The organism is Sphingomonas abaci (assembly GCF_014199625.1).
Taxonomy (GTDB): Bacteria; Pseudomonadota; Alphaproteobacteria; order Sphingomonadales; family Sphingomonadaceae; genus Sphingomonas; species Sphingomonas abaci.
Map to the genome: position 1 here is coordinate 55584 of NZ_JACHNY010000008.1, position 56643 is coordinate 112226.

Consider the following 56643-nt stretch of genomic DNA (forward strand, 5'->3'; position numbering starts at 1 on the left):
GTAGCCATGGCAATAGCCGAACGATCACGTCCATCTGCCGAAGCCAGCGGATTAGATGACGCTCAGAGCGCCCCTACCAGCCAAGCCGGGGTACACACCCCCGCCGAGGAGCTGGCCGACGATCTTCGCACGAGAGCCTTTCACCTCATGGATGAGCATCCGATTGCAGCGGCTCATTTGGTGCTCGCCGCGGCTTCGATCGCGCCGGAATGTGCGGCCGAGAAGGAGGTCGCAGACGAGTTTTCCTTCGTCATCGCCGACTTCATGCAGCAGCTGAAGATTCTGCATCACCGCGCCGTGACGAAGCGCGCCATAACAACTGGAGCGGCACGTCATGGGGCTTGATGATCGCGACTATATGCGGGCCCGGTATCGGAGGCGCCAGGGTATCGATGACGGCCCGACGATCTGGAACGACAAGCGCGGGCGTGTGGAAATGGGCCAGGGATCGTCATGGACCAACGCAAGATGGCAAATGGCCGGCGTCGGACGTGCGCTACTTCAAGCAATCCTAGTTCCGGCCGTCGCGCTCGGGGGCATGTATGTCATCTATAGGACGTACACCTCGGTGATGACGTCGGCATTTCAGAGGATGATTCCAGTGCCATTCCCGGAAAGCGGCACGGTGTTCACCACACCGGCAACCGACCTTAACCGTCGACAGGGCATTCTAAGGTTTCGCGCTCCAGACAGGCCCAATCATGGCTACGTGGTCGTCTTGAACGACGTCGCGACCGACAAGGATGTGTTGGGGATCTACGTAGCTGGGGGGAAGAAGACGGCAACACCGGTCCAGGTCGGGACCTACCGCGTCAGGATTGCGGAGGGGCTGACGGCCTTCTGGCACGGGAATGACCGCCTTTTCGGCTCGACCACAGCAAAGGAAATGATGGCTCCGGTGAAGGTGGTCGGATCAACAGACAAGACGATCCGGCTGCAGACCGGTCTTGCTCGCGCTCTCGAGGTCAAAGCCGACAGCGCAAAGGGCTTTCTGGAATAGGTCATTTCAGTCGCAACGCACTGAGATAGCAACAAACCTATGGTACACGATCATCGAACGAGGGAGGGATACAATGCGCCGTACTATCGCAATCATGGCATTGCTCGCAGCGTCGGCTTCGCCGGCGCTCGCCCAGAAGGCGGGTAAGGGGGGGATCGGGATCGACGAGAATACGCAGGTTCCACGCTGCGATCGACCCTACGGGACCATCGCGTTGGTGGAGGAGCGCGCCGCTGGAGGAACCGCCGAGGGCATTCCCCCGGGCCTTGCGGCGCTGATGCGGATGGCAGAAGCCCAGAACGGCGGGAGTCAGCGTGTTGATCCGATCCCCCTGCTGAAGCTTCTCGTTGCTCAATCGGGCTGCTTCCAGGTCGTCGATCGTGGAGAAGGCTTCGACGCCCTGCAGCGAGAGCGTCAGCTCGCAGCGGGTGGAAGCGTCGCTGGCGCGAACAACCAAGCCACTCTGAAGGCCGCGGATTACCTTCTCCAGGCCAAGGTGCTCTATTCGGATTCTGATGCGGGTGGCAGCGGAGGCGGGCTCGGCACGATGTTCCCCGGCGGCCTCGGGTTCAAACAGAAGGTCAAGTCGAGCCAGACCATGCTTACCTTGATCGAGGTGAAAACCGGCATCCAACAGGCGATCGCGACGGGCTCGGCCCGCAAAAAGGATCTGTCGATCCTGGGAGGCGGTCTGCTCACCAACGCCGGCGTCGGCGCTCTCGGAGGTGCGTATACCAGCACCGACATGGGCAAGATCACTTCGGTCGCGATGCTCGACGCCTTCGTCAAGCTGACCAATCAGGCACAGACGCGGTTGCCCCAACCAACTGGAGCTTCGATCGGACCGGCGCCCTCCCCGGCGCCTCCGATGGCACCACCAGCGCCGAGGCAATAAGCTTTAGAGGGGAGAGGGAGTTAGCAGGCGAGCGAGAGCATCGCTCGAGAGCCCCCTCCCCCATCGTCGTCAGGTGTCCATATGAAACACGCGCGTATCCAGCAGCGGGACTTCTTCGATCCTGCCCCGGACCTCAACATAGAGCCGCTAGACGCGGCCGAGATGGAGGCGCCGCGTGGTGAACCGATCGCCATCCCTTGCGGCTTCATGACGAAGACCAACGAGCGATGCCAGCGACTGGCAAGCAGGCCCGTCATGCTGGAGGGGCACCAGATGACGTGTAGAGGCCGTCCTATGCTGTTCTGCGACCCCGCCTGCTACAATGCCTCCATGCGCGCCGACGTGCCGGCAGACGAAACCATCACGGATCCGTCAGCGTAGTCGATGCAAACGGCCCCCTCCCCCACTGCGCCGACATGCGGATATTGCGGCAATCGCCTCGGAGCGTGGCCGCCCGCCAGTCCGGTTGAGCCGTGCCGCGTCTGCAGAAGGCCGACGATGTTTGTGCCGATCCCGTGGAGCCAACCTCGCCGTCTCCTGATGTCCGGTCTCCTCGATGCTGGCGCATCGCTCTACGGGATCGCGACGGTCTGTCTCGTGGCTGCGTTCGCCATATCGCCGTCATCAGGTCGAGAATTTGTGAAGGCCTTCACCCTGATGCTGTTCGTTATAGGGTCCGTCCTAGCCGTCGACGGGATATTGGCAGTACGTACCGGGATCGACCGCACCTGGTCTACCAGGAGGAAAGGCCGATCGGCTCGCGCGCTGGGCGTCGGGAAGATCCTCGCGTCCAACGCCGCCCTGATGTTGGTCATCGTCGGCATACTGATATAGGTATCGCGAGTGTGCGACCGCGCACCTGTGCACAGGTGCTCACTTGCACGTCTGCGACGTCGCAATTACGCTTCTGTGCACCAGCGCACCCGCGCGTCGATGCACGTATGTCTGGGAGCGTATGCGTGAGCGAGTGCGCTTGGCTCTAGCCTGCCAAGGTCGTGGGGTGCCCTCCCCCCGAAGGCGCCAGCTAGTTCAGAAGCTCCCTTTTCACCCGCCCCCTTAGCGTTGGGGATCGTGCGAAAGCGTTATGCTCCACACCCTGCGATGGAATGAATCACCGGTGCACTGGTGCACAGGTGCGATGCGACCGCCGTGATTGCGTGGCGCATGGCTCTGGCTCGGCCGAGGGACGACAGGTCGCCGACGCGATCTCTGCGACACGGCGCTAAGGGCTGCATTGGCTCGGCGCACTATTGCGATAATGCACTGTCGCAGGTGTGCACAGGTGCGAGGGTGCGTCGTCGCACGGTCGTGATTACGCGATAGTGCGAAGGATCTGTAGTCGGGCTGCTTGTCGTGTGGGTAGCTGATGGATGTTGAACGGGAAGGGCTCACCGAGGATGGTAAGAGGAGGTGCTTAGGGGCGGCCTGACGCCGCCAGCTAAGCGACGCAGGGTAGAGCCCGCACGTGCGAGACCCGCCCCAGAAACCAGTCGGCTCACCGGCGCAGCGTCATTGCTTTGAGCCGAGCTGGCTTGAGCAGCTGTGTTGGCACCATTGAACAAGGTCATTCAACGCAACAACGGTTCAGACACTGGTGCGACCGTGCACCTGTGCACACGCGCGCACGTGCGTTTTCGCGCTTGTGCGCTAGCGCGAGTGTGGGCATACGTACCAACGCAATCGCGCACGTGTGCACAGTCACGACTGTGCATAGGGCAAAGCGAGGATATCAAGATGAAGACAGTGGCTCTCATTGCGCAGAAGGGCGGGGTCGGAAAAACGACGCTCGCGATCCACCTTGCGACAGCTTTCGCCGCTACCGGCAAGAACACCTTGCTCCTCGACCTCGATCCACAGGCCAGCGCAGCCGAATGGAAGGATCATCGCGCGGATGAGACGCCCGCAGTGCTATCGATCCAGCCATCCAGGCTGACAAAGGTTCTCGAGGAAGCGAAGTCGATGGGGGCCGACGTGGTAATCCTCGACACGGCTCCGCACAGCGAGAGCACAGCTCTCGAGGCGGCAAAGGCGGCAGATCTGATCCTCGTACCGTGTCAGCCCACGATCATGGATCTCAGGGCTATGGCGAAGACAGTCGAGCTGTTGAAGCTGGTTGGCAAAACGGCGTTCGCGGTCCTCAACAGCGTGCCTCACCAAGGCACTGGTGGCCAGGAGGCGGCCGAGACGATCGCTTCGTCGTTCGGGCTTCAGGTCGCGGACCCGTCGTTTGGGGATCGCGTCGCCTTCAGCCGCTGTATGATTTCGGGCCAAGCAGCGCAGGAGGTCGAGCCGAACGGAAAAGCTGCCGCAGAGGTGACCGCCTTGTTTGACTGGGTGGTCGCACAGCTGCACACTCGCACACGTGCACCTGCGCAGCGTAAGAAGAAGGGTGAGGCGGCATGACTAGAAAGGTTGGCTTCGCAGCAGGTCTGGGTAAGCTGGGAGAGATTGGCGGCAAGGTTGCGCCAGCGCCGTCGCCTATCGCTCGACCGGCCGAGGCGGTCGAGGCGGGGGAGGGGGACGGGCCTGTTCGGGCGGCGCCGGGCCCTCGCCGGAACGGCAAGGTGAACATTGCCGGTTACTTCGATCCCGCGGTTCGTAAGCAGCTTGCGATGCTGGCTGTCGAGCACGACACCGACCAAGTCAAACTCATGGCGGAAGCCCTGAACCTGCTGTTCGAAAAGTATGGGCGCTCGCCTATCGCCTCCGCTTGAGACAACCCCGCCGTCAGTCGCGGCGACGGTAAAGGCTCAGCGTCGCGCGCTGCATAGCTCGGAGTTGCGCAGCAAGCGCGCTCCGAGCACGCGAGTTTCGCGTTCCATTTGCTCCTCCATCATTGACCAGATGGTACGAGCGGCCGCGCAGTAGCCAGGTACGTCGGCTGCGATCTTGTCGTCGGTCCACCTTTCGATGTGTTTGTCTGAGATGAGCCTCTTAGAGGTGAAGGCGACAAGGAAATCCGACAGCGCAGCACGATCGTCGCTGTCTGCCGTTTCCAGTAAACGCGGAATAATGCAGTCGCTAACAAACGCCGACCTTTCGCGGCTTGCGCGGGTTAGATCTAAGCGAGCCTTTTCCAGACCGGCAATGTTCGCGCAGTCGGTTGCGCAGTGACTCTGAATTAACGTGAGGCCAACCCGGATGACTCGGTGATGCTCCTCAAGACCGCGAAGCAGTTCCTTGTCCATCATGGTTAACCGACGCCTCCCAAATACTGCCAAAAGGCAGCATCTGCTGCGCCGTCTACCGTATCTGGGAAATCAGCTCAGCGATATTGATAACGCCCGTAACGACTGTTGGATCGTTAGCCAGAAGGAATTTTGTTAAAGCCTTGGGAAAACGCGCCTGACGACGGCGTCGACGCTACGGCACAGCGGCTTGGCGAGTTGGAAGGGCAGGGGAAGCCCGAATTGCTGGCGCTCAGGCGATGTCCTCGACAGCGCACGGATCAGTGCCGCTGGCGTCGCCCGACCGTTCGTTCTTCAGGCGGCGAGCAATCTTAGCGAGCAACGTCCGACTGCAGCCCGTGCCGATCATGATCTCGCGCCAGCTCTGCCCATCCTTCAGTGACCGGGCGATCGCGGCGTTGCGGGCAGTGTTCTCAACGCGGCCTTTGTAGAGGCCTGCGGTTCGAGCTCGGCTGACGCCTTCGGCTTGCCGGCGCCGACGATCATCATAATCCTTGCGAGCGACCGCGGCGAGGACGTCGAGCATCATTGCATTTACCGCGGCGAACATCCGAGCTGTGAAGTCGTCGGGGGTAGCGATCAGGTTCCAGGAGGTTGGCAGATCGAGAGACACGATCCGAACCTGGCGTGCCTCGATCTCCGATCGCAACTTGCTCCAATCGGCCGAGCTGAGGCGCGATAGACGGTCGACCTGCTCGACCAGCAACACGTCACCGGGGCCGCAATCGTCCAGTAGTCGAAAAAGCTCCGGCCGGGCGAGGCGAGTGCCGCTCTCGTGTTCAACATAGCGCGATGCGATACGGAATCCATGTGAGGCGGCGAACGCATCCAGCGCTGCGCGAGCGCGGGTCGCATCCTGTTCAGCGGTCGATGCGCGGAGATAAGCCCGGACGAACATGCTTCAGTCCTTTATGAACGGTCTTGTTATGTCCAGTCTTTTTTGAGAGCGCGTTTGACGGAAAAAAGACCGGGCGCGCTCCGGTCTTTCAGAGGTATACCCAAACCGTACCTCCTAAAATGCGTATTTGGCAGAATCGTGGCGGCGTGGCACAACGTACCAGCTGTGACATTAGTATAAGGGACAGACGCAATATCGACATTGTTGTCGTCGGCGGGGGCGTCAGCTATGTTGCGTCAACGTGGTACATCAGGGCTGGCGTGCAAACATGACCTTGCAAATCAACATTACGCCTAACGGGCGCATGAGCCTGCCGGCAGACGTGAGGAAGCGCCTTGGCCTGAGTGGCGGTGGTGCGGTCTACCTTGATGAGACGGAGGACGGCGTGGTGTTGCGGACGGCAAGTCAGGCTGTGGCACGTGCCCAGGCTCTGGCCAAGCAGTACACTGGCGGTAATCCCGACGCATCCGTCGACGCATTCCTTGCCCGACGTCGGGAAGAGAGCGGCGAATGAGCGTGGTGCTGGACGCGTCTGCGATCATCGCGATGCTCAAGGGCGAACGCGGCGCGACAAAGGTCGCGGCTGAGATCGGTGGGGCGCGGGTGAGCAGCGTTAACTATGCCGAGGTAGTCAGTCACTTCGTCCATGCCGGCATGCCCGAGCGCGAAGTCGATGCGATGCTCGATCCATTGCCGCTGACGGTCGTGCCGGCCGACAAGGCACTCGCGCAGATTGCCGGGCGGTTGCGGGCGGCAACAGCGGAGGCGGGACTCAGCCTTGGTGACCGTTTCTGTCTGGCTCTTGCCCGACGGGACGGTCTGCCCGCATGGACCAGCGACCAGAACTGGAAGAAGATCGCCGATGCCGTCGAGGTCAAGGTTGTCGCGATCCGCTGACTTTACATGGTGGCGGGGTAGGGAAGGGGGCAGGACGTCCGGCTCGACAGCCATAACCCACACCGCCAGAAGGTTTCCATGCTACGCCTGATCCACACTGCCGACTGGCAACTCGGCAAGCCGTATGGCCGCTTCGACAGCGACGTGCGCGCTGCGCTTAGCGAGGCGCGGTTCGATGCGATTGACGCGATCGGCAAAGCAGCTGCGGAGCATGATGTCGCGCATGTGCTGGTCGCTGGCGATGTGTTCGATACTGAGGGACCGGAAGACCGCGTGATCGTGCAGGCGGTGTCACGGATGCAGCGCTATGCCTGTACCTGGTGGCTGCTGCCCGGCAACCATGACTTCGCCCGCAACAGCGGCTTGTGGGATCGTGTCCGCGCCAAAGGCGCCGCCAATGTCCGTATCCTCGCCGAGCCGGTGCCATGCGAGCTGGAGCCCGGGCAGTGGCTGCTACCGGCACCACTGACCCACCGGCATAATCTCGACGATCCGACCGCGCTGTTCGACACGATGGAGACGCCAGGCGCGAGCTTGCGCATCGGTCTGGCACACGGCTCGATCCGCGACTTCTCGTCGCGCGGCGAGGCGCAGAACCAGATTGCGCCTGATCGCGCGCAGCGCTCCAACCTCGACTATCTTGCGCTTGGCGACTGGCACGGGAGCTTCCGGGTCGATGCGCGCACCTGGTACTCAGGCACGCCCGAAACCGATCGCTTCCAGCGGGATGAGCCGGGCTACGCTCTGCTCGTGACGCTTGAGGCTGGGGCGGAGCCGTCGGTATCGCCAATCCGTACTGGCAGGTTCCAGTGGCTGATGCGTTCGTGGACGGTTGCCGACGCGGAGGGCTTTGCCGCCGAGTGCGACCGGCTGCTTGCGCAGGTCGAACCATCGGCAACCCTCCTGCAGCTCTCGCTCTCGGGTATCGTCAGTTTATCCGATCGTATCGCGATCCTTGCGCGCCTCGACAATGACCTGCGCCATCGCCTCCGCCATCTGACGGTCACCGCCGACGATCTCGTCGGTCGGCCGAGCGAACAGGATCTGGCAGACCTGCGGGTCGAGGGTATGATCGGCACGGCCGCGGCCAAGCTGATGAGCATGATAGAGGCCGGTGGCAGCGACGGCGCCATTGCCAGGCGGGCGCTCGAGCGCCTGTTCGTGGAACATCAGCGTGGGCAGGACGCGGCATGAGCCTTCGGATCCGGCGCATCGCGCTCTCAAACTTCCGCAAATACCGCGACCCCTTCGTGCTCGACGGGCTGACGGATGGGCTCAACGTCATCATAGAGCCCAACGAGACCGGCAAGTCGACGCTGCTGGAAGCGATGCGCGCCGCTTTCTTCATCCGGCACAACACCGCCAACCGGCTTGCGCGCAGCTATGCGCCTTACGGCGAGGCCGTCGCCCCGCAGATCGAGATCGGCTTCGAGGCGAAAGGCGAGGCGTGGGAAGTCAGCAAGCGCTTCCTGAAGAGTGCTTCGGTCGAGGTTCGGGGACCGAACGGGCGTGCGCAGGGCGAGGATGCCGAGGCGCAGCTGCAAGCACTGCTCGGCGCGCGTCGCGACACCAGCCAGGGCGGCGACGCGGCCGCCCACGGCGCACTCGGTCTGTTGTGGGTCGGGCAGGCGCAGGCGCTTGAAGTGACTGCGCCAGGCGAGATCGTGCGCGACAGCGTTCGCGCTACCCTGGAAGCTGAGGTCGGCACGATCATGGGCGGTGTTGCCTACCAGCGTGTTCGCCCCCGCATCGACAGTCAGTACGCGGAATACTGGACCAACAGCGGTCGGCTGACTGGTCGCCAGACTGCGGCCCGCGACGAGCATGACGCCGCGCAGCGCGCCGCGAGCGAGGCGGCCACTCGGCTTGCCGCCCTAGAGCAGGGCTTTTCCGACCTCGAGGCCGCACGGGCGCGGCTGAAGCTGCTCGACCGCGATCTTGCCGATACAACCGATGCTGAGCAGCGTCGGGCGCTGGTAGGCCAGCTTGACGTGGCGCGCTCTGCCGCTCAGCTGCTCGACACACGCCGCGCTGAGCAGGGCCGCCTTGTCGACCGTGTCAGGGCACTTGAGGATCTCGCATCGCGCCTCGCAATCGCCCGCAAAGCTGTCAGCGACACGGCTACAGCGCTCAGCAAGGCACGGGATAGTCGATCCAGCCTGATCGGGGAGTTGGCGGCCGCGCAGGAACGAGCGACGACAGCCCGTGAGCTGCTAACCCGTGCTCGTGACACTGGGCGGACCGCCCACGCGGCACTTGACGCTGCTCGGATACGGGCTGCCGAGCGCGAGCGCCGGGTAGCAGTCGGCGAGGCACGACGGCGATATGCCGAGCTGGTTGCGCTGGAGGCCGAATACGAAGTGACGCGACAGCTCGCGACTGCGGTGATCCCCACCACCGTCATCAAGGCCCTCGAAGAACGTGAACGTGCCGTGGACAAGGCGCGGGCGGCCGTGGATGCCGGTGCGACGCGGATCGAGTTCGCCGGTGATGTCAGCGGCCTGACGATCGACGGATCTGCGGCGGAGCGTGGAGACCGGATGTTGTCTCGCGAGACGCGCATCCAACTGGGCGATGCCGAACTGATCATCCGTCCGCCGGTCGGGCTGCAAGGCGCCGAGACGGCGCTCGCCAATGCGACCGATGATCTGAACGCGGCCTTGGCCGAGCACGGGGTGGAGAGCGTCACTGCGGCTCGCGCTCGCAACGAGGCCGCGCGAGACGCGGTCGCCAACCTTCGCACGCTCGAGGCGCGGATCATCGGGATCACGCCTGCCGTGACGCTGCTCGGAATCGAGGTGGGCGCGTCGGCCCTGAAGCTTTTCATCGTCGAATTGCAGGAAGGCGCGGAAGGGGAGGGGAGTGGCGAGGAACCAGACGTCGAGGCGCTGACCATCGCGTTAGGTGAGGCGGATACGGCGCTCGCAAGGGCGGAAGGTGTCGATGCAGTGGCATCCGAGCAGTTGCGCGAGGTGGAGGCGCGCAATACTCCATTGATGGTGCAGGAAGCTGGCGCCGAGCGGGATGCGCTGAACGCCGCGGCACAGCTTGCCACCTTGGAAGCCAGGCCCGAGGTGGCCTCGCTTGACGACGCTTTGCGCGATGCGCGCCAGCAGGAGGCGGCAGCGCTCGTCAACCTGCAGGATGCCGAACGCGCAGCGACTGCGCATGACGTTGCTACCATCGAACGGCAGATCGGCCTGCTGGACAAGCGGGTCGAGGTGGCCCGGGCCCAGCGTACCGACCTGGAAAAGGTGATTGCCGGGCTCGAGGCGCGGATCGAGGCGGAAGGCGGCAAGGGGCTGGCCGACCGCGCCGCAGTCGCGCGCGAGGAGGCTGATGCCGCAGCTACCAACCTGGCACGTGTGACGCAGGAAGCCGAAACGCTGAAGTTGCTTCGCGACATGTTGGAGAGTGCGCGCGCCGAGACGTCACGGACATTCGTCGGGCCGGTGGCGCGGCGTGCGCGCCGGCACATCGAACGGCTGCTGCCGGGTGCGAATCCCGGCTTTGGCGACGACCTTGGCTTGGCGTCGATTGCGCGGGGCGGTTTGGGCGAGAGTTGCGGCGATCTCTCCAGGGGCACCCAGGAGCAGCTGGCAGTCCTTACGCGGCTCGCCTTTGCCGACATGCTCCTCGAGCAGGGAATGCCAGTATCGCTGATCCTGGACGACCCGCTGGTCTATTCGGACGATACCCGCCTCGATCTCATGACTGAAATCCTGACGGAGGCGGCAACGCGGATGCAGATCATCCTTCTCACCTGTCGTGATCGCGCCTTCCGCCATCTTGGCAATCGGATTAGCCTGACGGGAGATCGGTAGCGAAACTTACACGTTCTGGTAGGATTACGGCCCGACCGAGTTCGGATGGCAATCGGCGTAAGCGGACGTTCGTTCAGCTACGGCTCGCCGATTACCACCCCGGCTCGCTGCGGTGGTGCCCTTGCCGATCAACACGTCGCCGATCGCCGAAATGGTCCACGGCGCTCCCAACCGCGTCTTTGCCTGCAAAATCCGGGCGGGTTGGTGTGTCGGATGAACGCCGGTGCCGTCAAGCGGGCGAAGGTGGCGCGCGGGGTCTAAGCCTCCGCGAGTGCCTTCAGGCCGCCGTAGTGGAGTGGTGCGACCGCCTCGATCATCTCGAGCAGGTAGATCGTGTTCTTCTGGGTTTCCGCCACGAGGGCTGGGTCGAACGACTTGCCGGTGTGGTGCGAGAGGTCATTGGCGAACTTGTAGATCGCCGTCTTCTTGTGCGGGTCGAAGTCGGTCTCCTCGAGCTTCCGGTGCAGGCTCCGGTTGGAGGGCACGTGGAAGTCGAGGAACGTCTCAAGCACCTTACGGGCTATGTTCGGGACGTGGTAGCAGCCGAGGATCGTCCCGTCCGACTTGAAGGTGTGCAGCACCTTGAACAGGTAGTGGTATTCGGTCGCGTGATCGATGAGTAACCGGTCGAGCGGCGCGAGGCGTGCGGAACGGCCTTCCTCCGTTTCGGAGCAGAGGACCATCGTGAAGGTCTTCTCCGCTCTGGGTCCTGGAATGTTCTGAAGCCAGTTGATGACTAGTCTGAGAAACTCGAAGTTATGGGTGAGGATGAAGAGTTGCTTGGCACCCTGCGTCCTGTTCTTCAGGAACGAGAAGGCTTGGTAGATCGCCGAGGCGTCGAGGCTTGAGATCGGGTCGTCGATGACCACCACTCCCTCCGACATGTCGAAGTCGCGGTCCGTCAGCTGCACTAGGAAGTATAGGAACGCGATCGCGGTCTTCTCACCCTCGCTGAGGCGCCTCGCCGGCCTGCCTCGTCGCATGACATGGTAGCCGTCCACGCCTGAGTCGAACCGTAGATCGGTCCTGCCCAGGAATTGACAAAGATCCCTCGTCAGGTTCTCTCCGCCCTTGTGCTCGTTCGAGACCTGAGCCTGCTTCGCCGCGATGGAGGCGTTCAGCGCCGCGATGCCGCGCACGTCCGGCAGGCCCTCGCCACCGTTCCGCAGCAGGGCGATCTCGACCGTGGCGGCGACTATCCGCTCGGCCAGCTCATCAGCCTGCCCCTTGATTGAACGCAGGTAATGTGCCTCGATCGCGTCACGCGACGTACTGCGTGCGCTGTCGAAGCCGGCGGTTTTCTCATTATGGCGCTCGATGATCGCGTTTAGGTTCGTGAAGGACTGCGCCAGCCTGGCCGTATCACTGGACGCCGTGGCCTCGTATGATCGGGTGCGGTTGGCCAACTTGCTCGTGAGCGTGGCGTCAACCTCGCCCAGCCGGGCCTTGAGCTCTATGAGCGCGGCGTCGAGTTCTTTGGTTGCTGCGTCGTAGCTGTCACGGAGTTCGGAATAAAGGGCGAGGCGGTCCGGCGCGATGATCCGGTTCAGGCCCTCGATTGCCGCTGACAACCGGTCGCGCTCGCGCTCGATGCGCGCCTTCAGTCGTTGGTCCTCCGCGCTGAAGTGGTCCGCCAAAGCTGCGAGCCGTTCAGCAGGCATCGGTCGCGCGCAGAATTCGCAGGTCTCCGAGGAATGCCGGCCGTGCAGGGATATGCCTTGCTCGACCCAGCTTGCGATGTCGGGCTTCCCCAACAGGCGTTCCAGGACATTCGACTGCGCGGACTCGGCCGCCAGGTCGCACGCGCGCAGCGCAGTGCCTCGCGCTACGGCGATGGCGCTCTCTGGTTCGTCAACGCCGATCCGGACGCTCGGCTCTTGGATTTGGACGATCGACGGCATCATGTCCTGGTGGACGGTGGTGTGGTGGAGGGCGAGTTCTTCGTCGGACAGCTGCTCGCCCCCGGTAAGATTCCGGAACGCGCCCTCCGCGTCAGGCTTGCGGTAGCTGCGCAGGGTCGCCCCGCTCGTCGCCTCGCCGATCGTCTTCGCGATGCCCGAGAACAAGCGCCCACGCTCCGTCTCCAGCTTGGCGACCGATGCGTCCAACTCCGCGATGCGCCGGAGGCGGGCGTCTCGTGTGTCGATCTCTGACTTGATCTCCGCCGCGACCAGCTTGTTCTCCTCACCCAAAATGAGGATGTGACGCAGCGGCCCGTCCAAACCGCCGATGTTCGCCTCGATGAAGTCGCTGTTGAACGCCCGCACCTTGCGCCCATACCGGGTTCCGCGCGCCAACGCGCCCGACTGGGTCTCGATTGTGAACTCTAGGTCAGGGTGATCCGCGTGCTCGCCCTCCTCGAGGCAGGCGAGCAGACGCGAGAGCGTCGTCTTGCCCGAGCCGTTCTCGCCATAGATCAGGTTGTATCGGTTCAGGTCGGGGACCTCAGGGCTGCGCGAATAGTCACCGAAGACCCCGAGGTTCTTGATCCTTCGTATCTGTGTGAGCACCGGCCCGCCTCCCCGAGCTTTGATTAGCATGGCGGATGTCAGACAAACAGAGCGCGATGTCCGATCGTCGACGCGCTTCCACCGACAGCCCGCCTCGCAGCTGGCGCCATGCAGGTTGCGGGGCTCGCGGCTCCTGCTGATCGGTTCCGACAAGAAGTAGGAGAGCAACTTTCAGCTGACCGCAGGCATCGACCTAGACTTGGGCGAGGCCATCGCGCAGGGAAGGTTTCGCGATGGCCCCTAAGCTTACTTAAAAAGAGGGCGTCGATGCTGCTAGTTTAGTTATACCGTGATCAACAGCGCTTCGGGCACAGGATATTTCCAGTCGTTGTACTTGCGCGCGATGATACGCATGAAAGCAGAGATTTCTGGTGAAAAATCGCCGACACGGTGGCTCATAATGATAGGTGAATGGGCGGGTTCTAGTAGCTCTAGGTAACGAACGTCGTCCGGGCGTGCTCGCTTTACGGATTCTGGAATGATGGCGACTCCCTCCTCCGCCGCCACTAAGCCAATCGCAATCTGCAATTCTCTAGCTTCGTGGATGACGCTGGGCGTGAGACCATTGTCATGAAACAGCGACAGAACTTGATCGGCGTAGCTCGGCCGCGGAGCGCTCGGGTAAAGGATTACTTTTTCGCGAGCGAGTGCCGCCAATGAAATGGGACCGCCGTCTATGCCCAGTGTGCTGGCAAGCGGTACCGCTGCGATTAGGGGTTCTCGTCGCAGGACGGTGCGTCGCACGGCAGGATCCTCAAATCGGATGCGCCCAAAGCCAATATCAATACGGCCTTCCTTTAGAGCAGCGATTTGATCAAGGGTCGTACTCTCCACCAGCGTCAACTCTACATCGGGTAGCTCGGAGCGAAACTCACGTATTAGTGCCGGCAGCCGGGCGTAGATCGTGGATGACACGAACCCAATCGTAAAGCGCCGCTTATCGGTCGCGATCGCGGCCTCCATCATCGCACGCATGTCTTCGACACGCCGCAGAATTTGCACGGCCTGATCGTGGAAGAAGTGCCCCATGGGCGTCAGGGAAAGCGGCCTGCTCGTACGATCGATCAATTCTGCACCGATCTCGGCTTCCAATTGCTGGATTGACCGGCTGAGGGGCGGCTGCGCCATGTGCAGCCGCTCTGCCGCCTTATTGAAATTCCGTTCGGCCGCGACGGTCACAAAATAGCGAAACTGACGAAGATCCATCGCTTGAATACCCTGTGAGTATCGTGAGCAAACCACATTGATCTTTGCGCGTCCAGCCCCTCCGACGTACCTATGCTGGGATAACGTAGAGCTGAGGATGTGGAGAGGTCATGGTCACGATCGCAGAGATCGATACCTTCATCGTCGATATTCCGACGATACGTCCGCATGTCCTAGCGATGGCGACGATGCATCACCAGTCGATCGTACTGGTGCGAATGCGCGACTCCGACGGTTTAGAAGGTATCGGTGAAGGCACGACGATCGGCGGCCTCAGCTACGGTGAGGAGAGCCCTGAAGGTATAAAACTCGCCATCGACAGCTACATCGCTCCTGTGCTCAGGACCTGCGACCCGACTAGAGTCGGCGCCGCCATGGCCAAGGTGACGCAAAGCGTTTTCGGCAACCATATCGCTAAGTGTGCGGTGGAGACGGCGCTTTTAGATTTGGCAGGCAAGCGCCTGGGAGTACCGGTGTCCGAGCTGATCGGTGGGGGACGCGTCCGCGACAGTCTTCCGGTTGCGTGGACGCTGGCGAGCGGTGACACCGCGCGCGACATCGAGGAAGCGGAGCGCGTTCTCGATCTTCGCCGGCATAACATCTTCAAGCTCAAGATCGGCAAGCGATCGGTCCGCGACGACGTCTCGCATGTCGCTGCCATCAAAAAGGCGGTTGGTGACCGCGGCAGCGTCCGTGTCGACGTCAACCAGAACTGGGATGAAGCACAGGCCGATCTCGGTATGCGTCTATTGCAAGATGCCGGTGTCGACCTCGTCGAGCAACCAGTCGCAAGGCATGCGCACGCATCGATGGCGCGGCTGTCGGCTAAGCACATCGTGCCGCTGATGGCGGACGAGGCGCTACATGGTCCCTGTGACGCCTTCGCTATTGCCGCCTGCTCGGGCGCCCGCATCTTCGCGGTGAAGATCGCGCAATCGGGTGGTCTGCTACCCGCACATGCTGTCGCGACGATTGCCCATGCCGGCGGTGTTGGCCTCTACGGCGGGACGATGCTTGAAGGCGGTGTCGGGACAGCGGCGTCGGCCCATCTGTGTGCAACCCTTCCGACGCTCGCATGGGGCACAGAGCTGTTCGGTCCGTTGCTGCTTACCCAGGACATACTGGCAGAACCGCTTCGCTACGCCGACTTCGAGCTCGCGGTCCCGACCGGTCCCGGCCTCGGTGTGGCGCTCGATGAGGACCGCGTGGCTTTCCATCGTCGAGACCGCACCGCACCCACACTCCACGTCGTTGCAGAGAGGGCCTGACGACCATGTTGTTCCAGGTAGAGATGGACGTGAACATACCGATCGGCTTCGACGCCGAAGAAGGCGCCCGCCTCAAAGCTGCCGAAAAGGCGCGGTTCCAGGATCTCCAGCGTGCGGGCACATGGCGGCACATCTGGCGGGTCGTAGGCCAATACGCGAATGTCAGCATCTTCGATGTCGCTTCGAATGCCGAACTGCATGACATTCTAATGAGCCTGCCGCTCTACCCTTTCATGACGATGCGGGTCACTGCCCTGTGCCGCCACCCGTCATCGCTCCACGACGACGACCGCTGAAGCAGCCGCAACTGATAGACCGCCCAAGGCGGCGACCAGATAGAATTCCAGGAGAGACCCCCATGGACGTTTCCTTCGTACAGACCCCCGCAATCCAGGACCTGCTCGACCGCGTTGCCGGTACAGCGTCAACCGACGGCAATCCTCGGGTGAAGGCCATCATGCGCGATCTCGTCGAAGCAACCATGACGATCATCGTCCGTCACGATATCAGTGAGAACGAGGTCTGGAGTGCGGTCAACTATCTGCAATCGGCTGCCGGAGAATTTGGCCTCCTCATGCCCGGTACGGGCATCGAGCATTTCCTCGACCTGTACATGGACGCCAAGGATGCGGAGGCGGGCAAGACCGGCGGCACACCGCGTACGATCGAAGGCCCCCTTTACGTCGAAGGCGCTCCGCTAGTCGAGAACGACGCCAATCTGACGGATGACCCGGATGAGACGACCACCCTCTACATGACAGGTCAGATCACGGGACCTGACGGGGAGGCGGTGAAGAATGCCATACTTCACGTCTGGCACGCGGACTCGCGTGGGTTCTACTCGCACTTCGATCCGACCCACGAACAGACGCCCTTCAATAACCGCCGGCGGATCAAGCTCGGCGACGATGGGCGCTACTCGTTCCATTCCAAGATGCCGAACGGCTATAGCGTCCCGCCGGGTGGTGCGTCAGATCAGCTGATGAAGGTCTTGGGTCGACACGGCAATCGCCCTGCCCACGTTCACTTCTTCATCGAGGCTCCCGGCTACAGGCAGCTGACGACACAAATCAACTTCGGTGACGATCCTTTCGCCGCGGACGACTTCGCCTTCGGCACCCGCGAAGGCCTGCTGCCCGTGCCGAACCGGCAGGGCGACAGCGCTCACATCGCTTTCGATTTCCAGCTGCAGCGCGCTGAGGTGGCAGACGACGAGGCCTTCTCAAACCGCGCCCGGCTCGCCGTCGCCTGACATTCGTCGCAAAGGAGAAGCACCATGACCGACCTTCGCGCAAATATCCGCGAACGCCTCGAAACCGCGGTCGTTGACGATCCCGCCACGGGCGCATTCCGCTGCCGACGCGACGTATTCACCGATCCGGCCCTGTTCGACCTCGAGATGAAGCACATCTTCGAGGGGAACTGGGTCTATCTCGCCCACGAGAGCCAGATACCGGAGAACAACGACTATTTCACGACCTTCATCGGCCGTCAGCCGATCATCATCACGCGCGACAAAACTGGCCAGCTCAACGCGGTCATCAATGCCTGCGCGCACCGGGGCGCGATGCTCTGCCGCAAGAAGCATGGCAACAAGGGCAGCTTCACCTGCCAGTTCCATGGTTGGACGTTCAGCAACGCGGGCAAGCTTCTCAAGGTTAAGGACGGCAAGACGGGAGACTACCCCGAGGCGTTCAACACTGAGGGTTCGCACGATCTGACCAAGGTAGCGCGTTTCGAGAACTACCGCGGTTTCCTGTTTGGCAGCATCAACCCCGACGTGCAGTCGTTGGAGGATTGGCTTGGCTCGACCCGCGTGATCATCGACCAGATGGTCGACCAGGCGCCAGAAGGGCTGGAGGTGCTTCGCGGGAACTCATCCTACGTCTACGACGGCAACTGGAAGCTTCAGATGGAGAATGGCGCGGACGGCTATCACGTCAGCGCAGTCCACTGGAATTACTCGGCAACGACCGGCCGGCGCAAGGAGGAGGCCACCAAGGCAGTCGACCCCGATGGTTGGTCGAAGAGCGTTGGCGGCGTCTACGGCTTCGACAACGGCCACATTCTGTTGTGGACACGGCTCCTCAACCCTGAGGTTCGCCCCGTATACGCACACCGCGAGGAGCTGGCGGAGCGACTGGGCGAGGAGCGTGCCAAGCCGATCGTCGATCAGACGCGCAACCTGTGCCTCTACCCCAATGTGTATCTGATGGACCAGTTCTCGACGCAGATCCGGGTCATCCGTCCGGTGAGCGTGGATAAGACCGAGGTCACGATCTACTGCTTCGCGCCGAAAGGCGAGGCGGACGCCGAAAGGGCGCTTCGCATCCGTCAGTACGAGGACTTCTTCAACGTCAGTGGGATGGGCACGCCTGACGATCTGGAGGAGTTCCGCTCCTGCCAGACCGCCTACGAAGGCGCAGGCGATTTGTGGAATGATCTGAGCCGCGGCGCTACGCACTGGATCGCGGGTCCTGATGAGAACGCCACGGCGATGGGTCTAGAGCCTACGCTCAGCGGCAATCGCAGCGAGGATGAGGGTCTGTTCGTGCGGCAGCACGAATATTGGGCGCAGACGTTGATCGCGGCCCTCGACAAGGACGATGGTGGCGACGGCGGCAGCACTGTCCGGCAGGTCGACCGTTTGCGGGTGGCAGCATGACACTCGCTTATGACCGGGTTGCCGCGTTCCTCTTTCGGGAGGCGCGGCTGCTCGACGATCGGCAGTGGGATGAATGGCTGACCTGCTACGCGCCCAACGCAGTGTTCTGGATGCCGGCTTGGGACGACGACGACAAACTGGTCGAAGACCCTCAGCGTGAGATTTCGCTGATCTACTATCCCAATCGGGATGGGCTGGAAGATCGCGTCTTCCGCATCAAGACCGAGCGATCGGGAGCAAGTATGCCCGAGCCACGTACGAACCATGCCGTCACAAACATTGAGGTGACGAGCGAGACAGACGGTGTGCTTGAGGTACGGTTCAACTGGCATACGCTCAGTCACCGCTACAAGGAGACGCTGAGCTTCTTCGGGACATCCTATTACACCATCGACGCGACTGGTGATCAGCCGGTCATTACCAACAAGAAGGTCGTGCTCAAGAACGACTACATCCGCCAGGTGATCGACATTTATCACATCTGACGCCGGGCTCGAGAGGATCACATGGGCTACCGTATCGCACTCAACTTCGAGGACGGCGCTACGCGCTTCATCGACTGCAACGCAGGCGAGAAGGTGCTCGACGCCGCGTTCCGCCAGAAGATCAACCTGCCGATGGACTGTTCGGACGGCGTATGCGGCACATGCAAGTGCCGCTGCGAGCAGGGCAGCTACGAGCTTGGCGACGAGTACATCGAAGAAGCGCTGACCGAGGACGAGGCGGAAGAAGGCATGGTCCTGACCTGCCAGATGCAGGTCTCGTCCGATTGCGTGATCGCAGTGCCGGTGCCGTCGTCGGCGTGCAAGGTGAAGCCCGCCATACATGGCGGCGAAGTTGCCAGCGTGGAGATGGTCTCCGACAGCACGATCATCCTCACGCTGCGGGTGGACGATCCCGCCGCTCTAGGCTTCCTCCCGGGCCAGTACGTGAACCTGATGGTTCCGGACACTGGGCAACACCGCTCCTATTCGTTCAGCTCCAAACCTGGCGCGGCGGAAGCCAGCTTCCTTATCCGCAACATTCCGGGCGGCCTGATGAGCAGCTGGCTTAGCGAGAAGGCGCAGCCCGGCGCTCGGATGAGCTTTGTCGGACCGCAGGGCAGCTTCTTTCTGCGAAACGTCGATCGCCCGACAATACTCCTCGCCGGTGGCACCGGCCTAGCGCCGATCCTGTCGATGTTGGAGGTCCTTGCTGATCAGGGCACCGAGCAGCCGCTTCACCTGATCTATGGCGTGACCAAAGATGGCGACATGGTCGAGATGGAGCGCATCGACGCTTTGGCCGCCCGCCTGCCGACGCTGACCTCTGCGGTATGCGTCGCCGATCCGGAGAGCGGACATCCCCTCAAGGGTTATGTCACCGAGCATCTTTCGGACGACCACCTCAACGCCGGTGACTGTGACATCTACCTGTGTGGACCGCCGCCCATGGTCGAGGCTGTACGCACCTTTCTGCGGGACAAGGGCGTTGAGCCAAAGCACTTCCACTACGAAAAATTCGCGCCCAGCGAGAGTTCGGTAAAGGCTGCGGCATGATCTTTGCCGACCGGTTCCGTGGCAAGACGATGGTCGTGACGGGCGCGGCGCAGGGCATCGGCCGCGGCGTTGCGCTACGTGCGGCCGCTGAAGGTGCGGCCGTCATGCTTGTCGATCGCGCCGACTTTGTCGCCGATGTCGCACATGAAGCAGGCAGGGCCGCGCGCGCCTTTGTTTGCGATCTCGAGACGAGCGAGGGTGCCGTATCGGCGATGCGCGCGGCCGAAACCGAGTTCGGCCGCGTCGACATCCTCGTCAACAATGTAGGCGGCGCGATCCGTATGCGACCGTTCGCCGAGTTTGAGCCGCAGCAGATAGAGGCCGAAATCCGGCGATCGCTCATGCCAACGCTCTGGAGCTGCCACGCCGTCCTGCCAATCATGCTCCACCAGGGAGTGGGTACGATCGTCAACGTCTCGTCCAACGCGACGCGTGGCATCCGACGGGTACCCTATTCGGCGGCCAAGGGCGGCATCAACGCAATGACCCAAAGCTTGGCGATGGAATACGGTGACCGCGGCATCCGGGTCGTTGCTACGGCGCCGGGCGGAACGCAGGCCCCGCCCCGCATGGTGCCGCGCAATCCCGACGGGGACGACGCACGTGAGCAGGCCTGGATGGCTGAGGCGGTCGAGCAGGTCACGACGTCCACGTTCCTCGGACGGTACGCGACGCTCGATGAGCAGATCGCGCCGATCCTCTTCCTCGCCTCGGACGAGGCATCGTACATCACCGGCTCCATCCTGCCCGTCGCGGGCGGTGACCTGGGCTGATCGGAGCGACATGAAGAACAAGGTCTACGACAATCCGGCGGCGGCCCTCGACGGGCTGCTTTTCGACGGCATGACGATCATGTCGGGCGGCTTCGGCCTGTCCGGCAATCCCGAAAGCCTGATCCCGGAAATTCGCGCAAGCGGGGTGAAGGGGCTGACCGTCATCTCCAACAACGCCGGCGCCGACGGCTTCGGCCTCTGGATGCTGCTGGAGACCCGACAGATCGCGAAGATGATCTCGTCGTACGTGGGCGAAAACAAGCTTTTCGAGCAGCAGTACCTCTCGGGCGAGCTTGACCTTGAACTTACGCCGCAAGGAACCTTGGCTGAGCGCATTCGTGCGGGCGGTGCGGGCATCCCGGCATTCTACACCAAAACGGGCGTCGGCACCGTCGTGGCGGAGGGCAAGCCCGTCGAGAACTTCGACGGAGAGGAGTACGTCCGCGAGACCTGGCTGCGATCCGACCTGTCGATCGTAAAGGCCTGGCGGGCGGACCCGGCGGGCAACCTCATGTTCCGCAAGACCGCGCGCAACTTCAACCCGAACATGGCGACAGCGGGTCGGGTCACTGTGGCGGAGGTCGAGGAGATCGTGGAAGCGGGCAGCTTCGACCCCGATTGCATCCACACGCCCGGCATCTTTGTCGACCGGGTCGTCCTGTCGACCATCAACGAGAAGCGGATCGAGAAGCTGACGGTTCGCGAGAAGGAGGACGCGTGATGGCCGGCGATACGAAGGGCTGGACCCGCGAACAGATGGCGGCGAGGGCCGCTCGCGAGCTGCAAGACGGGTTCTATGTCAATCTCGGCATCGGCATACCGACGCTGGTAGCCAACTACGTTCCTGAAGGTCTTGACGTGACGCTTCAGTCAGAAAACGGAATGCTCGGAATTGGCCCATTTCCTACGCGTGATGCGGTCGATCCTGATCTCATCAACGCCGGCAAGCAGACGATTACAGCGCTGCCCACGTCCAGCTTCTTCTCGTCGGCGGACAGCTTTGCGATGATCCGCGGCGGGCACATCGACATGGCCGTTCTCGGCGCGATGGAGGTCAGCGAGACTGGTGACATCGCGAACTGGACCATCCCGGGCAAGATGGTGAAAGGCATGGGCGGCGCGATGGATCTCGTCGCCGGCGTCAAGCGTGTTGTGGTCGTCATGGATCACGCCAACAAGGCAGGCGTATCTAAGATACTGCCGGCCTGCACCTTGCCGCTCACCGGCAAGGCGTGCGTTGATCTGATCATCACGGACCTGGCCGTTCTCGCATGCGACAAGCCTGGATTACGCCTGATCGAGCTGGCCCCAGGCATCACCGTGGACGAGGTGCGGGCGAAGACTGATGCATCATTCACAGACGAAACCGCGTTAGAGCGCGCTGCCTGATGCCTTTCATCCGATCGCAAGGCGCTGACATCTACTGGAAGGTCGAAGGCGACACCGCTGCTCCGTCGCTGGTGCTGCTGAATTCCATTGGGACCGACATGGACCTGTGGGACGCGGCAATTCCCGCGCTTAGGCATCGGTTCTCGCTTTTGCGCATCGACACCCGTGGTCACGGCGCATCCGATGCCCCGGCAGGAGACTATGAGCTGTCGATGCTCGCAGGCGACGTGGCAGCGGCTATGGATGCAGCTGACGTTGAAGCCGCATTGGTGGCGGGCGTGTCCCTGGGCGGCATGATCGCCATGCAGCTTGCAATGGACGCGCCGGAAAGAGTTACCGGCTTGGCGCTCATATGCACCTCGGCAACGATGGATCGATCCGCCTGGACGGCTCGGGTCGAGAAGGTGCGGGAGGAAGGCGTAGCTGGGATCGCTGACCTTGCCATGTCGCGGTTTCTATCGCCAAGCTTTGTGCAAGCCAGGCCCGAGATCGCCGCCAGCGTACGACGTGGCCTGCTCTGTATGGAGCCGGCAGGCTATGCCGGGTGCGCGGCTGCTATCCGTGACATGGACATCGCTGATCGCTTGCAAACAATCTCCGTTCCAACGCTCGTCGTCTCGGGGGACCGCGATACCTCGACACCGTTCGTCGGTCATGGCGAGCACCTGATCGAACGCATCTCGGGTGCTCAACATGTCATGCTCGATGCTGCTCACCTTGCTCCGCTTGACGCACCAAACGCCCTTGCCGACGCCATTATCGACGCCTTCGTCTGAGGTCCCATGCCTGACGCCTTCATCTGCGACGCCATCCGTACCCCCATCGGCAAGCTCAATGGCGGCCTGTCATCGATCCGCGCCGACGACCTCGCGGCCATCCCCATCCGCGAGCTCGCCGCACGCAACGCAGGCGTAGACTGGGAAACCGTTGACGACACGATCCTTGGTTGTGCCAACCAAGCGGGAGAGGACAATCGCAACGTCGCGCGCATGGCCGTGCTTTTGGCCGGGTTGCCTGAAGCCGTGCCAGGTACAACCGTCAATCGCCTCTGCGGCTCAGGCCTAAACGCTGTCGGCATCGCGGCGCAGGCGATACGCTGCGGGGATGCACAGTTCATAATCGCCGGCGGTGTCGAGAGCATGAGCAGGGCACCGTACGTGCTCGGCAAGGCTAATTCAGCCTTTGACCGCTCTCAGAAGATTGAGGACACGACGCTGGGATGGCGCTTCGTCAATCCCGCGATGCGTCACGCCTATGGCGTCGACTCCATGCCCGAAACCGGCGAGAACGTCGCTGACGTGTGGCGCGTATCACGCGAAGATCAGGACCGCTTCGCCCTCGCCAGCCAGGAGAAGGCCGCAGCAGCTATCGCTAGTGGTCGTGTGGCGGCTGAAATCGTGTCGGTCAGCGTTCCTCAGCGAAAGGGCGATCCGATCGATTTCTCACAGGATGAGCATCCGCGCGCGTCAAGCCTGGGCGCTCTTGCCAAGCTGAAGCCGGTGGTACGCCACGACGGTACGGTGACGGCGGGGAACGCCTCCGGGCTAAATGACGGCGCAGCAGCTATGCTCGTCGCCTCCGAAGACGCCGCATCACGTAACGGGCTTCGTCCTCGCGCACGTGTGCTTGGCATGGCAGCAGCTGGCATCGCGCCAAGGATCATGGGCGTCGGTCCGATCGAGGCGGCGCGCAAGCTGAGCAGGAATACCGGGATTAGCCTTGATCGGCTCGACGTGATCGAGCTGAATGAGGCATTCGCCAGTCAGGCCATCGCTACGTTGCGTGATCTTGGCATCGCGCAGGATGATCCGCGCGTAAATCGGAACGGAGGGGCTATTGCGTACGGCCATCCGCTCGGCATGTCGGGTGCGCGGATTACGATGACGGCCGTTGAGGAGCTGCATCGCACCGGTGGTCGCTACGCCATGGCATTCATGTGCATCGGCGTCGGCCAGGGGATCGCGCTCATGCTGGAGCGTGTCTGAGACGTCACCGATTTTGCAGGGGAGTAGGTCTATGGCAGGCACCGTGGTCAACGACATTGTCGACGAGGCCACGTTCGGCCGCTTCCACTGGACAATCGTCGTCCTCTGCGGCCTGCTCCTCATCGTCGATGGCTACGACGTCTTCATCTATGGCGCGATCCTGCCCCAGCTGATGGAACAGTGGGACCTCACCCCACCCCAGGCGGGCTCGCTCGCAAGCTGGGCGCTGTTCGGCATGATGATCGGCGCGCTAACCTTCGGATCGCTGGGCGACCGGATCGGGCGCAAGCGCTGCATCGCCATCTGCTTCTCCATCTTCAGCGTGTCGACGATCGTCAACGGCTTCGTCGGGAACACAACGGAGTTCGGGGTCATGCGCTTCCTGGCGGGACTAGGATGCGGTGGGCTCATGCCCAACGCCGTGGCGCTGACGAATGAATATGCACCGAAACGCCTGCGAACGACGCTCGTGGCGCTGATGTTCAGTGGCTACGCAGTCGGCGGCATGGTAGCCGCCGGGCTCGGCATCTGGCTGCTGCCGACGTTTGGTTGGCGTGCCATGTTCTTCGCTGCCGCGGTGCCTCTTTGTCTGCTCCCGATCGTGCTCTGGAAGCTACCTGAGTCGCTCGCCGTTCTGATACGTCGGGGGGACGAGGGACGTGCGAGTGCCATTCTGACGAAGATCGCACCCGGCCGCACGGTCCCGGGCGGCCAACTGGTCCTGCGGGACGCTAAAGCGGGCTCATCCTCCATCGCCGCGCTGTTTCACGATGGCCGGGCGGGTGGAACGCTGGCGCTGTGGACATGCTTCTTCTGCTGCCTGCTGATGGTGTACGCGCTCGGCTCCTGGCTGCCGCAGCTGATGCGCACCGCCGGCTACGGGCTCGGCTCGAGCCTGTCGTTTCTTCTTGCCCTCAACTTCGGCGGTATGTTCGGCGCCATCGGCGGCGGGCGGCTTGCCGACCGTTACGGACTGGTGCGCGTTGTGGTCAGTTCCTTCGCGATCGGCGCGACGTGTATCGCGCTGCTCGGCGCGAAGAGCCCGACGGCCGTCCTCTACCTGCTGATATTCGTCGCGGGAGCAGGCACGACGGGCACGCAGATCCTCCTCTACGCGACCGTGGCGGACTTCTACGGCGCTTCTATCAAGACGACGGGGCTCGGCTGGGCCTCGGGAGTCGGTCGGGTCGGAGCGATCGTCGGGCCGCTGCTGGGCGGACTGCTGCTCGCTGCCAAGCTGCCGATGGCGTTGAACTTCGTCGCTTTCGCGGTGCCGGGGCTGATCTCGGTCGCGGCGATGATGCTCTTCGCTCGGCGGTACAGGTCGCACGTTCCGGACGAGCTGCCGGGGGCCGCGCTACCCGCCTGAGGCCGTCAGCCGTCGGTGCCCGCATCAAGGACGTAGGCTCAGCAGAATCGGTCAGGGTAGGCAAGCCCATCGCCTGCCCGTGCGATCAGCGCATACTTCCCGGCTGTCTCACTGCAGGCTCCCTGTTACGAAGAACCGGCGGGCGCTCAAAGGCGGTACTCGATCGATAAATGGCTGGCAGCCTTCGGGACCGTACGGAGCAGGCTCAATGGCAGAATGTGGGAGTACGGACCCCTCATCAGAACATGCCGTTCGGGTTTTCAAAGTGGTCGGGGATAATTTGAAGCACATCCGGCGTCACCTCAAGGTTTGTGCGCCAGACAACGATTTGGCAGACATAATGCGAACATCGGCTAATTAGCGAGCTTGAGGCGCGACATGGGATCGTTGAGCTGGCGGAATTCACCGCCAGGCGGACGCTCCGCCTGCCCTCAAAGGCAGCCGCCGGGCAGGCTACGCCGCGGGGTACGATGCTACTGACATGGCCAAGCCTTCGCTAACGAGCGTTCAGCTCCGGCCACCATATGAACACTCATAAAATAGCTATTCTGCTCCGCCCAGCGTAAATATGCCGCGCGCAGCGCCGATCGGTCATAGCGTGGAGCGCGGCATTCCGCTTTTCGCGCGACGATCATCATGTCGAGCACGCCTTGGAGGTAAGCGCCGCATCGCGGCTCATTCGCTTGACAGCTTACGAACAACGCCGAGCCCGTCGCCGACGCGGGTTCGGTTTGGCCGATCGCACTATCAGGCAGGGCGGCCAAAGCGGCGCATAACAATATCCATCGCCTTGGCCGCATTTTCGTCTCCTATTCCGCAGTATCATTTCGGAAGGGGCGCACGGCCCTCGACGGCCGGCGCCCCGTGCTGATCCATCATTCGCGGCCGAGCACCTGGCCTTCGGGCGTGACGAACAGTTCGATCGTCTTTCCGTCGCTGTTCTTGCCCTTGATTTCATAGAGCGTGCTTCCGTCCGCCTTTCGGGTGACTTGCTCCGCTTTGCTTATTGACGCGAGTTGCGCGCGTGCCGCGTTCATCGCGGCCTCGGGCACCTGAGCAAGCGGGATGTCTCGTTCGCTGTGCTTGCCGATTATCCGGTTTTCGTTCGCCTCGTGGTTTTGCGCGATCGCCACGCCCGCGATCGCCAGCGCGGCCGCGCCCACGCCTGCGACAACAGTGAGAGTTCGTTTGCTAGCCATGTTCCATTCCACTTCCTGCATAAGGGCCGTGGGGTCGGGCGGGCGGCGGTTACGGCCCAATGAGCCGTCGTCCGAGTTCAACTCCTCTGATTGTTCATCCTGTCGAGCGCCGCGCGCAGCCCACGGGCGAGCTTGGCTGCGTCGTCGTTGGCCCAGAAGTGCATGAAGAACAGCCGCGGCTCGTCGTTTAGCATATGATTATGCAGCGCCGTGACCTCGATCCCGTTCGTCCGCAGCACGCGCAGGACCGGATCGACCTCGTTTGCGACAAGTACGAAATCGCCGGTGATGGCGGCTCGGCCGTCCCCGGTTGGCTGAAAGTTGATCGCGGTCGCCGTGCCCATCGTCGGCGGAGTCTCCATATCGCCGTCCATCAGCCGCTCGGCGCGCGGAAAGCTGTATTGGAGGATGCCACCGGCCGTCTTGCCCTCACCGCCCATCAACCGGTTGAGCGCGGCCACATCGAGGTCGAGCCGCGATGCGGCTGCGCTGGCCGAAGGCGATTGCGGCGCGGCGAGCGGGGTCCGACTGGCTGATAGCGCTTGCCGGAGCGCGGCCGCGAGCTTCACCGGGTCGCCGTGGCCGGCAATGTGCATGTACATGGTCGCAGGCGAAGAGCGGAGCAGGTGATTGTGGAGCGCGGTGATCGTAAAACCGCTTGCGAGCAGGCGGCTCAAAACGGGGTTCACCTCGTCGTGGGTCAGCACGAGATCGCCCATCACCATCGCCTCGTCGCCCATCGGCTGAAACGCCGCCCAAGAGCCGAGCGCGAGGGAGGGCTTGATCGTCACCCCATCCAGCGTGACGCTCAGGTCCGAACGCGGGAAGCTGTAGCGGTGAACGCCCCCCGGCTGTTCGGCCCCCGCTCGTCCTATCGCCCGGTCGACAGCCGACCAGTCCGGCGCTGCCCATGCCGGGCTTGCCAGCAGGAGGCTGGCGAATCCCAAGGCGATGGTCTTTTTCAGCATAATTGATCCTTCATCAGCGCACTCGACACGGAAAGCCTCACGTCATGCGAGCGCGCCGCCGGCGAGCCGCGACATTGCGCTCCGGTTTCTTTCTTCGGGATAAGCAGTCCTATGTTCATGAGGCTTGTGATGCAACCCTTACACTTGTAGGCTAGTGACGATACAACTATGACAAACACACAAGCTTCCCCTTGGTTGCTCCTGATCCCGCAGCTTCCGGCTAAGCCTGCCTATTTGCGGGTGAAGGTCTGGCGGCGTTTGCAGGCGATCGGGGCCGCGCCGCTCAAGAACGCCGTCCATGCGCTCCCCAATCGCGAGGACACGCGCGCGCTGTTCGAAGAACTGCATCGCGAGATCACCGAAAATGGCGGCGAGGCGCTGATCCTCGAAGCGCGCCTTGTCGGCGGCATGGGCGATGCGGAGCTGCGCGGAGTGTTCGACGCTGCGCGTGACGCCGACTATGAGGAGTTGGCACGCGAGGCGCGCGCGCTGTGTGAGGGCGAGTATGTCGCGGCGGCGGATGTGGGCCGCCTGCGCAAACGCCTGAACGAGGTCGCCGCGATCGACTTTTTCGGTGCGCATGGTCGGCAGGCGGCACAGGCCGCCATCACCGAGGCGGACCGCCGCTCTCACCAACATCCCGATGTGAGCGGCCCCGGTGCGCCCGAGCTGACCCCGGCGGAGCTAAAGCGCCGCGTTTGGGTGACGCGCCGCCATGTCCATGTCGATCGCATCGCGTCCGCCTGGCTCATTCGCCGCTTCATCGACCCCGAGGCGAGCTTCAAGTTCGTCGAGGGCAAAGGATATGTGCCGGAGCCTGACGAACTGAGGTTCGACATGGCGGACGCTGAGTTCACCCACGAAGGCGACCGCTGCTCCTTCGAGACCTTGGTGTTCCTCACCGGTCTCGAGACCGACCCCGCGCTGCGGGCGCTCGGCGAAATTGTTCACGACCTTGATATTGCCGATGCTCGGTTCGAGCGCCCGGAAACTCCGGGAGTGAGCGCGCTTATCGCCGGCATCTGTGCCGGCACCGACGACGACGAGGAGCGGATCGCGCGCGGATCGACCGCGCTCGACGGATTCTATGCTCACTTCACCCGGCGAAAAGAGGACTAAAGATGGAGGCCAGCGCACGCGCTGAAATCGCAGTCGAGACGCTGCACGAGCACGGCATCAGCTTTGGCGAGGCGGTGCGCGTCTGGATCAGGGTCGCGCTGCTCAGCTTCGGCGGACCGGCGGGCCAGATAGCGGTGATGCATCGCATCCTGGTCGAGGAGAAGCGCTGGATCGGCGAGGAGCGGTTCCTCCACGCGCTCAACTATTGCATGCTGCTGCCCGGCCCTGAAGCGCAACAGCTAGCTGTCTATATTGGCTGGTTGCTCCATAAGACCAAGGGCGGCCTGGTCGCGGGCGCGCTATTCGTGCTGCCCGGCTTCCTCGCGATTTTAGGGCTCAGCTATGTCTATGTGCTGCTCGGCGAAGTGGCGCTGGTCGAGGGATTGTTCTTCGGATTGAAGGCCGCCGTGCTGGCGGTGGTGCTACAGGCGGTGGTCCGGGTGGGTTCGCGTGCCTTGAAGAACAACGTCATGCGCGGTTTTGCCGCGCTGGCGTTCGTCGCGATCTTCGTGCTCGACGTGCCCTTCCCGCTGATCGTGCTTGCCGCCGCGCTGATCGGCTTCTTCGGTGGCCGCGCTGGTTACGCCGCATTCAAGGGCGGCGGCGGACATGGTCCCGCCGGCGCTGAGATAATCCACGACCGCGACACCGCTCTTGGCGAGGGCCTTCCCGACCATGCCCGGCCGAACCTCTCTTGGTCGCTGCGCATCTCCGGCGTCCTGCTGCTGCTCTGGCTCGGGCCGGTCGCAGCGCTGCTGTTCGCGTTCGGCCCCGACGACGTGTTCAGCCGCATCGCCACCTTCTTCAGCCAGATGGCGGTGGTGACCTTCGGCGGCGCCTATGCGGTGCTCGCCTATGTCGCGCAGGAGGCAGTCGAGACCTATGGCTGGCTCCAGCCCGGCGAGATGCTCGACGGGCTCGGCATGGCCGAGACCACGCCCGGGCCGCTGATCATGGTGACGCAGTTCGTCGGCTTCCTCGCGGCCTTCCGCGAAGCGACCGGGCTGCCGCCGCTCGTCGCCGCGACCTTCGGCGCAATCCTCACCACCTGGGTTACCTTCCTGCCATGCTTCCTGTGGATCTTCGCCGGCGCGCCATTCATCGAGCGGCTGCGCGGCAACCGCGCATTGTCGGCCGCGCTTTCGGCGATCACCGCCGCAGTGGTCGGCGTGATCCTCAATCTGGCGGTCTGGTTTGGTATCCACACTCTGTTCGAGCAAGTCCGCGAAGTGCCGTTCGCAGCCGGCACCATCGATCTCCCAGTCCTAACGTCCGTCAACTGGCCGGCGCTGGCGCTCGCGGTGGGTGCGATACTCGCCATGTTCCGGTTCAAGGCCGGCATGCTGCCGGTGCTCGGCGTCTGCTCGGTCCTCGGGGCCGCATATGTAATGATCATCTGAAGGAGTGACGCGTGACGATCGACCATCTTTCCCGACGCAGTGCAATCGCAACTCTTGGCATCGGAGCCGCCGCCATGACTATCAACGAAGCCTCTGCGCAGACGCCGGCCGCAGCGCCGGCGGCTGTCCCCGCCTTTGCCGGAAATCATCAGGTCAAGCCGCTCAGGTTCAATCCCGCCAGGCTTCACGGCCTCTCCGAAAGGCTGATCACATCGCACCACGAGAACAATTATGCGGGCTCGGTCAAGGCCCTGAATATGATCGAGACACGACTTGCCGCCGCGCTCGCTGACACGGACCTGCCGCCGGTGGTCTATGGCGGATTGAAGCGCGAGGAGCTGCACCGCACCGGCTCGGTCGTGCTCCATGAGGTCTATTTCGACGGGCTCGGCGGCAACGGCCAGGCAGCCGGTTCCATCCGCGACGCGCTGGGCGCGGCGTTCGGCTCGTTCGACCGCTGGGAAGCCGACTTCCGCCGTACCGGGATGAGCCTTGCCGGCGGATCGGGCTGGTGCGTGCTCGTCTACAATCTCCACACGCGCTCGCTGCACAACCATTGGGCGTGGGATCATATGCACGGTGCGATTGCCGGCGTGCCGCTGCTCGCGCTCGATATGTACGAGCACAGTTTCCACATGGATTACGGCACCGCCGCCGCCAAATATGTCGACGCCTTCTTCCGCAACATCGACTGGGAAGTGGTCGACCGGCGCTATGCCGCGGCTTTGCGCGGCGGCGGCTGAACCCGACCGCCGTGGCTTAACACCCACTGCTGCGCGACACCTGAGTTCGCGACCACAAAGGGGACAGGTCCGATGGGGAGATGCAACAATGACATCCGGCCCGAACATCGCTCTTCTTTGGCGTGGGCAAGCAGCCGAGTGGACGCATCGCTTTCATGAAGCCCGGCAGTGGCCGATAATGCAGGCCTTGCGGGCGCTCGGGGCGACCGCAAGGCCTGTACTGTACAGGGACGAGGCGGTTCGCGAGATTCGGGACGAGCTGCTGTCGTGCGACGCAGTGCTGGTCTGGGTGAATCCGTTGGACATTTCAGGCGACCGCTCGCAGCTCGATCCAATGCTGCGCGAAGTCGCGGGGTGCGGCGTTGTCGTCAGCGCGCATCCTGACGTGATCGCCAAAATCGGCGTCAAGGAAGTGCTCTACACAACGCGATCCATGGAATGGGGCAGCGATGTCGATCGATACGTGGACGCTGAAGGCCTTCGCGCTCGTTTCCCCGAACATCTTGCCGCAGGCCCGCGCGTGCTGAAGCCGAACTACGGCAACGGCGGCAGGAATGTATGGCGTGTCCAACTAGACGAAGCGGGAAACGCTCCGGCTTTGAAAACGTCGGTGAAAGTTCAAGAGGCCCGCCAAGGAAGCAAATCGGAGCGCATCAGCCTAGCCGAGTGCTTGGAAAGGTGGGTGCCGTTTCTAAACGACGGCGGCGTGCTGATCGATCAGGCTTATCAGCCGCAGTCGTCCGAGGGCATGGTCCGCTGCTACGTGTGCGGGCACCGAGTGGTTGGCTTTGGGCACAACCTGATCACTGCGCTGATGACGCCAACGGCCATTGATACAACGTCGTCAACCCCACAGCCGATGGGCCGCGCCATGTTCGGACCGGAGGTGACGCGCTTCGCAGCCTTACGGAAAGCGATGGAGGATCGCTGGATTCCAGAGATGCAAAGGTTGCTGTCGATCGTCGACCACGATCTTCCGCTTCTTTGGGACGCCGACTTCCTATTTCGCCCTGGTGAAGCCATCAGCGATGGCTCCTATGCGCTTTGCGAGATCAATGCTAGTTCGGTTGCACCATTTCCGCCAAGCGCCGTCCAGCCAGTCGCCGCAGCGGCAATCGGTCGCGCTCTTGCCATTCGTTTGACGAAGGAGACCTCCAATCCTCATTGATATGATTCAAGCAATTCAAGAGACGTGACATTGGTCGTATCAATCAGACAAGCCTAAGGGTGAGCGAGGCTGGGTGAAACCGGCTCAGGTGGCAGCGCGGAGATACTGGTAGAGGGTTTCGCGACTGATCCCCAGGTCACGGGCGATGACGGCCTTGCGCTCGCCGTCATCAACACGGCGGTGCAGCTCGGCGACCATTTCGTCGGAGAGGGAACGTTTCCGCCCGCGATAAGCACCGCGTTGTCTGGCGACCGCAATGCCTTCGCGCTGCCGCTCCCGGATCAGGGCGCGCTCGAATTCGGCGAACGCACCCATGACCGAGAGCATCAGGTTGGCCATCGGGGAATCCTCGCCCGAGAAGGCCAGGCTTTCCTTCACGAACTCGATCCGGACGCCTCTTTTGGTGAGGGACTGAACCAGTTTGCGCAGATCGTCGAGATTACGCGCCAATCGATCCATGCTGTGGACCACGACGGTGTCACCCTCGCGGGCGAAGGCGAGCATGGCATCGAGTTCGGGGCGGTTGATGTCCTTGCCCGATGCCTTGTCGGTGAAAATCCGGTCGAGCGACTGCCCGTCCAACTGGCGATCGACATTCTGATCGAATGTGCTCACCCGGACGTAACCGATCCTCTGGCCTTTCATCGCCGCCTCCGGTCAAAATGTCAGGTTGAATTCTATGACACGGCGGAACATGCGTCAATAAATGCTTGCCATAACCCTATCCTGACAGAAACCGCCGCTGCATCCTGACGTCCGGTTAGGCTATACTCCAGATTGACGCTAGCCTGTCGCTCTCGACTCGGGATGGAGGCAGGATGGCGCGGCGGCGATTATTGACCGGAGAAGAAAGGCGTCGCCTGTTCGATATCCCCCATGACGAAACCGCGATCGTCGGCCACTATACCCTTGCCGCCGAGGATCTCGAACTGGTCGGTCGCCGCTATCGCCCTGCCAACCGCCTCGGTCTGGCAACGCAGATCGCGCTTATGCGGCATCCCGGCTTCGGTTTGCAGCCCGACGTCGACGTCCCCGATGCGGTCCTTCACTATCTCGCCGCCCAGCTCTTCGTCGATGTTGATGCGTTCGCCGACTATGGCCAGCGCGCGCAAACACGTAACGATCATGCCGACATTGCGGCACGGCATCTGGGGCTACACCCTTTTCGGCGAGGGGATATACCGCTCGCGCTCGATCTCGCCGCAAGAGCTGCGGAGCGGACCGATCGGGGCGAACCTATTGTCCGCGCATTGATGGAGGGGCTGAAGCAGGAACGCTTCATTCTTCCATCGGCAGACACGCTCGAACGTGCGGGCCTCGCCGGCAGGGCACGCGCCCGCAAAGCCGCGGCGGCGCTCATTGTCGAAAGCCTGGGTCATGCCGAACTGGCGCGGATCGATGATCTGATCGTCAACAACAGCGACTTCGGCATGACGCCGCTGGCCTGGCTGCGCAATTTCGAGGAAGCGCCCACCACGGCGAACATCAACGGGCTGCTGGAACGGCTACGCTATGTGCGCGGAATCGGCATCGACCCGGCGATCGGCGCGAAAATCCCCGACTTCCGGTTCGCGCAGTTCATGCGCGAAGGTGGCGTTGCGCCGGCGTTCCTGCTCTCCGATTATAGCCTTAACAGGCGCCGCGCGACGCTGATCGCGGCGGTCATCGACCTCGATGCCAGGCTCGCCGATGGTGCGATCCAGATGTTCGACAGGCTTGTCGGAAGCCTGTTCACACGGGCGCGGCGCGGGCGGGAAAGGCGCTATCAGGACAGCATCCGCTCGGTCGGCGAACTTATGCGGCTGTTCGGCGCGACGATCGCCGCGCTGGGAGAGGCGGTCGAACATGGCGGTAATCCGCTCGAACTGATCGACGAAGCGGTAGGCTGGCACAGACTGGTCGCAGCCAAATCGCAGGTCGATGCGCTGGCCGAGCTGGCGGGCGAAGATGCGCTTGTCGCGGCGACTGGTCGCTATGCGACGCTGCGGCGGTTCAGCCCGGCTTTCCTCGATACATTCACGTTCAAGGCATCGGGGAGCGGATCGCAACTGGTCAAGGCCATCGAGGTCATCCGCGATACCAATGCCCGCAAGGCCCGCAGCCTGCCCGAGGGCGTTCCGCTCCCATTCGCCAACCGGCAGTGGAAGCGCCTCATCACCGAAGGTGGCCAGGTCGATCGCCGGCGATACGAGACGGCCATCATGGCCACGCTGCGCGATCGGTTGCGCGCCGGCGACATATGGGTCGAAGGAACCCGCAATTATCGCCGCTTCGACACCTATTTGCTGAGTCGACGCGATGCCGATAAGGTGGCCGACAGCCTGCCATTCCAGACCGATGCGGCCGCCTATCTGGAGGAGCGGGCAAGGACGCTCGACTGGCGGCTGCGCCGTTTCGCCAAGCAACTCAAGGCGAACAGGCTCGCGGGCGTGGCGCTCGAACGCGACCGGCTCAAGCTGCAACCCATGCCGGCGATCACTCCACCCGAGGCGGAGGCTCTCGATCGCAGGCTCGACGCCTTGCTTCCGCGCGTGCGGATCACCGAACTCCTGGTCGAGGTGGCCGAGCGCACCGGGTTCCTGAGCGCATTTCGCGATCTTCGGTCCGGCAAGGAGCATGACAACCCGCACGCGATCCTCGCCGCCATTCTCGCTGATGGATCGAATCTGGGTCTAGAGCGCATGGCCAACGCCAGCGACGGGGTGAGCTACGCCCAGCTTGCCTGGACCCACAACTGGTATTTGTCGCCCGAAAACTATCAGGCCGCGTTGGGGATGATCGTTGCCGCGCACCATGATCTTCCTTTCACGCGCCATTGGGGAGCCGGCACTAGTTCATCCTCCGATGGGCAGTTCTTCCGCTCGGGCCGCAACCGATCGGCGGCGGCCGACATCAATGCGAAATATGGCAGCGAGCCGGGCCTGAAGATCTACTCCCACCTGTCCGATCATTTTGCCTCGTTCGGATCGCGGATCATGTCGGCCACCGCCGGCGAGGCCCCCTACGTGCTGGATGGCCTGATGCTCGGCGCCGGCGCGCTACCGCTGCATGAGCATTACACTGATACCGGCGGCGCGACGGACCATGTCTTTGCCCTTTGCCATCTTCTCGGCTTCCGGTTCGTGCCCCGTCTGCGCGACATCGCCGACCGGAAACTCGGCTCGATCGCCGCGCCTTCGACCTACAAAGGCATCGAAAGCCTCATGGGCCGCACGATCAAGACGGCGGCGATCGAAGCCGATTGGGATGACATCGTCAGGATCGTCGCCTCCATTAAGGAAGGAGCCGTTGCGCCCTCCGCGATCCTGCGCAAGCTGGCCGCCTACAAGCGCCAGAACAGGCTGGATTTTGCGCTGGCCGAACTCGGCCGCATCGAGCGGACGCTATTTGCGCTCGACTGGCTTGAACAGCCCGACTTGCGTCGCGCCTGCCAGGCCGGCCTCAATAAAGGCGAAGCACGTCATACCCTTGCCGCCGCGATCTACACCAACCGACAGGGGCGGTTCACCGATCGCTCGATCGAGAATCAGGAATATCGGGCATCGGGCCTCAATCTGCTGATCGCGGCGATTTCTTACTGGAACACCGTCTATATGGACAGGGCCGCCCAGCATCTCCAATCATCCGGCGGCACCTTCGATGATGCGCTGCTTGCCCATCTCTCGCCGATGGGCTGGGTGCATATCAGTTTGACCGGCGACTATCTGTGGCAAAGGGCAAACCGGCTCTCCCCTGGCGAGTTCCGCACCCTCAACGATCCCATGGCCCGCCTCAAACTCGTGGCATAGCCAGTGTTCTCATTATGTCCGCCAAATCGTTGTCTGGCGCACAAACCTTGAGGTGACGCCCATCCCAATGCTCGACGATACGACCCTCATCATCTAATCGGAAGATGTCGATGCCAGCGTAGTCGTGGTCTCCGGGCCAGTGCTGATGGCAGTGCAGGACCACGGTATTTCCTTCTGCAATAGTCCGCTTGAATTCGACTCTCTTGCCAGGCCACTCTCGTGCCATCCGCTCAAAATAGTCGATAAATGCCTGCTTTCCGGTAGCGACTTGAGGGTTGTGCTGGATATATTCTCCGCCGACATATTGCTTGATTGCCTCAGCAGGTCGGCAGTCGTTGAACATCATCTCGTAAAAGGCGATCACGTTCGCCTTATTTAGCTCCAATGACATCTAACAGCATCCTTCCCTGAGAAAACGATCCTCTTTTGAAATGGTGTCGCGAACGGCCGGTCCGGGATCGGGCGCTAATCCCAAGCCAGCGGACCTCCCGCTAGCATTCCCCTTTCACCATCCCGATCGGAGCAGTCGCCGGGCTTAGCGTACGACTTGAACCATCCTCTCACCGGCGCCCTTCCTAGACCATCAACATACGTCAGCTTCTGTCCCGTGTCGTGATCGCGACCCCCGCGGAGGCGACGATCAGGCCGGCGATCTGCACCGCGCCGAGCGCCTCCCCAAAGAGCATGAACGCCAGCACCGCCACGACGGGCGGCACAAGGTAGAACAGCGAGGCGACGACCGAGACCGCGCTGCGCCCGATCATCATCAGGAGCAAGGTCATCCCGCCGACCGACAGGCCGATTACCGACCAGGTTAGCGCGCTCCACGCCTCCCAGCTGCCATCGAAGCGCATATCCTCGGTCAGGAGCGCGACGGGCGCGATGACGAGGCCCGAGGCGGCGAATTGGATCGCCGCGCCGACGCGTAGGTCAACGCCACCGCCGCTGCGCTTCTGCCAGATGGTGCCGAGCGTGATGGCGACGGTCGCCAGCGCCGCGACCGCGACGGTGACGGGAGCCGCCGCGTGGACGGACGAGGTCACCTGCGGGGCGAGCACCATTGTCGCGCCGATCAAGCCGACCAGGATTCCCATCCACTGCCGACGGGTGACGCGGTCGCCAAGCATCGGCCCGGCCAGCGCTGCGGTCAGGAGCGGCTGCAGGCCTGTGATGAGGGCGCAGACCGCTGCCGGCAGGCCATGGCTGACTGACCAGAACACGCCCGCCAGATAAATTCCCTGGAGCAGGAGGCCAGCGACGACCGCGTTCGCCCACAACCGCGGTTCGCGGGGCCTGGACGCACCGGCGAGCGCAGCTAAGCCGGTGAATATGGCCGTACCGCACGCGAAGCGGATGGTCAGGAAAGTGAGCGGGTCCGCGTGGCCCGCGACGAGGCGTGCGACCAAAAAGCCAGTCGCCCAGATGCTGACGAACAGCATCGGGGCGACCGTAACGAGGTCGGGAAGCGACCGGGACCTACCGGACACTTGCCCGTGGAGAGAGGGTTCAGAAATTGATCGTGCCTTCGACCGTGAACATGCGCGGCGGGCCGTACGTCACCTCGGCATAGCCGGATGCTGCGGTGAGGGACGAATTGCCGCTGCCAATATAGGCCTTGTTGGTCAGATTGGTGACGCCCGCAGCGATGCTGTAGCGGTCGGCCCGGTCGGCGTAACGCAAGGTCGCGTTGACCAGCGCATACTTGTTCTGGGCGATCTGCTCGGTGTTCGGCGCGTCGAAGTAGGTCTTGCTGCGGTACGCGACGTCGACGCGCGGAGTGAGCGAACCCGAGCTCAACGGGATGCGGTAGGCGAACCCGCCGTTGAGGCTCCACTTCGGCGTATAGGCCTGCATGTCGTCGAGGTCGACGCGACCTAGCGCGCCAGGCGCAAGGTTCGCCTGCCCGGCATTGAGCGCGTTCGTGAAGCTGTCGTAGCCAAAATCCGTGTATCCGACGCCGAAATTGATCAGCAGCGGACCGATCGGGCTGACGGTTCCTTCGACCTCGAAGCCATTGATCGTCGCCTCGCCGGCGTTGCGCACGACCGGGGCGACGCCCTCGCGCACAACGATCTGGATGTCCTTGTATTTCGACTTGAAGGCTGCGGCGGAAAGCCGGAGCGTGCGGCCGATGAGCAGCTTGCCGCCGATCTCGTACGACGTCACCTGCTCGGGGTCGAATTCGGGCAGAAATTCCCGACCCGTCGGCGCGTTGGGCGAGATGACGGGCTGCACGATGCGGGTGTTGAAGCCGCCGCTCTTGAAGCCCTGCGAGTAGCTCGCATAGGTCATGAGCTCCGGTGTCCACTGATATTGCAGCGTCGCCGCGGGCGTGAACTTGCTGTTGGTCTTCGAGTTGAGGACCGGGTTGAAGAGGAAGGTCCGGGAGCCGGTGCAGGTCGCGGCCACCGCGCCCGTGCGCTGCGGCCCGAGGCAGACGTTCTGGGCGTTCAGCGGCGCGGGATAGGCCACGTTGTAGCCGACGTTCGTGTAGCCGTAGCCGCTGACGGCGGCGGTCTCGAACGGCGTGGCCTCCTTCTTGTCGCGGGTGTAGCGGAGGCCGACCGTCAGGTTCAGCTTGTCCGTGATCGCGAAGGACTCCTGCGTAAAGATCGCCAGCGATTCATTCTTGATGTCGGCGTTGTTGTTGAGGCCGCCGACGCGCAGTTCCTCGCCGGTGGTGGCGCTGATCTGCGACGGGAGGAAGACCGGGTAGAACTGGTAGTCGGTCTCGCGAAAATAGTAGGCGCCGAATTGGTACTTGAGGCGGCCGTTGGGGGTCTCGCCAAGGAACTGCAGCTCCTGGGTGAACTGCTTTATGTTGTCCTGGTTGACGGTCTCGAGGATGCGCAGCGGCGTGTTGTCGGCGTCGCGGATCGAGAAAGGGTTGGTCTCGCGATAGGCAGTGATCGACTTGACGGTCAGCCAGTCGGCGACGTCGTACTGGAGTGTCAGGCCGATGCCGTACATCTCCAGCTCGGACCGGCTGGGCGCGTTGGAGGCGACCTTGAAGGGGCCGAGGGCCGAGTACTGGTTGTTGGCGCAGCGGCGATCGTTGTTCTCCGGCACCGGCGTGACGGGGTTCGTCAGCGCGAAGCCGGGACAACCCGCGATTACCGAGGCGAAGCGGACGAACGCGGCGCTGGTGTTGATCCCGCCGAAGACGGTCGGCGACCCGTTCACGTCGTCCTTGGTGTAGTCGCCGATCAGCAGCGCCTCGAACTTGTCACTCGGCTTCCACAGCAGGCTTGCACGGGCCGCAAATGTGTTGACGTCACCGAAGTCGCGTCCGTCGAGGATGTTGGTGACGTAGCCGTCGCGGATGCGCTTGGTGGCCGCGAACCGTACCGCCAGCGTCTCGCTCACCGGGAGGTTGAGGACGCCGCGCAGATCCGCGCGCTTATAGTCACCGAGCGTCCAGCCAACGTTGCCGGACACGCCGGAGAAGTTTGGGCGCGCGGAGAAGACCTGGATGGCACCGCCGACGGTGTTGCGACCGAACAGCGTCCCCTGCGGGCCGCGGAGCACCTCGACGCGCTCAACATCAAGTAGCGATATGGCGGTTCCACTGGCGCGTGCGAAGTAGACGCCGTCGACGTAGAAGCCAACGCCGGGATCGGTCGAGGCCAGGAAGTCGGTCTGACCGACGCCGCGGATGAAAATCGCGGAGGACGAGCTGTTGCCGGATGCGGGCGCAACCGCGCTGAATTGGACATTGGGAGCGAGCTGGGTGAGCTTGTCGGAGGAGTCGATCTGACGCTCGGCGAGCGCGCTGCCCCCGAACGCCGCGACGGAAATAGGGACGTTCTGGATGCTCTCCTCGCGACGGCGCGCCGTCACGACGATGTCGCCAATGCCTCCAGGTTCCTCGGCGATGGGGTCGGACTGCTGTACGGGTGGGGCGGAGGCCGCCGGGGCCGGCGCGGCCTGTGCTGCCGAGGTGCCCGCCTCAACGACGGGCTGTTCCGGTGGCGTTTGGGCGGGAATGGTGGTCTGTGCCAAGGCAGGGGCGGGAACCACGCCAAGACCGATCGCGAGTGCCGTGCTGGACACAGTTCGGCGGATGGTCGCCGTGTAGCTTCGATGAGCCTTCATGTATTTCCTCCCCGTTCGCTCGACTGCCGGGGCTCCGCCCGGTCAGAACGCGTTCGTTGACGAAAGTTAGGAAGAAGTCTTTCCGAACGTCCAATACAGATGACGTATGCGATCGATACCTAGGAGGTCGGTGACACCAACAAGGCAAATCAGTCTTTCGGGAATATCAAGTATGCCCCCGCCAAAGAATTCTTAGCCGATACCGGCATGGTATGTAAATCGATGGCACACCAATGATCTGTAGAAGCGGGTGAGCCCTTTGGAACGTTCGTCGGCGGCGCTGGATATGCCCCCCCCACGCTTGCGAGTTCGCGCACGGGGCGGGGCGCCTGCAAAGCCGGAAGTGCGAATGCGGCAGCAGCGCGGAGTCGCAACCGAGGTGGTCGCTGGCGCCCTCCAATAGCTCAGGGGTGTTCACGCGTTGAGGCAACCACCGAGGCTTCAGCGGCGCGAAGTTGGCAGATTGACGCTGGGGGAACATAAGGAAGGTGGGTCGATCGCCGCAGCGACCGGCCCACCTCGGCTTCGAGCTTGGTTCCGCAGGGTCGGTCAGAGGATTTTTAGGACCCGCACCTGAATTCGGGCAGCTTCGTTGAAGCCCTCTCGTGATTGTACGTCACGTCCGCCGATCAGCTCGAGCTGCCACTTCGGCGCGACGAATTTTTGGATCGCCAGTCTAATCTGCTGACGCTCAGAGCGCTGACCGGTATAGACGCCGTCGAGGTGCTCCTTGCCTCCCCACATACTCGCGGTGCCGATGGCGATCGTCGTCTTCTTGTCGGGCAAGGCGTACCGAAGCCAGCTCTGGACATGGTAGACGGGCTTCTTCGTCAACCGCTGGCTGAGCGCGCCGACGTCATTGTTGACCGTGAAGAAGTTCACGTCGCCGTAGAGATCGAGGGTGACGTTCTTGCCTAGCCCCTGGATGAAGCCAATCTGCGGATCGAACGACCACCGATTATTGCCGAAGTTGACGGCCTTGTTGCGGTCGTACGTCCCGGTAGGGATACCCACGATCGGCGAGAAGCCGAGATACGTCGAATAGTTATCGCTCGGCTTGTTAACAAACCAGATCGTCGCAAAGACGAGAACGTCTCCGATACCGGTGGATGATCCCAGATTCTGCCCACCAACCCGAGCATCATGGACCGACCCCACCGGTACGATGATTTGCGGATCGACGACGAACGGCCCGAGTTTCGTGAAGTGGACGTAGCGCAGCAGCGCGACCGATGTGTTGAGATTGGTGTCGTCCTTCAGCTCCCCGCCGCCTGGAAGCTTGAGCTTGTCGCGGTTGATGAACTGGCCGTAGACCAGCGCGAGGTCGGTGCCGGGGGGTAGCGCCGTGTAGTCACCGGGGTCGACCGCTGTCTGAGCTTGAACGGGTATGGCGGCAGCAAAGCCCAGCAGGGCGGCGGACGTCGCCAGGACGCCACGGATCGTTGCCGAAATCGGCATGGTGCATTCCCCTCTTTTTTGATCGTGTTCGTTTAGGCGGTGATGGCGCTGGCAGCCTGCTCCCCGATGATGACGCAGCCTGCCATGGTATTGCCGGTCGTTACGCGAGGCATGATCGAGGCGTCCGCGATGCGGAGGCCCTGGATGCCGTGAACGCGCAACTGCCCGTCCACGACGGACATGTTATCCCGACCCATCTTGGCGGTGCAGCTCTGGTGCCAGTAGGTCACCGCCGCGTTGCGGGCGAAGTCCTGGAGGTCGGCGCCAGTGATCTTCCCCGGCATAACCTCCCGCTTGTTGAAAGCCGCGAGTGGACCGGTATTGCCGATCTCGCGGCAAAGCTCGATGCAACGGAGCATTGCCGTCATGTCATCGGGCTCAGCGAAGGTATTTGCCGCAATGTTGACCGGGGAACTGGGGTCCGCACCGGTGATGGTGATCTCACCGCGGCTCTTCGGACGCACCACGGCAGGTGATAGCGACCAGCTTCCAGCAGGCGGGTTGTACTGCTTGCCCGTGACTTCACTCACGTAGGGAATCTCGATCTGGAACGGCTGCAAATCCGGCGTGTCGAGCTTGGAGTCACTCTTCCAAAAGAAAGTTGCCTCGGCGGCATTGTTGCGCGGCGCGATCGGCTCTTTGTACTCCCAGACGCAACCCGCGATCATCACGTGATCCTGGAAGTTCTTGCCGACACCCGGGAGGTCCGCGACGACAGGAATGCCGAATTTGCGAAGCTGCGCCGCCTCGCCGATGCCCGACTGCATCAGGATCTTGGGCGTGTTGATCGCGCCGGTCGAAAGAATTACCTCGCGCGTCGCACCGATGGTCATCAGCTTTCCGCCATGGGTGAACTCGACCCCAGTGACGCGCGTGCCCTTGGTGGTGAGCTTGCGGATCGTCGCCTGCGTGAGGACCGTGATGTTCGGCCGATCCAGAATCGGCCGGACATAGGTGCTGAACACGTTGAGGCGCTCGCCGGGCTTGTAGCGAACGTTGGGGATCGCAGCCCCGCCGACGCCCTCCATCAGGATGGCGTTCTGATCAGGGAAAGTCGGGATCCCAACGCCTTTGCACGATGCGAGCATCGCGGGCGCAATGGGCGAAGGATTTGGTGTTTCGCCGACATATACAAGACCACCCTTGCCTCGTCGGTGCGCATCGGCAGGACCTTGGTAATCCTCAATGCGGCGGTAAATTCCGAGCACGTTCTCGTAGCTCCAGCGCGGATCACCGGACTCACTCGCGAAATAGTCCCAGTCGTTCTTGTGACCACGCGACCAGATCATAACGTTGATCGACGATCCGCCGCCCAGGACCTTGCCCATCGATAATGGGATTTCGCGATTGTTGATCTTGGGATTTGGCGCGCCCTTGAAGCCCCAGTCCCGCTCGCTACCGAGGTTTGTGAACCAAACGCCAGGATTGGTAACGCTCGGCACCTGATCGCTGCCGCCTGCCTCAAGAAGCAGCACTTTGACCGCCGGGTTTTCAGCGAGACGGCGCGCGACAACCGACCCGGACGAACCGGCGCCACAAACGATATAATCGTACTGCTTTTGGAGTGCCGCGCCAAGCTGAAGCTGATTTTCGCGGGCGGCCTGCGCGAATGCGGCCCGGCTCACAGCAGTTGTGGAAGCGATTCCCGCCATTGCGGCAACTCGCAAGAAGTCACGCCGCTCGAGCCGCCCCTGCATCAAGCCATCCTCAGCGGCGAGGACTGCGTTGAGCGCCCGAATGCTCGCGTCGTCGTTCATCAATCCTCTCCTTGCGGCAATGGCGCCGCATCGTGTCGCTTCGGCTCCAGCCGAACGCATCGCCGCTTTTCGTGCGTGTCGATTTCAGGAGCGTAATGACGAGAGTCGACTGCCGTCCAATACAGATCTTGTATCTATCCAATACCCTGACGGTAGCTCGCCACGGTCGCCTGCGTACCACCAATTGGCTTGTAGACCGAAAACAACGCCTAAATTAGGGTCATCATATCCACTGGGTATCGGTGAGCGACCTCAACGGTCTTTGCGGCCCGATGTTGATCGAAGGTACGCTATGCCAAACGAAAAGCTAGGAGAGCGGAAGTGACGGACAGCACAAAACTGATCGGAGACGAGCAGCTTAGCGGCGGGGCGTTCACCGGGAGCTGGACAACGCTGTCGACAACGACAGACGTTCAAGAACCTGCAACGGGAGCGACGTTAGGCAAGATCGGCATCGCCAGCCCCGACGACATCGCGGCGGCTGCCGCGAGTGCGCGCGCCGCTCAGAAGGCATGGGCCTCCGATACTCCGGATAATCGGGCAGCCGTTTTTCCAAAGGTTGTGCAGGTTGCAACCGAGCGGTGGGACGAGATCGTCGAGTGGATCATGCGCGAGAGTGGATCGGTCAGAGCGAAGGCCGAATTCGAACTGTCTATAACCATCAAGTCGATCTCGCTTGCGGGTGCCATGCCACAGCAAGCGCAGGGGCTTGTGCTGCCGAGCGAGCGTGGGCGCATCAGCCTCGCCCGTCGCCGACCGTTAGGCGTCGTAGGCATCATCGCCCCGTTCAACTTTCCGCTCTATCTGGCGATGCGCGCAGTCGCACCAGCGATCGCGGTCGGCAATGCAGTTGTGCTAAAACCCGATCCGCGCACGTCCATTTGTGGCGGCTTCGTGATCGCCCGGTTGTTCGAGCTTGCGGGTCTACCAAATGGCGTCCTCCAGGTACTGCCGGGACGCGGCGACGCGGGCGAGGCGCTGTGCCGTGATCCGAACGTCGCCATGATTCAATTTACTGGATCTACCGCCGCTGGTCGGATGGTAGGCAAGACGGCCAGCGAAAACCTGAAAAAGGTCTCGCTGGAACTTGGCGGTAAAAATTCTTTGATCGTCCTCGAAGACGCGGATCTCGAACTGGCAGCCAAGAATGCCTCATGGGCGAGCTATCTTCATCAGGGACAGATTTGCATGTCTGCAGGGCGGGTGCTGGTGCATGCGACCATCGTCGAGGAGTTCACCAAGCGCCTCGTAGCTCACGCGGAAGCGCTGCCGGTGGGCGATCCAATGTCCGGGCAGGTCGCGGTTGGACCGCTCATCAACCAGACGCAAGCCGACCACGCCCGCAAGGTCCTAGATGGAAGCGTTGCCCAAGGTGCGAAGGTAGCTGCGGGTGGCACGTCCGATGGTTTGTTTTTCAAGCCGACCGTGCTGACAGGGGTAAGCAAGGACATGCCTGCGTTCAGCGACGAAATCTTCGGGCCTGTGGCGGTTGTCGTACCGTTCGAGAGTGATGAACAGGCGATCGCGCTCGCCAACGACACTGAATACGGCCTGTCCGCGGCGATCATCACCCGCGACGTTGGACGCGGTATGGCCATTGGTGACCGCCTTCAGGCGGGTCTGGTCCACATCAACGACCAAACCGTGAACGACGACGTCGTTAACCCTTTCGGTGGTGTCGGAGCATCTGGTAACGGAACATCGATCGGCGGCCCGGCGAACTGGGAAGAGTTTACGCATTGGCAGTGGACGACCATCAAGGGAACAGCACCCGCTTACCCTTTCTAGAATGCCTTCGAAAATTATAGTTCGATTGAAATGTGAGGTGTGCCACGAGGACTGTGGCATACCCGTCAATGAACACACGCAAACCCATAACGCTTGGCCGCTGATCGGTACCAGGCGGTGTTCGACGCCGCATTGAAACGAATCTACATAGAGCGAGGATTAAGACATAACCTCACCCATGTGTCCAAGCATCGAGGTGGAGCACCCGACTGTCTCGCGGGCCTATCGTTTGTAGGACAGTCGCCAGCAGTAAATTCAACGCGCCGACACCGTCTTGCGAGCGCACATAAGGCAGAGCTTCAATCCTCAAAGGAGCTCTGCGGTGCCGTTTGGTAGGGTGCCCTTTGGTCCTCCTTGGTTAGGACTTCAGGCGGACCAAAGGGCCAACCCGAGCCAAATTTATGACGTCCAATTTTGGCGGAAATCGGACCGGCCAGAGTAGGAACGCAGAGGGTATACCCATACCAGACCGCACACATTGAAGCCAGGCAGAGACATTTACCCATTGCAGGGCAGGCGTAATCAATGCGAGTCCTCTACTCTAATCGGAAGAGGGTGCCTTATGGATATCGACTTTGATGCGCTGCTGGATGACGACGAGGTCGCACCTATTAACCCGCGTGAGATATTCCAGACCCTCGACAAACATAAGGATTTCGATTTTCTTCGGGATGTTCAACGGGACGTACTCGACGGGTGGTTCTCCCGGAGAACGTCTAAAGACACTGTCATCAAGCTTAATGTAGGATCCGGAAAGACGACCGTCGGACTGCTCGCTCTGCAAAGCTCGATTAATGAGGGAATTTATCCGGCCGTATTTGTATGCGCGGATAACCTTCTAGTCGACCAAGTAGTATGGGAGGCAGATCGCTTGGGTATCGCCGTTTCTACGGCCACCCGGGACCCTGATGTCAAAGCCGGCTCTAAGATCCTCGTTACAAGCATCTATCACGTCTTTAATGGCATGTCAGTGTTTGGCGTCGCCAAAGAGGGCGAGAAGATCCCCATAGGCGCCATCGTCGTGGACGATGCACATGCATGCCTGCGCACTCTTGAGCGGCAATTCCGGCTAACGATCCCGTCCAGCCATCCCGTTTACGAATGGGCTCTCAACAGGTTCGAGGAGGCAATCAACCAACAAAGCCCACGCAGCCTCAAACGGATTAAAGCTAACGATCACAGCGATTACGTTGAGGTGCCCTACTGGGCGCTCAAAGATGCTGCAGATGAACTACTGACAGAGTTAGTCAACGCCGAGAGCGAAAAGCCCTTCAAATACGTCGTCCCATTCCTTGGCGAAGGCCTCGCGCTCTGCCGGGTGATAATAGGCGGCCAAGAGATGGAGATTTCTGCCGTCTATCCCTGGGCAGACCTGGTCAACCCCTTTAGGCGTGCCAAACGGCGCATCTACATGACCGCGACGCTCTCTGATGACACTATCCTAGCCACTCACTTTGGAGCAGACCCTGACGTTCTGGAGGTGGCGGTAACCACGCCTTCCGCGACAATGGGCGAGCGGATGATTTTGATGCCGCAACAGCTCAACAAGGACATAACGTTCAACGACGTCAGCGGTATGTTGAAGGAGCTTTCAAAGGAGCATAACGTCGTCGTTATTGTTCCATCGAAAGCAGCTTCTGAGGAATGGGCTAACCACGCCGACCAAATATTGATGGGCGATGATGTTGCTGACGGTGTCGCGAAGCTCAGGCAATCGCACGTCGGTATGACGGTGCTTGTGAACAGATATGACGGCATCGATCTCCCGGACGACGCGTGCCGCGTTCTCGCTATTGTAGGTCTGCCAGAGGCTGCATCGCTGGTAGAACGCGCGGACATGACAGTGCTGAGCGCGTCCGGTGTCACTCTGCACCGGCAGGTGCAGCGGATAGAGCAAGGCATGGGTCGTGGCGTGAGATCAATTGACGACTTTTGCGCCGTCATCCTGTTCGGCTCGAAGTTGACGGAGAGGCTTCTTTCTGCGGACGGAAAGGCGATGCTTACCGCCGCGACGAGTGCGCAGCTCGACCTTTCTCTAAAACTCGCGAAACAGGTCGAGAAGGCGGCGGGCGGGACAATCGATATCGGAAAGGTCGCTCAAGTCGTCGACCACTGTCTGAGCAGGCACGACGGGTGGCGAAAATCAGCGCGGTCGGCACTGCTGAAAGCCGAGGGATCAAATGAATTGCGCTTTGACCGCACGCAGGTGACCCTGCGATCCGCAATCGACTTGGCTCGAGATGGCGATACGAGGGGAGCAGTCGCAACGCTGCAACCTGTGGTGACCTCAGCAACGGACGATGACAATAAGGCCTGGTTGATGAGCCGCCTTGCGCAGCTTACGCACTTTCACGATCGGGCAGAGGCGCAGAAAATAACCAAGGCGGCCTACGCTTTGAACCGGAGCGTAACCCGCCCACTCGAAGCGCTTAGCTATGAACGCCTCTCAACAGTGAACGAAGCTCAGGCTGTGTCTGCAATACGTTACCTGCGGACCCGCCGTCTTGAGCATCAGGATCGGATCTTTTTCGCGACGGACGTCAAGGAGGATCTTGCCTTTAAGCGCGTGCCTTACAAACGTTTTGAGGAGGCTGTGCGTCAGCTTGGTCTAGCAATCGGGATGCTCTCGCAGCGGCCAGAGGAGGACTATCAGGAAGGTCCGGATAATCTCTGGCGGCTACCAGGGAGGGAGTTTCTGGTCATAGAATGCAAAAATGAGGCTGGATCCGAGGAAGGCATAAAAAAGCGCGACCTCGGCCAACTCGGCCAATCAATCGAGTGGTTCAAAGACCGATATGGGGATACCGAGCCATTTATCCCGATTATCATTCATCCACTCTCGTATGTAGGGCCGCAGGCCACTGCTATACCGGATTGCCGGGTCATAGATGGGCACCGGCTTCGGCTACTTAGAGATAGCTTTTTGGACTTCGTTAAAGCGGCGAATGAGGAGGTTCTTGGAGACCCCGCGGCCGTACATCAACAACTCGCCACACATAACCTGACAGCAGATCGCTTTATAGACGCGTTTACCGTACCACTTGCATAGGCGTAAATCGATGAGGCGGAGTGTCTGTAGCCCCGCCTAGAACCGATATGACGTTTCGGAGTTAGGGCTGGAAGTGCCTATTTTAGCAGACGGTCAGCACGGTAATTTAAGGCAGCGCTTCCTCGGTCGCGCTGTAAAGGTCCTGCGCCTTTCGCTTCCAGTCGTCACACTGCTAATACCTCCCTATATATTATTTGTGGGAGAATCATCCCAGCTTTCGTTGTTCAATGAGTTTGGCCTGCCATCCGGCTTGCAGGACCAGACTGCGGCTGGCGATTTCATAGCCGGAATAGTCGCTATCCTGAACGCCTCCGCGACAGCGATCTTTCTGGCGGTTACCTTGATATGCATATTAGGCGGCGCTGTAAGCATGACCTGCCTAGCGATCATCGATAGAATACGATGGATCGATCGGAAGGTTGGTCATCGCGTAAGGGCGGTCAGCCGAGCAGGCATGAACGGTATGAAGGCAGCAGGCTGCTTTGGACCTATTATAATTGGGTCCGGCCCCTTTGTTGCCATGATCGTCTTCGGTATCCTGTACGGTCTTTTCTTTGCATCAGGTACAGTCCTCTCGGTTGGTTACGAAGAGGGCATGCGGCTCGCGAAGGAAGCAAAATCGAGTGCCTTGATTTGCGCTGGCCTAAAGAGACCAGCGGCGAATGGCGGCAGAACAGATTGCGTATCAATTATTACGAGCGGCGGATCGAGGATTTCTGGTTATCCAATGCCGACGGATCAGCAAATCATTGTCATAGATCAATCGGGGAATGCCAATTGGGTGAAGAGCGACGACGGCCTCACTGTGATGAAGACCACTATTCAACATCCGCATCCGCAGCCTACCAAGCCGAAGCCTCATAAATCCCCATAACGGTGCCGCATAAAAGGCAAAGTCGGCGCGGCCGCTTGCAAGTGCAGCGCTATTCTAAGCGCATGAGTTGCGCCGGATACGGAGATACAAGTGGCTCTAACTCGTTCCAGGGGCCAGTGAGCCATCGAGCATAATCGTCGTCATGCAGAATGACAGGCATTGCCTTGGGGTGTATAGGCGAGACTAGGAAGTTGGGCTCAGTAGTAAGAAAACTATAAGCATTCCCGCGCTCCGTCGGTCTCCAAATTCCGGCAAAGGCGAAGACAGGTCGGCTGGGCACGTCGAACCAGTGCAGCGGCTTCTTGCCGTCCTCACCAGGCGCGAGTCCATATTCAGAGAACGACGTAACCGGCACGAGACAACGCCGAGCCGGGGTGGTCAGCATCGACCGCCAGAAGCTGGAACTGAGATTGCGCACGTTGGTCACGTACTTCGTCAGCTTTACCGTCGGATCACGCTTACTCGGCACCTGCGTCGGCACGCCCCACTCCATGCGCTCGAGCCTGCGATCGTCGCCATCCTGCACAACGACAGCGCCATAGAACGGCGTCTTCTTCCCCGTCGGGAAGATATCGCCAATTGGAAACGTCTCCTCCACCTCATAGGGGGTGCGGATGCCGAACGTCGCAGCCACCTCGGCCTGCTTCGCCGTTAATCGATACCGATTACACATCAGCGCCTCCTATCGGCGCCGGCGACGATCGCCGGCGCTTGTTCGTCAGAGCTTGTCCTTCAGACCCTTCGCGGCGGTAAACGACACCTTCTTCGACGCCGCGATCGTCATGGCTTCGCCGGTCGCCGGGTTGCGGCCCTGCCGCTCGGGCCGATCCTTGACGGCAAACTTGCCGAAACCAGGGATCGAGACTTCATCGCCCTTCGCTGCAGCGTCCGCGATCTGATCGAAAACCGCCGTGATCGCCTTCTTGGCGTCGGCTTCGCTCGATCCCGTCGACGTGGCGACGCCCTTGGCCAGCTCGCTGATGTTCATGCTATTCATGCTCCCTAGAAAAACGAGCGGAATCCTTACTCATGACGAGCGACGACACAAAGACCGTACTGGATGAGGCGAACGCCCGAGCGGTTGCGCTGATGCTCGACAAGCTCGAGGACCACGATGTTACCGTGATCTATGAGGCAGTCGGCGGGATAGGGCCGATCGCTGACATCGCGGCTGACGCCATGAAGAACCGAAACATTGACCTCTAACTTGCAGCGTGTCGCTCGCGGGTGATGCGCGGATCCTCATACAGGTCCCGCATCGCCCGCAGCCGAAACCCATTCCACCAGCGCTGCCAGCGGTGCTCGGCCGCATCGTGGATCATGTGGCAGCGTTGACAGAGCGCTCGCAGGTTAGCCGGGGCGCTGTTGCTCGGATCATGATCGAGGTGCGCGCATGCCAGCACGACATAGGTCGTCCGGACGCTCGCCAGCGTAAAGCCGCCCTTCATCGAAACCCGCTTGCCCTGGTCTGACCGCCAACACCTCGCATCGGCATCCCACCAGCGTCCATCGCCAAGGTGAGCGACCCGCCGAAGGTGCGGCCGACCGCATTGCTCGCAGCGCCTGCCGGCGCGGTCGAACCGGATCGTGCCTGACAGCTGCTGCCAGTCGATCGGGTAAAGCCAACGGTTTTCGGCGCGGATCGGCATCGCATTTCTATGAGTCACGCGACCAGCCTTGGAAAGCTGATTTTCGCCGTTTGTTTTCACACCGTTTTGCAGGTGTTCCACCGCGAAACGATGAACCGAGAGGATCGAGGCTTGACCAATAGAGCTCGGTAACGGAACATAAAGGGAACGAGTAGAGTCTAACCCTTATGCCCGCCGCCCTTGATTCATCAGCGCCGACCATAGCGCATCTTCGGACGATCGCCACACCCGCGACCGACTTCCGCATCATGCCTTTCGGTGTCGATGCGATCGACGGGCGGCTCGGGGCAGGGGGCCTTCGCGCGGGCGCGCTACACGAGGCGACGGCACAGAGTGCCACGATGGTCGACGACGCGGCGACGACCCTCTTCCTCGCCAGCATCGCCGCGCGCGAAGCTGCTGCGACAGGCGGGCCGGTGTTGTGGGCGAGCTGCCGCGCTGACCTGTATGCGCCGGCGCTGGAGCAGATCGGCTTACCCAGCGCAGCCGTGATCCATGCCCAACCGCGCGATGACGCGGCCCTTCTGGCGGTGATCGAGGATACGGTGCGCGACGGTACACCGTCTGCCATCGTCGCGGAGGCGAGCAAAGTCTCCATGGTCGCCACCCGCCGCCTGCAGTTGGTCGCGGCCGAGGCTGACATGCCGGTCCTGCTTTTGCGCCGTCGACGCGGACTCAACGAGGATCCGCTTGCCGAACCATCCGCGGCCTGGACCCGCTGGCGGATCGGCACCACACCGTCCGAGCGGCTTGAGGTCGCGGGTGTAGGAAGGGCGAGATGGACGGTGGAATGCGCTCGCCAGCGTGGTGGTGAGGGCTTCTCCCTGATTGTGGAGGGCAGCGATGAGACGGGTCGTCTCGCTGTTCCTGCCGGACTTGGCCATCGAGCGGCTGAGACGGTTGGAACGGTCCGCTTCGCGGCAGCCTGAACGGCTTGTCCTCGAGCTGCCGGTAGATGACGACCCCGGCGCCTGTTCGGTGCCGCGGGGCGGCGGTTGGCGGCCAGGTGCGCGGTGGGCACGCGAGGGCCTGCCGTCCCGCGTCGACGTCGAGACGCAGATCGCGGCGCTGCCAACACATGCGCAGCCGCCTATGCGCGAGCTCGGCCGGCGATCGGAGGCAGCAAGCCACCCCTATAAGACCGTGATCGCAGGGCATCCGGAGCCAAAAGCATCGCCGTTGGATATTAAAACCCATGGCTTTCCACCTCTGGCGCTTATCGGGAAGGCTGGCCGGCGCGAGGAGGTGGTTGCTGCCTGCGAAGGCGCACGGGCGCTTGGCATCCATCCCGGTATGGCTGCGACCCATGCGCGCGCGCTCGTATCGGATCTCGATTTCCGTCCGGCCGAGCCGGAGGCTGATGCTGCACTCCTCGACCGCTTGGCGCTGTTCGCGGTTCGGCGCTGGTCTCCGATTGCTGCTGTCACGCCCGCCGATGGGCTCTGGATCGACCTTGCTGGCTGCGCGCATCTGCATGGTGGTGAGGAGCGGTTCTGCAGGCGGCTGATCGCCTTCTGCCGTCGTGCCGGCTTTACCGCACGCGTGGCCGTCGCTGATACGGCAGGGGCGGCCCATGCCCTCGCTCGCTTCGGCCGCAGCGAGCTGACCCGCGTCGAGCCGGGTGCAACCGCCAGTGCGATCTCGCCGCTGCCGATCGTCGCATTGCGCCTGGCGCCGAGCGCCATCAGCGCGGCCAAACGCTTCGGCTTCGAGACGATAGCGGATCTGCTGCCGGTCGCGCGCGGACCGCTGGCGCGTCGGCTCGGCCTGCCGGCGATCACGCGTCTGGACCAGGCGCTCGGCGCCGTGGCCGAGCCAATCACCCCGCGCGAGGATGCCGAAGTTCCGATCGTCGAACGTCGCCTCCTTGAGCCGATCGGCACAGCTGAGGCGATCGAACAGGTTATGGGCGACCTGCTGAACGATCTAGCGCAGGTCCTGGAGGCGCGAGGCTTGGGCGCACGGGCACTCCGCCTCACGGCCGTGCGCGTCGACGGCACGGAACAGGTCGTGGGTGTCGGCACGTCGCGGCCGACGCGCGAGGTATCGCACCTTCTCAGGCTCCTGAAGCTCAGGATCGAGCGGATCGACCCTGGCATGGGTCTCGAGCAATTCTGGCTGGTCGCGCCGCATACCGAACCGTTGGATGCGGTCGACCTTGGCGCGGTCCTCGCCGGCGAGACGCTGGTGCGGGACCCGGCGCGCCTCGTCGACGTCATCGCCGGCAGGATTGGAGGCTATGCCGTCTACCGGCTTGCGCCCGTCGAAAGCCATGTGCCGGAGCGGGCCGTCACCCGCTCCGACCCGGTGGAGATGCCAGGATCATGGCCGGCATGGAAGCGCCCGATCCGCCTCTTTGCCCGGCCTGAACCGCTGGCGCGCGTGATGGCGCTGATGCCGGACCAGCCACCGCGTCGGTTCGAGTGGCGGGGCAAGACCTACAAGATCGTTGCCGGCGACGGCCCCGAGCGCGTGCACGGCGAGTGGTGGCGCCGCGATGCCGAGGTGTGGGCGGTGCGGGACTATTACCGTGTCGAGGACGATGCGGGCGGCCGCTACTGGGTCTTCCGCCGCGGTGACGGTTTCGAGGAAGATACGGGCGACCTGTCCTGGTGGATGCACGGGGTCTTCGGATGACCCACTATGTCGAGCTACAGGTGCTCACCCATTTTTCGCTCCTGCGCGGCGCGTCGTCGCCGGAGGAGCTGTTCGCGGCCGCGGCGCTGCTCGGCTACCCGGCGATCGGCGTCAGCGACATCGGCACCGTTGGGGGTGTCGTACGGGCATGGGAGGCGCAGAAAGCCACAGGCGTCCGCTCGATCGCGGGCACGCGCGTCGATCTGTCCTGCGGCCGGCGCCTGCTGCTCTATCCGACCGACCGGCCCGCCTGGTCGAGGATCACGCGGCTGCTCACCGTCGGCAAGAAGCGGGCGGGCAAGGGCGGGTGCCTCCTCCACTGGCACGACCTCGAGCCGTGGTCCGAGGGTGTTGTCGCCATCCTGCTGCCGCACGAGGCGGACGAGGAGAACGTCGCCGCGCTGAAGGACCTGAAGGCTATCTACGGGCGTCGCGGCTATATGGCCCTGTTCCAGCGGCGTCGGCCGGGGGACGCGGTCCGCATCGATGCGCTGGCGCGACAGGCGGGCGGGGCAGGCGTCCGTGCCGTCGTGACAGGCGACGTCCTCTATCATGCGCCCGAGGCACGACTGCTGCAGGACGTCGTGACTGCAGTGCGCGAGAAATGCACCGTCGACGAGCTCGGCTATCGCCGGGAGGTGAACGCGGACCGGGCGCTCAAGTCGCCAGACGAGATGGTCCGGCGATTCCGCGCCTATCCGGACGCGCTACAGGCCAGCGTCGACATTGCGCGCATCTGCACTTTCGACCTTGGCGAGCTGGCCTATCAGTACCCGCACGAGCGCCTGATCGAAGGGCTGTCAGCGCAAGAAGCCTTGGAGAAGCTGGCGACCGAAGCGGTCGAGCGGATGTTCGACGGCAACGTGCCGGAGGCCTACACGACGCAGATCGCGCATGAGATGCGGCTGATCGGCGAGCTAGGCTACGCACCGTACTTCCTCACCGTGTACGCCATCGTGCGCGAGGCGCGTCGGCGCGGGATCCTCTGCCAAGGCCGCGGCTCGGCCGCAAACAGCTGCGTGTGCTTCGTGCTCGGCGTCACCTCGATCGATCCGATCAAGCATGAGCTGCTGTTCGAGCGCTTCGTGTCGGGGGAGCGCCGCGAACCGCCCGACATCGACGTCGACTTCGAGCATGAGCGCCGCGAGGAGATCATCCAGTGGATCTATGAGACATACGGTCGCAACCACTCCGCGCTGACGGCGGTCGTGACGCGATACCGCGCGCGCGGCGCGGTGCGCGACGTCGGCAAGGCGCTTGGGCTGCCTGAGGACCTGACCTCCTCGCTCGCCGGCCTTGTGTGGGGCTGGTCGGCCGAAGGCGTCGGCGAGAAGCAGGTCGACGAGCTCAACCTCGACATCGCCGATCGCCGGCTGCGCCTGACGCTCGACCTCGCGCGCAAGCTGATCGGCGTGCCGCGTCACATGTCGCAGCACCCGGGCGGCTTCGTGCTGACCCATGATCGCCTTGACGACCTAGTGCCGATCGAGCCCGCTGCGATGGAGGATCGGCAGATCATCGAGTGGGACAAGGACGACATCGACTCCCTCAAGTTCATGAAGGTCGACGTCCTCGGCCTCGGCATGCTCGGCTGCATGAACCGGGCCTTCAACCTACTCGAACAGGACAAAGGCATTCGGGTTGGATTGGCCGACCTGCAGGACGATGACCCGGCCGTCTACGCCATGATCCAGAAGGCTGACACGCTCGGCACCTTCCAGATCGAGAGCCGCGCGCAGATGAGCATGCTGCCGCGCATGAAACCGCGCCGCTTCTATGACCTCGTGATCCAGGTCGCGATCGTGCGGCCGGGGCCGATCCAGGGTGACATGGTCCACCCGTACCTTCGCCGGCGTGAGGGGCTGGAACGGCCGGAGTACCCGCGCCCGGAGCTGCGCGCGGTGTTGGAAAAGACCCTCGGCGTTCCCCTGTTTCAGGAGCAAGCCATGAAGGTCGCCATCGTCGGCGCGGGCTTCACGCCGGCCGAGGCGGACCAGCTGCGCCGCGCCATGGCCACCTTCAAATTCACCGGCGGGGTCAGCCATTTCAGCGAGAAGCTGATCGAGGGCATGGTCGCACGCGGCTATCCCCGCGACTTCGCGGAGCGCACCTTCCGCCAGCTTGAGGGCTTCGGCTCCTACGGCTTCCCCGAGAGCCACGCCGCCAGCTTCGCCAAGATCTCCTATGCGAGCAGCTGGATGAAACACCATCATCCGGACGTGTTCTGCGCCGCGCTGATGAACGCGCAGCCCATGGGCTTCTACGCGCCCGCACAGATCGTCCGCGACGCGCGCGAGCACGGGGTCGAGGTGCGGCCACCTTGCGTCAATGCGAGCCGGTGGGATTGCACCCTCGAGCGAACAGGCGGGCGTTATTTGGCGGTGCGGCTTGGCCTGCGAGTAATCCGCGGCCTATCGAACGCTGACGGAGCGAAAATCGTCTCGGCGCGCAGCACCACCGCATATGACTGCGTCGAGGACGTGTGGCGCCGATCCGGCGCGCAGCGTGCCGCGATCGAGAAGCTGGCGGACGGCGATGCCTTTCACAGCTTCGGTGCCGATCGCCGGCAGGGTCTATGGAAGGTGAGGGGGCTCGGCGAGGCTCCGCTGCCGCTCTTTGCCGCGGCTGACCGCGCGGCCGAGACACTGAGCGCGGAAGGCATTGAGCCAGAGGTGCAGCTGCGGGCGCTGACTGATGGCCGTGAGGTGATCGAGGATTATCGCAACCTGCAATTGTCGCTCCGTGCTCATCCGCTGACGTTCGTGCGTGACGAGCTGACACGTCGCGGCGTGACGCGCTGCGCGGATCTCGCCAGCGTCCGCGACGGCCGCCATGTCGAAGTCGCGGGCATCATCCTTGTGCGTCAGAAGCCCGGTTCCGCGAAGGGTGTGCTGTTCATAACGATCGAGGACGAGACCGGAATCGCCAACGGCATACTTTGGCCCGACCGCTTCGAGGCGCAGCGCCGAACCGTAATGTCGGCCTCCATGGTCGGTCTAAAGGGGCGCGTGCAGAAGGAAGGCGAGGTGATCCACGTCATCTGCGACCGGATCGTCGACCATGGCGACCTGCTCCACCGTGTCGGAGATATGTCCTTCCCGCACCGCACCGGGCGCGGCGATGCGGGCCAACATCCAGGCTCACCGGATCGCGGGGACAAGGGATGGCAGCCCGAGCCGCGCAACCAATACTGGCCGCCCCATGCGGACGGTAAGGATCCTGAGGAGGTCGCGCGCTTCAAATCGCACGACTTCCACTAATCCGTGTCGACGCTGCCTCGGCACCAGCGCGTGGTGATCGCGCTGTCGGTGCACATCCTGCGTGCCGGCGTGGCCAGGTGTTCGGAGACGACCGTCGACGGCATGGAAGTCCGTCTCGCGCTACGCTGTCTTCTACCCCACTGCCCTGAACGTTGGCCCCTCGAGCTCTATTGGGATGCAGCATCCCAGACGAACGAAATTGGCAGAGCCCAAGGCGTGACGGCCGCGTTTAACGGGATCGTTCGCCAGCTTCGCAAGGCGGGACGGTATGAGGACGTGTCACCGC

At 62.5% G+C, this 56643-nt stretch carries 52 protein-coding genes (1 of these 52 cut by a window edge); 36 read left to right on the top strand and 16 right to left on the bottom strand.

The window, feature by feature from the left end; translation table 11 throughout:
- From GGQ96_RS16505 to GGQ96_RS16540, 8 genes are all read left to right on the top strand, one after another.
- A protein-coding gene (locus GGQ96_RS16505) for a DUF2726 domain-containing protein (RefSeq protein WP_022675746.1) crosses the window boundary here: on the top strand, positions 1 to 4 show its final stretch. It extends 506 nt beyond the left edge of the window; the window shows 4 of its 510 coding nt (coding positions 507–510); its start codon lies beyond the left edge, outside the window; its stop codon occupies positions 2 to 4.
- Between the two features lie 2 nt (positions 5 to 6).
- A complete protein-coding gene (locus GGQ96_RS16510) occupies positions 7 to 345 on the top strand; it encodes a hypothetical protein (protein ID WP_148291664.1) in 339 nt (112 codons plus the stop codon).
- Positions 335 to 1000, top strand: coding sequence for a hypothetical protein (locus GGQ96_RS16515; RefSeq protein ID WP_022675749.1), 666 nt, complete (start codon positions 335 to 337; stop codon positions 998 to 1000). The genes GGQ96_RS16510 and GGQ96_RS16515 overlap by 11 nt, the downstream gene beginning before the upstream one ends.
- A gap of 73 nt (positions 1001 to 1073) precedes the next feature.
- On the top strand, positions 1074 to 1895 hold the full coding sequence (locus GGQ96_RS16520) for a CsgG/HfaB family protein (protein ID WP_022675750.1): 822 nt from the start codon (positions 1074 to 1076) through the stop codon (positions 1893 to 1895).
- Positions 1896 to 1976: 81 nt separating this feature from the next.
- Positions 1977 to 2276, top strand: a complete 300-nt coding sequence (locus GGQ96_RS16525) for a hypothetical protein (RefSeq protein WP_022675751.1) — start codon at positions 1977 to 1979, stop codon at positions 2274 to 2276.
- A gap of 117 nt (positions 2277 to 2393) precedes the next feature.
- Complete coding sequence (locus GGQ96_RS16530) at positions 2394 to 2729, top strand: hypothetical protein (protein ID WP_028657725.1); 336 nt, start codon at positions 2394 to 2396, stop codon at positions 2727 to 2729.
- Positions 2730 to 3629: 900 nt separating this feature from the next.
- Positions 3630 to 4298, top strand: a complete 669-nt coding sequence (gene parA, locus GGQ96_RS16535) for a ParA family partition ATPase (protein WP_066667192.1) — start codon at positions 3630 to 3632, stop codon at positions 4296 to 4298.
- Positions 4295 to 4609, top strand: a complete 315-nt coding sequence (locus tag GGQ96_RS16540) for a ribbon-helix-helix domain-containing protein (RefSeq protein WP_022676116.1) — start codon at positions 4295 to 4297, stop codon at positions 4607 to 4609. Before parA ends, GGQ96_RS16540 begins: the two co-directional genes overlap by 4 nt.
- 36 nt (positions 4610 to 4645) lie before the next feature.
- Here GGQ96_RS16540 and GGQ96_RS16545 read toward each other — a convergent pair whose 3' ends face one another.
- Entirely contained in the window at positions 4646 to 5086 is a 441-nt protein-coding gene (locus GGQ96_RS16545; protein ID WP_022676115.1) for a hypothetical protein, read from the bottom strand.
- Between the two features lie 229 nt (positions 5087 to 5315).
- On the bottom strand, positions 5316 to 5981 hold the full coding sequence (locus GGQ96_RS16550) for a recombinase family protein (RefSeq protein WP_022676114.1): 666 nt from the start codon (positions 5979 to 5981) through the stop codon (positions 5316 to 5318).
- Positions 5982 to 6249: 268 nt separating this feature from the next.
- On the opposite strand from GGQ96_RS16550, the gene GGQ96_RS16555 reads away from it, so the two are divergent.
- The 4 genes from GGQ96_RS16555 to GGQ96_RS16570 all read left to right on the top strand — a co-directional run bounded on the left by GGQ96_RS16555 (position 6250) and on the right by GGQ96_RS16570 (position 10702).
- Entirely contained in the window at positions 6250 to 6495 is a 246-nt protein-coding gene (locus GGQ96_RS16555) for an AbrB/MazE/SpoVT family DNA-binding domain-containing protein (protein WP_022676113.1), read from the top strand.
- The gene (locus tag GGQ96_RS16560) at positions 6492 to 6878 is read left to right on the top strand and encodes a type II toxin-antitoxin system VapC family toxin (RefSeq protein ID WP_022676112.1); all 387 of its coding nucleotides are present in this window, start codon (positions 6492 to 6494) and stop codon (positions 6876 to 6878) included. Before GGQ96_RS16555 ends, GGQ96_RS16560 begins: the two co-directional genes overlap by 4 nt.
- 78 nt (positions 6879 to 6956) lie before the next feature.
- Positions 6957 to 8072: a metallophosphoesterase family protein gene (locus GGQ96_RS16565; protein ID WP_184116616.1), complete on the top strand. Its 1116-nt coding sequence runs from the start codon at positions 6957 to 6959 to the stop codon at positions 8070 to 8072.
- Positions 8069 to 10702 (top strand): AAA family ATPase, encoded by a 2634-nt coding sequence (locus tag GGQ96_RS16570; protein ID WP_022676110.1) that lies wholly within the window; start codon positions 8069 to 8071, stop codon positions 10700 to 10702. The genes GGQ96_RS16565 and GGQ96_RS16570 overlap by 4 nt, the downstream gene beginning before the upstream one ends.
- A gap of 257 nt (positions 10703 to 10959) precedes the next feature.
- On the opposite strand, the gene GGQ96_RS16575 is transcribed toward GGQ96_RS16570, so the two are convergent.
- Entirely contained in the window at positions 10960 to 13212 is a 2253-nt protein-coding gene (locus GGQ96_RS16575; RefSeq protein WP_066667207.1) for an AAA family ATPase, read from the bottom strand.
- 282 nt (positions 13213 to 13494) lie between these two features.
- Entirely contained in the window at positions 13495 to 14418 is a 924-nt protein-coding gene (locus tag GGQ96_RS16580; protein ID WP_022674945.1) for a LysR family transcriptional regulator, read from the bottom strand.
- 110 nt (positions 14419 to 14528) lie between these two features.
- Here GGQ96_RS16580 and GGQ96_RS16585 point away from each other — a divergent pair, with 110 nt between their 5' ends.
- From GGQ96_RS16585 to GGQ96_RS16640, 12 genes are all read left to right on the top strand, one after another.
- A complete protein-coding gene (locus GGQ96_RS16585; RefSeq protein ID WP_066667191.1) occupies positions 14529 to 15686 on the top strand; it encodes a muconate/chloromuconate family cycloisomerase in 1158 nt (385 codons plus the stop codon).
- A 5-nt stretch (positions 15687 to 15691) separates the two neighbouring features.
- Entirely contained in the window at positions 15692 to 15982 is a 291-nt protein-coding gene (gene catC / locus GGQ96_RS16590) for a muconolactone Delta-isomerase (protein ID WP_022674943.1), read from the top strand.
- Positions 15983 to 16044: 62 nt separating this feature from the next.
- Positions 16045 to 16938, top strand: a complete 894-nt coding sequence (locus GGQ96_RS16595; RefSeq protein WP_022674942.1) for a dioxygenase family protein — start codon at positions 16045 to 16047, stop codon at positions 16936 to 16938.
- A 24-nt stretch (positions 16939 to 16962) separates the two neighbouring features.
- Complete coding sequence (locus GGQ96_RS16600; protein ID WP_022674941.1) at positions 16963 to 18351, top strand: Rieske 2Fe-2S domain-containing protein; 1389 nt, start codon at positions 16963 to 16965, stop codon at positions 18349 to 18351.
- Entirely contained in the window at positions 18348 to 18836 is a 489-nt protein-coding gene (gene benB / locus GGQ96_RS16605) for a benzoate 1,2-dioxygenase small subunit (RefSeq protein WP_022674940.1), read from the top strand. Before GGQ96_RS16600 ends, benB begins: the two co-directional genes overlap by 4 nt.
- 21 nt (positions 18837 to 18857) lie before the next feature.
- Entirely contained in the window at positions 18858 to 19889 is a 1032-nt protein-coding gene (benC, locus tag GGQ96_RS16610) for a benzoate 1,2-dioxygenase electron transfer component BenC (protein WP_022674939.1), read from the top strand.
- Positions 19886 to 20662, top strand: coding sequence for a benzoate diol dehydrogenase BenD (gene benD / locus GGQ96_RS16615; RefSeq protein ID WP_022674938.1), 777 nt, complete (start codon positions 19886 to 19888; stop codon positions 20660 to 20662). Before benC ends, benD begins: the two co-directional genes overlap by 4 nt.
- 10 nt (positions 20663 to 20672) lie before the next feature.
- The gene (locus tag GGQ96_RS16620; protein ID WP_022674937.1) at positions 20673 to 21383 is read left to right on the top strand and encodes a CoA transferase subunit A; all 711 of its coding nucleotides are present in this window, start codon (positions 20673 to 20675) and stop codon (positions 21381 to 21383) included.
- On the top strand, positions 21383 to 22051 hold the full coding sequence (locus GGQ96_RS16625; RefSeq protein WP_022674936.1) for a 3-oxoacid CoA-transferase subunit B: 669 nt from the start codon (positions 21383 to 21385) through the stop codon (positions 22049 to 22051). The genes GGQ96_RS16620 and GGQ96_RS16625 overlap by 1 nt, the downstream gene beginning before the upstream one ends.
- Complete coding sequence (pcaD, locus tag GGQ96_RS16630) at positions 22051 to 22827, top strand: 3-oxoadipate enol-lactonase (protein WP_066667190.1); 777 nt, start codon at positions 22051 to 22053, stop codon at positions 22825 to 22827. The genes GGQ96_RS16625 and pcaD overlap by 1 nt, the downstream gene beginning before the upstream one ends.
- 6 nt (positions 22828 to 22833) lie before the next feature.
- On the top strand, positions 22834 to 24036 hold the full coding sequence (gene pcaF, locus GGQ96_RS16635; protein ID WP_022674934.1) for a 3-oxoadipyl-CoA thiolase: 1203 nt from the start codon (positions 22834 to 22836) through the stop codon (positions 24034 to 24036).
- Positions 24037 to 24067: 31 nt separating this feature from the next.
- On the top strand, positions 24068 to 25405 hold the full coding sequence (locus GGQ96_RS16640; protein WP_022674933.1) for an MFS transporter: 1338 nt from the start codon (positions 24068 to 24070) through the stop codon (positions 25403 to 25405).
- A gap of 473 nt (positions 25406 to 25878) precedes the next feature.
- On the opposite strand, the gene GGQ96_RS21865 is transcribed toward GGQ96_RS16640, so the two are convergent.
- The 3 genes from GGQ96_RS21865 to GGQ96_RS16650 form a co-directional block, all read right to left on the bottom strand.
- Positions 25879 to 26205 carry a Rap1a/Tai family immunity protein gene (locus tag GGQ96_RS21865; RefSeq protein WP_223178489.1) on the bottom strand — a complete coding sequence of 109 codons (327 nt, stop codon included), beginning with the start codon at positions 26203 to 26205 and terminating at the stop codon, positions 25879 to 25881.
- 75 nt (positions 26206 to 26280) lie between these two features.
- Positions 26281 to 26604: a PepSY domain-containing protein gene (locus GGQ96_RS16645; protein WP_202408384.1), complete on the bottom strand. Its 324-nt coding sequence runs from the start codon at positions 26602 to 26604 to the stop codon at positions 26281 to 26283.
- Between the two features lie 77 nt (positions 26605 to 26681).
- The gene (locus tag GGQ96_RS16650; protein WP_008603797.1) at positions 26682 to 27572 is read right to left on the bottom strand and encodes a DUF1259 domain-containing protein; all 891 of its coding nucleotides are present in this window, start codon (positions 27570 to 27572) and stop codon (positions 26682 to 26684) included.
- A 195-nt stretch (positions 27573 to 27767) separates the two neighbouring features.
- Here GGQ96_RS16650 and GGQ96_RS16655 point away from each other — a divergent pair, with 195 nt between their 5' ends.
- The 4 genes from GGQ96_RS16655 (at position 27768) to GGQ96_RS16670 (ending at position 32002) form a co-directional block, all read left to right on the top strand.
- A complete protein-coding gene (locus GGQ96_RS16655; RefSeq protein WP_008603798.1) occupies positions 27768 to 28691 on the top strand; it encodes a chromate resistance protein ChrB domain-containing protein in 924 nt (307 codons plus the stop codon).
- A 2-nt stretch (positions 28692 to 28693) separates the two neighbouring features.
- Positions 28694 to 30091 (top strand): chromate efflux transporter, encoded by a 1398-nt coding sequence (chrA, locus tag GGQ96_RS16660; RefSeq protein ID WP_008603799.1) that lies wholly within the window; start codon positions 28694 to 28696, stop codon positions 30089 to 30091.
- A gap of 257 nt (positions 30092 to 30348) precedes the next feature.
- Positions 30349 to 30834: a superoxide dismutase gene (locus tag GGQ96_RS16665; RefSeq protein ID WP_246360685.1), complete on the top strand. Its 486-nt coding sequence runs from the start codon at positions 30349 to 30351 to the stop codon at positions 30832 to 30834.
- Between the two features lie 88 nt (positions 30835 to 30922).
- Positions 30923 to 32002, top strand: a complete 1080-nt coding sequence (locus GGQ96_RS16670; RefSeq protein ID WP_157838154.1) for a Cj0069 family protein — start codon at positions 30923 to 30925, stop codon at positions 32000 to 32002.
- Between the two features lie 84 nt (positions 32003 to 32086).
- On the opposite strand, the gene GGQ96_RS16675 is transcribed toward GGQ96_RS16670, so the two are convergent.
- Positions 32087 to 32647 (bottom strand): recombinase family protein, encoded by a 561-nt coding sequence (locus tag GGQ96_RS16675; protein ID WP_017184234.1) that lies wholly within the window; start codon positions 32645 to 32647, stop codon positions 32087 to 32089.
- A gap of 173 nt (positions 32648 to 32820) precedes the next feature.
- On the opposite strand from GGQ96_RS16675, the gene GGQ96_RS16680 reads away from it, so the two are divergent.
- Positions 32821 to 35790, top strand: coding sequence for a Tn3 family transposase (locus GGQ96_RS16680; RefSeq protein WP_008603805.1), 2970 nt, complete (start codon positions 32821 to 32823; stop codon positions 35788 to 35790).
- On the opposite strand, the gene GGQ96_RS16685 is transcribed toward GGQ96_RS16680, so the two are convergent.
- From GGQ96_RS16685 to GGQ96_RS16705, 5 genes are all read right to left on the bottom strand, one after another.
- Positions 35774 to 36181 carry a nuclear transport factor 2 family protein gene (locus GGQ96_RS16685; protein ID WP_184116617.1) on the bottom strand — a complete coding sequence of 136 codons (408 nt, stop codon included), beginning with the start codon at positions 36179 to 36181 and terminating at the stop codon, positions 35774 to 35776. The genes GGQ96_RS16680 and GGQ96_RS16685 overlap by 17 nt on opposite strands.
- A 202-nt stretch (positions 36182 to 36383) precedes the next feature.
- Positions 36384 to 37229, bottom strand: a complete 846-nt coding sequence (locus tag GGQ96_RS16690) for a DMT family transporter (RefSeq protein WP_066667189.1) — start codon at positions 37227 to 37229, stop codon at positions 36384 to 36386.
- Between the two features lie 67 nt (positions 37230 to 37296).
- The gene (locus tag GGQ96_RS16695) at positions 37297 to 39885 is read right to left on the bottom strand and encodes a TonB-dependent receptor (protein ID WP_082731222.1); all 2589 of its coding nucleotides are present in this window, start codon (positions 39883 to 39885) and stop codon (positions 37297 to 37299) included.
- A 549-nt stretch (positions 39886 to 40434) separates the two neighbouring features.
- Complete coding sequence (locus GGQ96_RS16700; RefSeq protein WP_066667187.1) at positions 40435 to 41343, bottom strand: transporter; 909 nt, start codon at positions 41341 to 41343, stop codon at positions 40435 to 40437.
- Positions 41344 to 41375: 32 nt separating this feature from the next.
- Complete coding sequence (locus GGQ96_RS16705) at positions 41376 to 43100, bottom strand: GMC family oxidoreductase (RefSeq protein WP_066667186.1); 1725 nt, start codon at positions 43098 to 43100, stop codon at positions 41376 to 41378.
- Between the two features lie 321 nt (positions 43101 to 43421).
- On the opposite strand from GGQ96_RS16705, the gene GGQ96_RS16710 reads away from it, so the two are divergent.
- The 3 genes from GGQ96_RS16710 to GGQ96_RS16720 all read left to right on the top strand — a co-directional run bounded on the left by GGQ96_RS16710 (position 43422) and on the right by GGQ96_RS16720 (position 48811).
- Complete coding sequence (locus GGQ96_RS16710) at positions 43422 to 44888, top strand: benzaldehyde dehydrogenase (RefSeq protein ID WP_022676122.1); 1467 nt, start codon at positions 43422 to 43424, stop codon at positions 44886 to 44888.
- Between the two features lie 562 nt (positions 44889 to 45450).
- Complete coding sequence (locus GGQ96_RS16715; protein WP_184116618.1) at positions 45451 to 47937, top strand: DEAD/DEAH box helicase; 2487 nt, start codon at positions 45451 to 45453, stop codon at positions 47935 to 47937.
- Positions 47938 to 48010: 73 nt separating this feature from the next.
- A complete protein-coding gene (locus tag GGQ96_RS16720) occupies positions 48011 to 48811 on the top strand; it encodes a hypothetical protein (RefSeq protein ID WP_183937298.1) in 801 nt (266 codons plus the stop codon).
- Positions 48812 to 48860: 49 nt separating this feature from the next.
- Here GGQ96_RS16720 and GGQ96_RS16725 read toward each other — a convergent pair whose 3' ends face one another.
- Together GGQ96_RS16725 and GGQ96_RS16730 are read right to left on the bottom strand one after the other, a co-directional pair.
- A complete protein-coding gene (locus tag GGQ96_RS16725; RefSeq protein ID WP_082731335.1) occupies positions 48861 to 49484 on the bottom strand; it encodes an SOS response-associated peptidase in 624 nt (207 codons plus the stop codon).
- A gap of 45 nt (positions 49485 to 49529) precedes the next feature.
- Positions 49530 to 49799 carry an HU family DNA-binding protein gene (locus tag GGQ96_RS16730; protein ID WP_066773491.1) on the bottom strand — a complete coding sequence of 90 codons (270 nt, stop codon included), beginning with the start codon at positions 49797 to 49799 and terminating at the stop codon, positions 49530 to 49532.
- Positions 49800 to 49840: 41 nt separating this feature from the next.
- On the opposite strand from GGQ96_RS16730, the gene GGQ96_RS16735 reads away from it, so the two are divergent.
- Positions 49841 to 50017 carry a hypothetical protein gene (locus GGQ96_RS16735; RefSeq protein WP_156442302.1) on the top strand — a complete coding sequence of 59 codons (177 nt, stop codon included), beginning with the start codon at positions 49841 to 49843 and terminating at the stop codon, positions 50015 to 50017.
- Here the strand turns inward: GGQ96_RS16735 and GGQ96_RS16740 are convergent.
- Positions 50014 to 50460, bottom strand: a complete 447-nt coding sequence (locus tag GGQ96_RS16740; protein WP_066773494.1) for a hypothetical protein — start codon at positions 50458 to 50460, stop codon at positions 50014 to 50016. The genes GGQ96_RS16735 and GGQ96_RS16740 overlap by 4 nt on opposite strands.
- 167 nt (positions 50461 to 50627) lie before the next feature.
- On the opposite strand from GGQ96_RS16740, the gene GGQ96_RS16745 reads away from it, so the two are divergent.
- From GGQ96_RS16745 to GGQ96_RS16755, 3 genes are read left to right on the top strand one after another with little or no spacing between them, the layout of a single operon-like run.
- Positions 50628 to 51389 (top strand): ImuA family protein, encoded by a 762-nt coding sequence (locus tag GGQ96_RS16745; RefSeq protein WP_183937299.1) that lies wholly within the window; start codon positions 50628 to 50630, stop codon positions 51387 to 51389.
- Complete coding sequence (locus GGQ96_RS16750; RefSeq protein ID WP_242417102.1) at positions 51304 to 53097, top strand: DNA polymerase Y family protein; 1794 nt, start codon at positions 51304 to 51306, stop codon at positions 53095 to 53097. The genes GGQ96_RS16745 and GGQ96_RS16750 overlap by 86 nt, the downstream gene beginning before the upstream one ends.
- Positions 53094 to 56357 (top strand): error-prone DNA polymerase, encoded by a 3264-nt coding sequence (locus tag GGQ96_RS16755; RefSeq protein ID WP_066773501.1) that lies wholly within the window; start codon positions 53094 to 53096, stop codon positions 56355 to 56357. The genes GGQ96_RS16750 and GGQ96_RS16755 overlap by 4 nt, the downstream gene beginning before the upstream one ends.
- Positions 56358 to 56643: the final 286 nt, after the last annotated feature.

Excerpts from the sequence above, each read along its gene's own strand:
- GGQ96_RS16510 (WP_148291664.1), top strand. The coding sequence starts at position 7 with ATGGCAATAGCCGAACGATCACGTCCATCTGCCGAAGCCAGCGGATTA.
- GGQ96_RS16515 (WP_022675749.1), top strand. The coding sequence starts at position 335 with ATGGGGCTTGATGATCGCGACTATATGCGGGCCCGGTATCGGAGGCGC.
- GGQ96_RS16520 (WP_022675750.1), top strand. The coding sequence starts at position 1,074 with ATGCGCCGTACTATCGCAATCATGGCATTGCTCGCAGCGTCGGCTTCG.
- GGQ96_RS16525 (WP_022675751.1), top strand. The coding sequence starts at position 1,977 with ATGAAACACGCGCGTATCCAGCAGCGGGACTTCTTCGATCCTGCCCCG.
- GGQ96_RS16530 (WP_028657725.1), top strand. The coding sequence starts at position 2,394 with ATGTTTGTGCCGATCCCGTGGAGCCAACCTCGCCGTCTCCTGATGTCC.
- parA (WP_066667192.1), top strand. The coding sequence starts at position 3,630 with ATGAAGACAGTGGCTCTCATTGCGCAGAAGGGCGGGGTCGGAAAAACG.
- GGQ96_RS16540 (WP_022676116.1), top strand. The coding sequence starts at position 4,295 with ATGACTAGAAAGGTTGGCTTCGCAGCAGGTCTGGGTAAGCTGGGAGAG.
- GGQ96_RS16545 (WP_022676115.1), bottom strand. The coding sequence starts at position 5,086 with ATGATGGACAAGGAACTGCTTCGCGGTCTTGAGGAGCATCACCGAGTC.
- GGQ96_RS16550 (WP_022676114.1), bottom strand. The coding sequence starts at position 5,981 with ATGTTCGTCCGGGCTTATCTCCGCGCATCGACCGCTGAACAGGATGCG.
- GGQ96_RS16555 (WP_022676113.1), top strand. The coding sequence starts at position 6,250 with ATGACCTTGCAAATCAACATTACGCCTAACGGGCGCATGAGCCTGCCG.
- GGQ96_RS16560 (WP_022676112.1), top strand. The coding sequence starts at position 6,492 with ATGAGCGTGGTGCTGGACGCGTCTGCGATCATCGCGATGCTCAAGGGC.
- GGQ96_RS16565 (WP_184116616.1), top strand. The coding sequence starts at position 6,957 with ATGCTACGCCTGATCCACACTGCCGACTGGCAACTCGGCAAGCCGTAT.
- GGQ96_RS16570 (WP_022676110.1), top strand. The coding sequence starts at position 8,069 with ATGAGCCTTCGGATCCGGCGCATCGCGCTCTCAAACTTCCGCAAATAC.
- GGQ96_RS16580 (WP_022674945.1), bottom strand. The coding sequence starts at position 14,418 with ATGGATCTTCGTCAGTTTCGCTATTTTGTGACCGTCGCGGCCGAACGG.
- GGQ96_RS16585 (WP_066667191.1), top strand. The coding sequence starts at position 14,529 with ATGGTCACGATCGCAGAGATCGATACCTTCATCGTCGATATTCCGACG.
- catC (WP_022674943.1), top strand. The coding sequence starts at position 15,692 with ATGTTGTTCCAGGTAGAGATGGACGTGAACATACCGATCGGCTTCGAC.
- GGQ96_RS16595 (WP_022674942.1), top strand. The coding sequence starts at position 16,045 with ATGGACGTTTCCTTCGTACAGACCCCCGCAATCCAGGACCTGCTCGAC.
- GGQ96_RS16600 (WP_022674941.1), top strand. The coding sequence starts at position 16,963 with ATGACCGACCTTCGCGCAAATATCCGCGAACGCCTCGAAACCGCGGTC.
- benB (WP_022674940.1), top strand. The coding sequence starts at position 18,348 with ATGACACTCGCTTATGACCGGGTTGCCGCGTTCCTCTTTCGGGAGGCG.
- benC (WP_022674939.1), top strand. The coding sequence starts at position 18,858 with ATGGGCTACCGTATCGCACTCAACTTCGAGGACGGCGCTACGCGCTTC.
- benD (WP_022674938.1), top strand. The coding sequence starts at position 19,886 with ATGATCTTTGCCGACCGGTTCCGTGGCAAGACGATGGTCGTGACGGGC.
- GGQ96_RS16620 (WP_022674937.1), top strand. The coding sequence starts at position 20,673 with ATGAAGAACAAGGTCTACGACAATCCGGCGGCGGCCCTCGACGGGCTG.
- GGQ96_RS16625 (WP_022674936.1), top strand. The coding sequence starts at position 21,383 with ATGGCCGGCGATACGAAGGGCTGGACCCGCGAACAGATGGCGGCGAGG.
- pcaD (WP_066667190.1), top strand. The coding sequence starts at position 22,051 with ATGCCTTTCATCCGATCGCAAGGCGCTGACATCTACTGGAAGGTCGAA.
- pcaF (WP_022674934.1), top strand. The coding sequence starts at position 22,834 with ATGCCTGACGCCTTCATCTGCGACGCCATCCGTACCCCCATCGGCAAG.
- GGQ96_RS16640 (WP_022674933.1), top strand. The coding sequence starts at position 24,068 with ATGGCAGGCACCGTGGTCAACGACATTGTCGACGAGGCCACGTTCGGC.
- GGQ96_RS21865 (WP_223178489.1), bottom strand. The coding sequence starts at position 26,205 with ATGCGGCCAAGGCGATGGATATTGTTATGCGCCGCTTTGGCCGCCCTG.
- GGQ96_RS16645 (WP_202408384.1), bottom strand. The coding sequence starts at position 26,604 with ATGGCTAGCAAACGAACTCTCACTGTTGTCGCAGGCGTGGGCGCGGCC.
- GGQ96_RS16650 (WP_008603797.1), bottom strand. The coding sequence starts at position 27,572 with ATGCTGAAAAAGACCATCGCCTTGGGATTCGCCAGCCTCCTGCTGGCA.
- chrA (WP_008603799.1), top strand. The coding sequence starts at position 28,694 with ATGGAGGCCAGCGCACGCGCTGAAATCGCAGTCGAGACGCTGCACGAG.
- GGQ96_RS16665 (WP_246360685.1), top strand. The coding sequence starts at position 30,349 with ATGATCGAGACACGACTTGCCGCCGCGCTCGCTGACACGGACCTGCCG.
- GGQ96_RS16670 (WP_157838154.1), top strand. The coding sequence starts at position 30,923 with ATGACATCCGGCCCGAACATCGCTCTTCTTTGGCGTGGGCAAGCAGCC.
- GGQ96_RS16675 (WP_017184234.1), bottom strand. The coding sequence starts at position 32,647 with ATGAAAGGCCAGAGGATCGGTTACGTCCGGGTGAGCACATTCGATCAG.
- GGQ96_RS16680 (WP_008603805.1), top strand. The coding sequence starts at position 32,821 with ATGGCGCGGCGGCGATTATTGACCGGAGAAGAAAGGCGTCGCCTGTTC.
- GGQ96_RS16685 (WP_184116617.1), bottom strand. The coding sequence starts at position 36,181 with ATGTCATTGGAGCTAAATAAGGCGAACGTGATCGCCTTTTACGAGATG.
- GGQ96_RS16690 (WP_066667189.1), bottom strand. The coding sequence starts at position 37,229 with ATGCTGTTCGTCAGCATCTGGGCGACTGGCTTTTTGGTCGCACGCCTC.
- GGQ96_RS16695 (WP_082731222.1), bottom strand. The coding sequence starts at position 39,885 with ATGAAGGCTCATCGAAGCTACACGGCGACCATCCGCCGAACTGTGTCC.
- GGQ96_RS16700 (WP_066667187.1), bottom strand. The coding sequence starts at position 41,343 with ATGCCGATTTCGGCAACGATCCGTGGCGTCCTGGCGACGTCCGCCGCC.
- GGQ96_RS16705 (WP_066667186.1), bottom strand. The coding sequence starts at position 43,100 with ATGAACGACGACGCGAGCATTCGGGCGCTCAACGCAGTCCTCGCCGCT.
- GGQ96_RS16715 (WP_184116618.1), top strand. The coding sequence starts at position 45,451 with ATGGATATCGACTTTGATGCGCTGCTGGATGACGACGAGGTCGCACCT.
- GGQ96_RS16725 (WP_082731335.1), bottom strand. The coding sequence starts at position 49,484 with ATGTGTAATCGGTATCGATTAACGGCGAAGCAGGCCGAGGTGGCTGCG.
- GGQ96_RS16730 (WP_066773491.1), bottom strand. The coding sequence starts at position 49,799 with ATGAACATCAGCGAGCTGGCCAAGGGCGTCGCCACGTCGACGGGATCG.
- GGQ96_RS16735 (WP_156442302.1), top strand. The coding sequence starts at position 49,841 with ATGACGAGCGACGACACAAAGACCGTACTGGATGAGGCGAACGCCCGA.
- GGQ96_RS16740 (WP_066773494.1), bottom strand. The coding sequence starts at position 50,460 with ATGCCGATCCGCGCCGAAAACCGTTGGCTTTACCCGATCGACTGGCAG.
- GGQ96_RS16745 (WP_183937299.1), top strand. The coding sequence starts at position 50,628 with ATGCCCGCCGCCCTTGATTCATCAGCGCCGACCATAGCGCATCTTCGG.
- GGQ96_RS16750 (WP_242417102.1), top strand. The coding sequence starts at position 51,304 with ATGAGACGGGTCGTCTCGCTGTTCCTGCCGGACTTGGCCATCGAGCGG.
- GGQ96_RS16755 (WP_066773501.1), top strand. The coding sequence starts at position 53,094 with ATGACCCACTATGTCGAGCTACAGGTGCTCACCCATTTTTCGCTCCTG.